Here is a 57,671-nt window from a genome sequence, read left to right as displayed (position 1 = left end):
ACAAAAGCTCCTGAAACAGAGGGCTCTGATGATGAAGATACAACAACTCCAGGCGGAGATGCTTCCGACATAGTTGTTGGCTTTTCGCAGATAGGTGCTGAATCTGACTGGCGTGTTGCAAATACTAACAGCATAAGATCATCAATCGAAGAAGCTGGTTTTACTCTCATCTTTGACGATGCTCAGCAAAAACAAGAAAATCAGATCAAGGCTTTGCGTAACTTTATAACACAGGGTGTTGATGTTATAGCTTTCAGTCCTGTTGTTGAAAGTGGTTGGGATGAAGTTATCGAAGAAATAAATGAAGCCGGTATACCTCTTATTCTGATTGACCGTGCTACAGATATTCAGGACGATGACTATTATGTAACATTCATGGGATCTGACTTTGTAGAAGAAGGTCGTAAAGCAGGCAGATGGCTGGTTGAATTTATGGAAGCCGAAGGCCGTGGCAGTGACGATATCAAAATAGTTGAGCTTGAAGGTACAGTTGGATCAGCTCCGGCTAATGACCGTGCTGCTGGCTTCCAGGAAATATTGGCAGATTATCCAAATTATGAAGTTGTAGCTTCCCAGACAGGTAACTTTACTCGTGCAGAAGGTCAGGTTGTTATGGAATCATTCCTGAAATCTGTTAATAAGATTGATGTTCTGTATGCACATAATGATGATATGGCTTTAGGTGCTATTGATGCGATTAAAGCTGCCGGTTTAAAACCAGGCGAAGACATTATCATAATTGGTGTTGATGCCGTTAAGAAAGCTTTTGAAGCAATCGTTGCCGGCGAAATGAATTGTACAGTTGAATGTAGCCCGCTGCTTGGCCCACAATTGGTTGATGCAATCAATACCTTAATGGCAGGTGGAACACTTCCTAAACGTACAGATACTATCGAGAGCCTCTTTGATGCTACAAATGCAGAGGCAGAACTGCCAAATCGCGTTTATTAAAAGCATTATGCTCCTGGGCATAACAACATAAATACTTTGGGTCTTGTGAGGGTTCTATCCCTTACAAGACCCCTCATTATGTAATACTACTCAGGTTTAAGGAGGGGTTCTCGTGCCAGACAATATCATTTTGACAATGAAAAATATTGAGATGAATTTTCCCGGTGTACGTGCATTAAAGGCTGCAGATTTAACTTTGCGTAAAGGTGAGGTGCATGCTTTGATGGGCGAAAATGGTGCAGGCAAATCCACTATGGTTAAGTGTCTGACCGGTGTATACCACAAAGATTCAGGCGAAATAGTATATGACGGTAAAATAATAGAGCCTGTGTCACCGCAGACTGCGGTTGAAATGGGTATCAGCACAGTTTATCAGGAGATAAACCTGTGTCCTAATCTAACAGTTGCAGAAAACATTTTCATTGGACGTCAGCCGCGCAAAGGCAAGTTGATTGATTGGAAAACAATGAATCGCAGATCAGTTGATGTTCTAAACAAATTCAACATAGATATAGATGTTACAAGGCCGCTTGCCAGTTACTCCGTTGCAATACAACAGCTGGTATCTATTGCCAGGGCAGTAGATATTTCAGCAAAGATTTTGATTTTGGACGAGCCTACATCAAGTCTTGATGATCACGAAGTCAAAAAGCTGTTTGAAATCATGAGAACGCTAAGATCAGAGGGACTGGCCATAATATTTATTACTCATTTCCTTGATCAGGTATATGAAATATCTGACAGAATTACTGTTCTCAGAAATGGTGAGATGATAGGAGAGTATGAAGTTAAAAATTTCCCCAAAATAGATCTTGTTACCAAAATGATAGGTAAAGAACTTTCGAATCTTTCCGCAATTAATCGTGTGGAAAAAAAGGAAGAAGAAAAAGAAATTGTCATCCAGACTGAGAATATGGGTGTTGCAGGTAGTATCAGTAATGTAAATATGACGGTCAAAACCGGCGAGGTTCTAGGTTTTGCAGGTTTGCTCGGATCAGGCAGAACAGAAAGTGCAGAATTGCTCTTCGGAATCAACAAATCCGACTGTGGAACCATGAAAGTAAAAGGGCAGACTGTCAATTTTAAATCTCCTGCAGATGCCATAAAGAAGCATATTGCCTTTTGCCCTGAAGATCGTAAAAGAGACGGCATAATAGGTGATTTGACTATTAGAGAAAATATTATACTGGCTATTCAGGCAAGGCAAGGTATGTTTAAAAAAATGCCGATAAAAAAACAGCAGGAGCTTGCAGATAAATACATAAAACTGCTGGGAATAGCAACTCCTGATGCTGAAAAGAAAATAGGTGAATTATCAGGTGGAAATCAGCAGAAGGTTATCCTGGCAAGATGGCTGGCTACCGAGCCTGAAGTTCTTATACTGGACGAACCTACCCGAGGTATCGATGTAGGTGCAAAGGCTGAAATACAAAAACTGACACTTTCACTTTGTGAGAAAGGTATGTCCCTTGTTTTTATTTCTTCTGAAATCGATGAAGTTATGCGTGTCTCTAACCGCATCGTCGTTATGCGTGATCGAAACAAGGTTGGAGAGCTGGGAAGTAAAGATTTCAGTCAGGAAGTAATACTCAGTACAATTGCAGGGGGTGATGATAAGTGAACAGGGAAAAATTATTTAAATCAAAAGTTTTCTGGGCTCTTGTTGCCTGGGTTTTGATTTTGCTGGTTAGTTTTATTCTTAATCCGGACTTCTTTTCAATTAGCATACAACAGGAAACAGGAGCTCTTTACGGAAGCATAATTGATATTTTTAACCGGGCAACTGAAATCATTATTATCGCTTTTGGTATGACTCTTGTTATAGCAACCGGTGGTACCGACTTATCGGTGGGCGCTGTTGTTGCTTTGTCCGGCGCCGTGTCTGTAGCTCTCATAAGAGGAGATACAATTGTTGCAGATAATGCTTCCGCCGCTCCTTTTATTATAATTATAATAGTACCTTTGATTGTATCTGCTTTTTGTGGTTTGTGGAACGGCTTGCTTGTATCGCGTATGGGAATACAGCCTATCATAGCAACTTTGATTTTGATGGTTGCAGGAAGAGGTATTGCCCAGTTGATCACAGGTGCAAGATTGCTGACAACTGGGTATCCACCTTTTCTGGCTATAGGCAGACAATATTTATTCGGATTGCCACTGCCGATTTTTTTGTGGATAGGTGTTTTTGCGATCATCTGGTTTGTTACCAAAAAAACAGCTTTGGGCATGTTTATTGAGTCTGTTGGTATTAATCCTAGTGCCAGCAGATATTCAGGATTGAATTCGAAAAATGTTATCTTGCTGGCATATGTTATTTCAGGTATATGTGCAGGTTTCGCAGGTTTGATTTATGCTTCCAGAATTGGTGTTGCCGACGCAAACAATGCCGGCCTGTATTATGAACTTGATGCTATTTTGGCGGTGGTAATAGGTGGAACAAGCATGTCGGGCGGCAAGTTCAGTCTGGCAGGATCTTTAGTTGGTGCACTTATTATAAGAACCATTATTACGACAGTTTACTACTTTGGTATTGCCGCAGAAGCAACTATGGTATTCAGAGCATCTATAGTGGTAGTGGTAATTATTCTACAATCAGAGCCTGTAAGAGCAAGACTTTCCAGAAAAAAACTTGTTAAAAATCAATTAACGGGGGGAGGAAAAGCAGCATGAATAATAAAAATGAGTTATCAGGCAAATTGTCTTCTTCCGGTAAAGGTATAGCAAAAATATTTAATCCGAAGTATATGACAGTATATGCGACAATTTCCTTGTTTATTATTGCTTTTGCAATAGGATCAATTGTTTACGGTGATAAAGGCTTTTCAACCTGGAGGACATTCTTCAATCTTTTTGTCGATAATGCACATCTGGGAATTTCAGCAGTAGGAATGACACTTGTTCTTATTTCCGGAGGAATTGATTTGTCGGTAGGTGCCGTGGCGGCTTTAACGACCATGATTATTTCCTATGGATCTGAGGAGCTTGGTTTTCATCCTTATTTATGTATCGCTGTCGGCATACTGGTAGGTTGCCTTTTTGGTTTTTTGATGGGTTCCATGATTCATTTTTTCAAAGTGCCGCCCTTTATTACAACTTTGGCGGGTATGTTTATGGCAAGAGGACTATGTGCCATCATAAGCAGATCTTCAATCCCTATCAGGCATGAAGCTTTTGGTGAAATGGCAAAATGGAAAATAAGATTTGCAGATCCGCCTGCATATGTAAATCTGGCAGTTCTAATCTTTTTTGTCATGATAATTATTGGTGTCTTTTTGAGCAGATATACTAGTTTTGGCCGAAATATATATGCGATCGGCGGCAATGAAACATCAGCCAAACTTATGGGCTTGCCTGTAGGTAAGACAATCATAATGGTCTATACATTTAATGGCCTTTGTTCATCTCTGGCAGGACTGGCTTTTGCTCTTTACACTAAGTCGGGATGGTCACTGAATTTACAGGGGATGGAGCTGGATGTAATAGCTGCGGCTGTTATTGGAGGAACTTTGCTTACCGGTGGTGTGGGTTATGTCTTCGGAACATTATTTGGCGTCATGCTTCAGTCTCTTATTCCCACATTTATCACATTTAACGGTCAGCTTGATTCTTGGTGGGGCAAGATCTTCATAGGTATTCTGCTGTTGGCTTTTATTGGCTTGCAAAGACTTGTTGTATGGTCGGCCGACCGGAAAAAACCAATAAATTAAATAACGATAAACTGCATAAAAGAGAATACTGCTGACATAAAACAAGGCAGCTTGAAGCAGTATTCTCTCCCCTCCTTGTATGCTAAAGGACGATCCCGCTTGCAAGCACGGATCGTCCTTTTGGCAGGTAAGACTGCCTCGGCTCAATAATTATTTCTTGTCAAAAATTACAGTAAACTGTTATTAGCCAGGCAACTGTGTTGAACCTGTCAGATATTTATCGCAGGATCTGGCGGCACGCCTGCCTTCATTAATTGCCCATACTACCAGGCTTTGTCCGCGTCTCATATCTCCGGCACAAAATACACCAGGCTGATTTGTTTGATAACTTTCTGTATCGGCTTTTACATTTGACCTGACATCTCTGCTCAGATCAAGCTCCTGAGGTATAAGATCTTCAGGCCCCAGGAAGCCCATTGCCAGAAGCACAAGCTGCGCAGGGAGAACCTTTTCACTGCCGGGAACTTCAACCGGCTGCATTCTGCCGCTTGAATCTCTTTTCCAGTTAACTTCAACAGTATGTACAGCTTTGACATTCCCGTTGACATCACCTTCAAAACCTTTTACGGTTGTTTGCCAAATTCTGGGATCTTCACCGTATAGAGCAATAGCCTCTTGCTGACCATAATCTGTTTTCAGAACAAACGGCCATTGCGGCCATGGGTTGCTGACTTGTCTTTCCTCAGATGGTTTGGGCATAATCTCTATCTGATGAACGCTGTTGCATTTTTGTCTTATACTTGAGCCTACACAGTCGGTTCCGGTATCCCCACCGCCTATGACGATTACATCTTTGCCTTCTGCATCGATTTCTCTGCCGCTGTTGTCAAGGAGGCTTTGTGTACTTGCTTTTAGGAAGCTCATAGCAAAATGAATACCCTTCAACTGTCTGCCTTCGGCTGTCAGATCTCTAGGTCTGGTTGATCCTGTACATAAAACTACAGCGTCATTTTCTTTTTTTAATTTTTCAGCAGGCAGATCTTTACCTATTTCAACACCGGTTACAAATTCTACGCCTTCGTCCTTCATCAAATTAATACGGCGCTCCACAATAGCTTTATCAAGTTTCATGTTTGGAATTCCATACATGAGAAGTCCGCCTGGACGATCTGCCCTTTCATAGACAGTTACCAAATGACCCGCTTTATTAAGCTGATCTGCGCATGCCAGACCGGCTGGCCCTGAGCCGACAACCGCTACTTTTTTGCCGCTTCTGTATTTTGGCGGTTTTGGACTGATCCAACCTTGTTCCCAAGCTTTGTCGATAATAGCGCATTCGTTTTGCTTTATCGTAACTTGTGGCTGATTTATGCCTACAGTACAGGCTCCCTCACATGGTGCTGGACATACGCGGCCGGTAAATTCAGGGAAATTATTGGTTTTATGCAATCTTTGAATTGCTTTTTCCCATAACCCTCTGTATATCAAATCATTCCATTCAGGTATCAGATTGTTTATCGGACAACCTGAAGCAGCACCATTAATAAGAACCCCACTATGACAATAAGGTATGCCGCAGTTCATGCAACGAGCGCCTTGCCTTCTTTGTTGTTCTTCGTCCCAGAGCATATGGAATTCCTGCCAGTCCTGAATACGCTCCAATGGTGGACGATCCGGTGGTAATGCGCGTTCATAGACCATAAATCCGTTTGTTTGTCCCATTACTCTTATCTCCTTTCAAATGCTGTAAGAAGTGCCTGCTCACCTTCGAGTCCTTCTGCACGGGCTTTTTCAATTGCCAGCAGCATTTTTTCATAATCAAGAGGCATTACTTTTACGAATTCTTCAACCACTTTGTCAAATTCTTCAAGAATTCCGGCAGCATATTCACTTTTGGTCATAGCTACATGTTTGCTGATCATATCTCTTAGGTCTGAAATGTCATCATCTTTTTCGATGGCTGTTATTTTCACCATTTCCATATTGCAATTTTGCTTAAATGTTCCTTCGCGATCCCAAATATAAGCTACACCGCCAGACATTCCTGCTGCAAAATTGCGGCCTACAGAACCGAGAACAGCAACTTTGCCGCCTGTCATATACTCACAACCATGATCGCCAATGCCTTCAACAACCGCAGTAGCTCCGCTGTTTCTGACACAGAATCTTTCGCCTGCCATTCCCTGAATATATGCTTCACCACTTGTTGCACCATAGAAGGCAACATTTCCTATGATTATATTCTCCTGAGGTATAAGCTTGGCAGAAGGGTCTGGCTTGACAATTATTTTCCCTCCTGAAAGTCCTTTTCCGATATAATCGTTAGCATCTCCAAGCAATCTAAGCGTCAAGCCTGAGGGGATAAATGCACCAAAACTTTGACCGGCTGAGCCGCGGAAAGTGATATCAAGTGTATCTTCAGATAAACCTTCAGCGCCGTGCAGCCTGGTTATTTCACTACCCAGCTGAGTGCCGGCAACCCTGTCGGTATTACTGATAGGTAAAATAGCCCTGACTGTCTGACCGTTTGCCAGAGCCGGCTTGCTTACCGGCAGTAGAACTCTCTGATCAAGAGATTTCTCGAGTCCATGATCCTGATTCATCTGACAGAATTTGCCTACATTATCGCTGACAGCAGGTTTGTAAAGCAGACTGGACAGATCAAGACCTTTGCTCTTCCAATGTCTTATAGCCAGTTCAGGTTTGAGACATTCTGTTTGCCCAACCATTTCATTTATGGTTCTATAACCAAGCTCAGCCATCAGTTCGCGCATTTCCTGAGCAATGAAACGCATAAAGTTGACTACATGCTCGGGTTTTCCCGCAAAACGTTTGCGCAGCTCGGGGTTTTGTGTAGCGACACCTACCGGACATGTATCAAGATTACAAACTCTCATCATTACGCAACCCAAAGCTACCAGCGGGCCGGTTGCAAAACCGAATTCTTCTGCTCCAAGGAGTGTTGCAATTACAACATCGCGGCCTGTAAGAAGCTTGCCGTCGGTTTCAACGACAATTCTGCTTCTTAGATCATTGAGAAGCAAAGTCTGATGTGTTTCTGCAAGACCAAGTTCCCAGGGAAGTCCGGCATGTCTGATGCTCGTTCTTGGTGATGCTCCGGTTCCGCCGTCATATCCGCTGATCAAAACAACATCAGCACGACCCTTAGCAACACCGGCAGCAATTGTACCAACACCGACCTCAGAAACAAGTTTGACACTTATCCTTGCTCCGCTATTGGCGTTTTTCAGATCATGTATGAGCTCTGCCAAATCCTCGATAGAATAAATATCATGGTGAGGTGGAGGAGAAATCAGACCAACACCCGGGGTAGAATGTCTGGTACGTGCTACCCATGGATATACTTTCTCGCCAGGTAATTGTCCGCCTTCGCCTGGTTTTGCTCCCTGAGCCATTTTTATCTGTATTTCTTTGGCGTTCACAAGGTAATGACTGGTTACACCAAAACGACCGGAAGCAACCTGTTTAATGGCACTGTTTCTTGAATCACCATTTTCGAGATCTATAAAGCGGTCAGGATCTTCGCCGCCTTCACCGGTATTGCTGCGTCCTCCAAGCCGGTTCATAGCAATTGCCAAAGCTTCATGAGCTTCCTTGCTGATTGAACCATAGGACATGGCTCCCGTTTTGAACCGTTTTACAATGCTGTCAACTGATTCCACTTCGTCAATAGGAACAGATGGTCTGACTGCATCGAATTCCAGAAGCCCGCGCAGTGTACACTGTCTTTGAGTTTCGCCATTAAGCAAAGTGGAATATTCCTTGAATGTTTTATAATCATTTGTTCTAACAGCCTGTTGCAGTTTATGTACGGTAAGAGGGTTAAACTGATGGTACTCACCATCTGCCCGCCACTGATATTCGCCGCCACTTGGCAATCCCTCATCTACTTGGTTCAAATCAAAAGCAGCATCATGTCTTTGTTCTGCCTCTTTGGCAATTACATCAAGATCAATTCCTGATAACCTCGATGGTGTTGCGGTAAAATATTTTTCGATAATATGCTGGCTTATACCAATCGCTTCGAAAATTTGAGCGCCTTGATAACTTTGAACAGTAGATATACCCATCTTGGAAATTACCTTAACAAGACCTTTTATAATTGCCTTTTCATAAGCATATGCTGCCTCTTCAATGTTTTTATCAGGTAAAAGTTTGTCTTTTATCAAGCCTTCAAGTGCCTCATAAGCAAGGTATGGGTTCACGGCTGAGGCTCCATAACCTAAAAGCAAAGCAAAATGATGAACTTCTCGAGGTTCGCCTGACTCAACAATCAGACTGACTTTTGTTCTTGTCTTTTGTCTGATTAAATGATGGTGAAGACCGGATACTGCCAGCAAAGCCGGAATCGGAGCACTGGATAAACTGACATCACGATCAGAGAGTATAATAATATTTGCACCATCAGCTATTGCCAGATCAGCTGCAGCAAAAAGCTCTTCCATAGATTTCTCAAGAGCTTTACCGCCGCCGCGAACGGCATAGAGCATAGGCAATGTAACAGATTTGAATCCCTGCTTCTTAATGCTTCTTATTTTTTCCAGATTCAAATTATTCAGAACCGGATGGGGAAGTTTTATTTGTCTGCAATCAGTTTCTTTAGGATTGATCAGATTACCGTCTGAACCTAGATAAGTTTCGGTTGCAGTAATTATTTCTTCTCTTATCGCATCGATAGGAGGATTTGTAACCTGTGCGAACAGCTGTTTGAAATAGTTGTACAAAAGCTGATTTTTTTCTGACAAAACAGCAAGTGGAGTATCCTGACCCATTGAACCGAGTGCTTCGATTCCTTTCTGAGCCATTGGCAGAATAACTGACTCCAGATCCTCATTTGTATATCCGAAAACTTTTTCTTTGTTTTCCAAAGATAAATCATCAATATGTGCTTTAGGTTTTTGACCATCTGCTGATTCAGGAAGTTTCTCCAGTTGCAGTCTGTACTTCTCCAGCCATTTTTTATATGGCTTCTCAGCAGCGAATGTTTCTTTGAGTTCTTCGTCAGAAACTATTCTGCCGGCTGCAGTATCGATCAAAAGCATTCTTCCTGGTTTCAGTCTGTCTTTACGCACGATTTTTTCTGCAGGGATATCAAGGACTCCTGCCTCGGAAGCCAGAATAATCATGTCATCATCAGTTAGATAGTAGCGGGAAGGACGAAGTCCGTTTCTGTCAAGCAGAGCAGCAACCTGAATACCATCAGTTAAAGCCATTGCTGCAGGACCATCCCATGGTTCCATCAACATGCTGTGATATTCATAAAAGGCTTTGCGTTCTTCGCTCATCTGCTCATGTTTGCTCCATGGTTCCGGTACCATCATCATGGCTGCATGTGCCAGTTTGCGTCCGGAAAGGGTTAGAAATTCAAGGGCATTGTCAAACATAGCAGAATCACTGCCTTGTGGATGGATAACAGGGAAGATTTTCTGCACGTCATCGCCGAAAAGCCCAGTTTTCAGATTTGATTGTCTTGCATTCATCCAGTTGACATTGCCACGCAAAGTATTTATTTCACCATTATGTATGAGATATCTATATGGGTGTGCACGCTCCCAGCTAGGGAATGTATTCGTACTGTATCTTGAATGAACAAGTGCCAGTGCCGAATCAAAATCAAGACAGGTGAGATCAACATAATAAGCGTCCACCTGATCAGCTGTAAGCATTCCTTTGAAAACTATGGTTCTGCTCGATAAGCTGGCAAAATAAAAATAATCTGAACTGTTTTCCGGTACACCCTCAATAAGTTTTTCGCAGCGTTTACGGATTACATACAGTTTGCGTTCGAAAAAACTCTCATCTTCTAACTCAGCCTGATTCATTGTTTTTTTGCCGATAAAAAGCTGACGAATGAAAGGTTGATTTTGTTTAGCTACACTGCCAAGAGAATTGTCATTTACAGGGAGCGTTCTCCAACCAAGAATTTCCTGGTCTTCCTGTCGGACAATTTCTTCGATTCTTTTTTCGCAGTAGGCTCTCATTGCTTCCTGCCTTGGCAAGAAAACCATGCCTACGCCATATTCGCCTGCCGGTGGAAGACTAATATTGTTTTCCGGGCAAACACGACGGAAAAATCCATCCGGAAGTTGCAGCAATATACCTGCACCGTCGCCTGTGTTGTCTTCACTGCCTGCGCCGCCTCTATGCGCCAGGTTGGCAAGTATTTTTAGCCCATGATTAACAATTTCATGAGAACGATTTCCTTTGATATTGACAACAAAGCCAATACCACAGGCATCATGTTCATTGGCTGGATCATAAAGACCTTGCCTTGGTGGAAGTCCGTTTTTTCTTTCTTGCATAAAAACCTCCTATAAATGAAATAAGGAACAATCAATCCTGCATATCATAGAGATCGATAGTTCCTGCCACGCCATTGTGTAAGAATAAGAAAAAAGCGCACAATCCAAAGGCTGCGTCATTCGCCCTTGAAGCACGCTAATATCAATAGGAGCCTTGTTGATTGGTTACAGGAATCATCGTCCGACTACTTCGGATCAACTGACTCATGTGTGGTTCGTGCATGCATTATATCATCCGTGAAGAGGTTTATCAAGCGGGATAGAACAAAAAATGAAATTTATAATGCACAAACTTGCAAAAACAAGTGGTATAAAATTTGTAAAACTTTTAGTCTTCCTTGAATGGACAAAAAAGTTAAATATAAAAGATGCTTGCAATAGTATATGCAAAGAAATACAATATCTAGTGTACGATAAATTGTGTTGGCACAATATATTGTTTGACTAAACTTATAAACATCTGGTGTATATCGGATACAGACTTTAGAATTAACGGGGGATAGGTCATGGCGGAATTACATAACATTATAAAGCGTTACTATACTAATGGCTTAGAGAATCAGTCCGAATTGTCGGTATATGATTTATTCAAATGGAATAAAAGAGATGTTTTACTTATAGACCATAAAAGCGGCAAAACACTGGTTGATATGAAGGATCTTGAGTTTCCTGAACATTATTCACAGACTGCCTGCGATATAATAGCTTCAAAATATTTTCGCAAAGCAGGTGTAGGCAGCCCGGAAGGTTTTGAAACCAGTATGCGCCAGGTTGCTCATCGTATGGTCAATTTCTGGGTGGAATCATTAACCGATGAAGGTATTTTGCAAAATGATAATCAGAAAAGCATAGTTTATGACGAATTGGTATTTTGTTTTTTAAGTCAGATGTTCGCTCCTAATTCGCCGCAATGGTTTAATACCGGTTTAAAGCTGAGCTATGGCATTACGGGCGGCCGCAGTGAGCTATATTATTATGATGAAAAAAGCAAAACTGTAAAGATGTCTGATGATGATTATTCAAGAACTCAGGCATCAGCTTGTTTCATAATTTCCATTGAAGACAAGCTTCTAGGTCCTCATTCTATTTCAGAAGAATATGTGACAGAAACGAAACTGTTTAAGGGAGGCTCAGGTACGGGGACTAATTTTTCAAGTATACGGGCTGAGGGTGAAAGATTGTCCGGAGGAGGTGCGTCTTCCGGGTTAATGAGTTTTCTCAAAGGTCTTGACCGCAATGCAGGCGCTATCAAGTCAGGTGGAACAACAAGAAGAGCGGCAAAAATGGTTTGCCTTGATGTTGATCATCCTGAAATAGAAGATTTTATACTTTGGAAAGCAACCGAAGAGGATAAAGTCAGAGCTTTGGCCAAAATGGGTTATGATGCCGATATGGACGGTGAAGCGTATCAGACCGTATCGGGGCAAAATAGTAATAATTCAATCAGACTGACTGATGAATTCATGCAAAAAGTGGTAGATCTTGATAAAGATCCTGATAGTACATATCATCTTAAGGGCAGAGTTGACAACCGTGTGGACCGTGAAGTCAAGGTTGCCGATATATGGCAGAAGTTTAATGAATCAGCCTGGCGTTGTGCAGACCCTGCGCCGCAGTTTACAGATACTTTTAATGCCTGGCATACATGTCCGGCAGGTGAAGATGGAGAAATAGGTGCTCGTCATAACAGGCTTAATTCTACCAATCCCTGTGGTGAATATGCTTTTCTGGATGATACCAGCTGCAATCTGGCTTCAATAAATGTTCTGAAATTTCTTGACGAAAGTACGGGAGGCTTTGATATTGAAGGCTACCTGCATATGATTAGCTTATGCCAGCTTGTTCTCGAGTCTTCAATTCACTGGGGACAATTTCCTACTGCTGATATTGCCCGTAAAACATGGCTTTTCAGAAGTACCGGACTTGGAATGGCAAACCTGGCTTCTTTGCTTATGGCAAGTGGTTTGCCATATGATTCTGAACAAGCCAGAGCTTTCTCGGCAGCACTTGTCGGTATATTGACAGGCCAAAGTTATTATATTTCTGCCCTGATAGCAGAAATAACCGGTGCTTTTGCCTGTTTTGAAATAAACAAGCAATATATGTTAAAAGTTTTACGAAATCATGCCAGAGTTGCAGGAGCCCGTTTTGATGATTTTGAGGAATTAAGCTATGAACCATTAAAGGTTGATCATGATATTTTGAAATCAATAGGACAGAATACTCTCTCTGAATCACTGGTAAAAGTCTGGGGGGAGGCTATTGATAAGGGAGATCTCCACGGATATCGTAATGCGCAGGTCAGTGTTATGGCTCCAACCGGGACGATTTCTTTTGCTATGGATTGTGCTGCTACCAGTATTGAGCCATTCTTTTCACATGTTGTCTATAAAAAGCTGTCTGGTGGCGGATTCATGAAACTGGCAAATCCGGTAATAAATTCTGCACTTAAAAAACTTGGCTACGATAGTAATCAGATAGAAGATATTATTTCTCATATAATGAGGGAAAAAGATGGTCAGCTTGTCGACGGACAAATTGAAGATGCACCTTGGTTAAAAAAAGAGCATTTGCCTGTTTTTGACACTGCGAATCAATGTGGACAGGGTAAAAGGTATATCCATTTTCAAGGACATGTATTGATGGTTGCAGCCTTAACCCCGCTGCTTTCAGGAGCTATTTCTAAAACAGTCAACCTGCCCGGGGAAGCTACGGTAGATGATTTCAAGGAAGTCCATATAAATGCCTGGCGCCTGGGTGTAAAAGGGATAACATTGTACAGGGATGGTTCAAAATTCACACAACCTCTTAACATTTATCTCAACAAAGATCATGGCAAATTGCCGCTTGAAGAACTTCAGTATGAGCAGTTGCTGGAAAAAGCAAAGCTGATGCAAAGCAAACTGGAGCTTCAGGAAAAACAAAAGAACAGTCCTGTGTCTTCCCGGAGGGATAAACCCATTGGTATAAGAACGGGACGCACCCATCCTGCTCAGATTGAGGATGTAAAAATTTATACTACTGTAAACAGAAGCAGTACGGGAGAAATATCCGAAATTTATATTACGACTGACCGTGAGGGCACTTTGATAATGGGGCTTTTGAATTCATTATCAAAAACAATATCTGTTATGCTGCAATACAAAATACCTCCTCAGAATATTTCCAAAATGCTTCGGGGACAGAAATATGAGCCATACGGATTTGTTACGAGACATCCATATATCAAATATTGCACGTCTATATCTGACTTGATAAGTAAAGTTATTGATATAGAGATCGGTGACTATTCGCGTTGTCAGGTTAAACCGGAAATTCCTGAATCAAACCCTGTAGACGAGTTAAGTGCGATGGGTGCTCCTGCAGCCGATATAATAGATATTGAATATCGTTCAGATTCCGGAAGTTCTGGTGATAAACCAGCTGCTGGTGATATAATTGATGATGTAGATGATGAAGACGAACAACTGCCGCTTCTTGCCTTCCCGGCTTTAAGCGAGAGAGAATATGCAACGGGAGCACAGCAGGAGCCCAGTATAGACGGCATTACCAGGTATCCTGAAGTAAAAAGCCGCACAACAAAGATGCAGGCTCCCATGGATAGTCAGATAGGGCTGGAGGAATTTATCCATGAAGATGCAGTGGAGGCGGCTGCAAATGGCGAGAAACTTTATGATGGATCAACATGTCCGACCTGCTCAAGCTCAAGAATGGTAAAGAACGGAACCTGCAAGGTATGTCTTGATTGTGGTACAACCACGGGGTGTTCATAAATATGGCGAGTATATCTTCAACCATGCTCCGAGGACTGGTAAAAAATAAAATGGAGCGTGTCAACAGAGAAATAAAAGAGGCAAAAACAAACGAAGACAAGGTGAAGGCTTATAGACAGGGGCTTTCAATTCCTGTAGGCGCAATTGTTCTTGGTAAATATAATATAACTGAGACCGAACTCGGCGGAGTACCGGCAACCTGGATCAGCCAGGACTTTTTTTCTCAGGATAAAGTTATTCTTTATTTGCATGGCGGTGGATATATCGGCGGCTCAGTTTTATATTCAAGAAATGGAGCTGCATCTCTTGCCGTCGCAGCTTCCTGCCTTCTGGTTGGACTGGAATACCGACTGGCGCCTGAACATCCCTGGCCGGCAGCTTTAGACGATGCTATTGCTGCTTATAAGCAGCTGCTTGACGATGGTTTTGCTGCTGAATGCATATCTATAGTAGGTGAATCAGCCGGAGGCGGTCTTAGTCTGGCATTAACCCTGGCACTTAAAGATCAGGGGATACCACTTCCTTCTTCCGTTGTTGCCCTGTCGCCATGGTGTGATCTTGCAATGACCAATATTATGTTGCGTGCAAACCGTGAGCGTGATATTCTGCTTGATCCTGAATTCTTGCAGCTGGCAGCAAACCTTTATGCTCAAAATAATGACCGGACCAACCCCTATATTTCACCTCTTTATGGTAATTTTTCTAATTTCCCTCCTTTGCTGATGCAAGTAGCGGCAGAAGAAGTTCTGCTGGGAGAGATTATTAAAACTGCCGATCTGGCTGAAAAACAGTCCGAAAACAAAGTAATTATCGAAATATATGAAGGAATGTGGCATGTCTGGCAGACGATGGATGAAATAGTACCAGAAGCGCATCAGGCTGTAGTTAAAATTGGCGAATTTGTCAGAGGCAACTGGCCTGAACCATCTGTAGCAAAAAAAGATAATGAAGGCTTATCTGAGTAAGTGTTAGTCAAAAGAGATACAAAAGATATTGTGATATAATGTTTTTAGCCGGAAAAAATAGTAAAAGCCGGAAACAAAACGCAGGAGGTATCAAAAAATGGGAAAAAGAGCAATTGATATTGCACATCTGGACGTACAGGAAATGATACAGCAGCTTAATGAGGCTCTTGCAGAGGAATGGCTTGCTTATTATCAGTATTGGGTTGGTGCCCGTGTCATGGAAGGGCCAATGCGTAGTGAAGTTGAGCCGGAACTTTTGCTTCATGCAACACAAGAATTAGGACATGCTGAGCTTGTAGCTAATCGTATTATTCAGCTTGGCGGGACACCGCTGCTCAACCCTGATCAGTGGAAAAAATTCGCCAAATGCGATTATGAAGAACCAACAGATCCTTATATTGAAGCGATTTTAGAACAAAATCTTAAAGGTGAGAGATGTGCAATTGAGCGCTATCAAAAACTTGCTGCCTTTGCTGAAGGTAAAGACTACGCAACTTATCAGATGGCGATAACTATCCTCAATGACGAACTTGAACATGAACATGATATAGAGGACTGGATTACAGATATTGAGCGTATGAAAGACGATTTGCGCAAACTTCGCTTGTAATTTTGTGCTTGATGCATTTTATTATGAATTAAACTTTTGGTTAGCAGAAAAATGCGAGGTGGATTAAGATGACAAAGACTGATGGCAAAACAGGTCTGGTGCATATTTACTGCGGAGATGGCAAAGGTAAGACAACCGCTGCTATCGGTCTGATTGTCAGAGCTGCAGGGCATGGGAAGAAAGCTTTGCTTGTACAATTTCTTAAAAGCGGTTTATCAGGTGAGATTACGACTCTTAGACAGATAAAGGGAGTTGAAGTGATTGCAGGCCAGATTACTGCAAAATTCTCTAATCAGATGGATCAGGAAGAAAAGGCTGCTACTTTGAAGCTGCATCAGGAATACTTAAAACAGGCAATTGCTTCTGCGGCGTCTGGTGAACTTGATCTTTTAGTTCTTGATGAAGCTATGGGAGCTATTTCAGCCGGGTTATTGTCTCAGGAAGACTTGCTGGATTTTATAAAAAACAGGCCGGATAATCTGGAGATAGTCCTTACTGGGAGGAATCCACCTTTCGATATTTCTTCTCAGGCAGACTACATTTCAGAGATTAAATGTCTGCGTCATCCTTATGAAAAAGGGTTCCCTCCACGTGAAGGTATAGAATATTAAATGTGAAGGATTGCAGGTCTGTTCCTTCATATGGTAAAATAGGGCGCCTGAATAAGTTTGATCATGTCTACGATCCTTGCTCTGTTTGGGCAAGGATTGTTTTTTTTACATATTTCGGAGGAAAACGCTTATGAAATCATACTTGATTCTAGAAGACGGTACAGTTTTTGCTGGTGAGCACTTTGGTGCCAAAAGAGAAGCTATTTGTGAAATTGTTTTTAACACTGGCCTGACCGGCTATCTTGAACTGCTTACGGATGCATCCTATGCAGGACAGGCCATCACAATGTCATCGCCTGTTATCGGTAACTACGGAGTTTTTGTAGAACATGGTGAAGCCGACCGGCCATGGGCTGAGGCTTTGATTGTACGGGATCTTACACATCTCATTCATGATCCCAGACAAGCTGAGGATCTCGATAATTACCTTACAAAAAATGATATCCCCGGTATTAAGGGTGTGGATACACGTGAACTGACTTTAAGATTACGTGAAAAAGGAACCATGAGTGGTATGATAACAGCCGGAGCTGATTATAATCTTGAAGATTGTATTTCAAGAATAAAATCATGGAAAAACATTCATCCTGTTGCTAAAGTCAGTCGTAAAACGGCGGCGGTTTTTCCTGCCGGAGCCATAGGCAGAGTATATAGAAACGAAGATATAAACGAAGAAATTGAACGCAAACTTCCTTCTCAGGCTATGACTGCTCTGGGATATGAAATAGACGAAACCATACCTAAAAAGTATAAAGTAGCGATGCTGGATTTTGGACTAAAACAGAATATTGTCTGGAATCTTACTAAAAGAGGTTGTGAAGTAACGGTATATCCTTGGAATACTTCGGTTGATACAATTCTGTCAGCTAAGCCGGATGGCATTATGTTGTCGAATGGTCCTGGCGATCCTATGGATTGTGCAGAAATAATTCCTGGTCTGCAAAAACTATATAATGCAGATGTTCCTGTTTTTGCCATTTGCCTGGGACATCAGTTGATGGCACTGGCAACAGGTGCTAAAACAACTAAACTTAAATATGGACATAGAGGGATCAATCATCCGGTACAGGATCTTGATAGCGGCAGAGTATATATAACATCTCAAAACCACGGGTATGTTGTTATTGATGACACTATAGACCAGTCTGTCGCACGGATCAGCCACAGACATTTGAATGACAATTCGGTTGAAGGTCTTAAGTATATAGGCAAACCGATTTGCACTGTTCAATATCATCCGGAGGGCGCTCCAGGTCCACTCGATTCTGATTATCTGTTTGATGAATTTATGCAGATGATGGAAGATCATCATGGCTGATAAAGGAAGTCTTTTTAAATCGAATATAGTTTTTGCGCAAAAATTAAAATCATATTGCGCAATAGCTCTTGCCAGAATACTTAAACTGGGGCTGCGTGTTTTTGGCAGGGCAGGAACCGCTTTGCCAGGTAAAGCGGCCTTAAAAATACAGCCTGAACTATTATCCTACCTTACAGCCAACCGTCAGGTGTATCTCGTGACGGGCACAAATGGTAAAACAACTACAGTAAGGGTTTTATGTACTTTGCTGGCAGAACAGGGATACCGCATAATAACTAACCCTTCGGGAGCGAATCTTGATTCAGGACTTACAACTACTCTGATTGATAATCTTAAAACCTTAAAGGTCAAAACCGAAATGCCGGTTGCTCTTGTTTTTGAAATTGATGAGGCATTTTTTGCCAAACTGGCTGGGCAGCTTAATCCGGCAGTATGTCTTGTGACCAACTTTTTCCGTGATCAGCTGGATCGCTACGGAGAACTTCAATACACCAGAGATCTGATTGCAAGAGGACTCGATCAGACCGCTGCTCAGATCGTGCTGTGTGCAGACGATTCTTTGTGTGCTTCCTTATCCAAAGGCAGGGAAGACCGCTGCCGGTTTTTTGGAATGAATAAGCTTGCCATGCACAATGAAACACCGGAGGGTGTTCTTGAATCTGGCTTTTGCACCTTTTGCGGTACCAGATATGAATACTCCGCGATGGCATATGGGCATTTAGGGATTTTTAGTTGTGCGGGTTGTGGTTTTACCAGACCGGAGCCTGAATTATCATTTGAAGTGTTAAATGATCCTGATTCAGGCCCTCAATCACAGCTTTTGAAATTAAGCTGGATCAATGATACAAATACTGTAGATTTAAAAACAAAGCTCTCTATTCCAGGAATTCATAATGCATACAATGCCACAGGAGCAATTCTGGCTGCAATGGTATCGGGTATAGATTTGACAGAACTGGCAAAAGCTTTACCCAAATCGGGAGCTGCTTTTGGCAGAATGGAACGTTTTGCAGTTGACAATAAAGATGTCTGCCTTATTTTGGTAAAAAATCCTGTAGGTATGGACAGAGCCCTTGATTATGTAAAGACTGCAGGAGATGCCGGATCTTTTATGGTGCTTCTGAATGCCAATGATCCTGATGGCAGAGATGTTTCCTGGATCTGGGATGTGAACTTTGAAGGGCGCATGCCTGAGGGCGAAATTGCAGTTTCCGGTATAAGGCGTGCCGATATGGCTCTTCGTCTTTTTTACGCCGGTAAGCATAAAGAGGACTTAATGGTAAATGAGAATGCAATGAATCTTTTTGATCAAAGTCTTGCTAAATGTCCTGACGGTAAATGCTTGTACATTTTGCCTAATTACACGGCTATGCTGGATTTAAGAGCTGAACTTGCAAAACGCTATGGACTGAAAGAATTCTGGCGCTAGACCGAGGAGTTAATAATGCATCTGAATATTTGTCATTTATACCCTGATTTATTAAATTTATATGGTGACAGAGGCAATCTGATTACTTTGAAAAAAAGGTGTGAGTGGAGAGGTATTGATGTTTCAATTCACCCCGTGAGCATTGGGCAGCAATTTGATCACTCTGAATATGATATTGTCTTTATGGGCGGAGGACAGGATCATGAGCAGAATCTGCTATTTGATGATTTGTTTGAGCATAAAGGCTCCGAGATACGTGCAGCAGTGGAAGCCGGAATGGTTTTCCTTTGTATCTGCGGAGGCTATCAGTTGATGGGACATTATTACGAAGAACAAGATGGCAGCAGAGTACAAGGCCTTGGCATAATAGATTTTTATACTAAAAGTGAAAACGGCAGAATTATAGGAAATCTGGTGGCTCAAAGCAGCTATTTGGCTGATCTTGGTCTGGATCCTGTTCTGATTGGTTTTGAAAATCATGCAGGGCGTACCTGGCTGGGCGAAAATGTCCAGCCTTTGGCAAGTGTCCTTAGCGGTGGCGGTAATAATGGTGTAGATAAAACCGAGGGTGTTATTTATAAAAACACTTTTGGCACCTATGCACATGGTAGTTTTTTGCCAAAAAATCCTGCCATGGCGGATAGACTGATTGAGCTGGCCTTGCATAAATATGGGCAGAGCTTGCAAAATATGCCTAAAATTGACGACGAATTAGCGGAAAATGCAAGAAGATATATACAAACTTGCAGCTAAGGGTTGACATCCTAGTCCAAACAACCTTAAAATGAATAGCAGATGACGTGAGCAAAGGCGTTCCACATTTACCTTGATTGTGGGCGCCTTTACTTGTTTTGAAAAATCCTAAGGGAGGGATATAAAATGCGAAACTATTCACGAGAAGACATCATTGAAATGGTTGAAAAGCAGGATGTAAGATTTATCAGACTGCAGTTTACAGACATCTTTGGCATTTTGAAAAATGTTGCCATAACACCAGGACAGTTAACAAAAGCACTGGACAATGAGTGCATGTTTGACGGATCGTCCATAGAGGGATTTGCCAGAATAGAAGAATCAGATATGTACCTAAGACCGGATCTTGATACTTTTGTGGTTTTTCCATGGAGGCCACAGCAAGGTAAGGTTGCCAGATTAATCTGCGATGTTTATACACCTGAAGGTAAACCTTTTGCCGGTGATCCAAGATATATATTGAAAAAAACTATTGCAGAAGCTAATGACATGGGCTTTGATTTTCAGGTTGGTCCTGAATGTGAATTTTTCCTATTCCATCAAGATGAAATAGGAAAAGCGACCAATGTTTCCCATGATCAGGGTGGGTATTTTGATATGGAGCCCATCGGTCAAGGTGAAGATGTACGTAGAGAAATTGTTTTTGCGCTTGAGGATATGGGTTTTGAAATTGAAGCATCACACCATGAGGTAGCACCTGGTCAGCATGAAATTGATTTTAGATTTGATGAGGCTTTGAAAACTGCCGATAATATTATGACTTTTAAATTAGCTGTAAAAGCGATATCAAAAAGATATGGCATGCATGCAACCTTTATGCCTAAACCTGTTTACGGTATTAATGGTTCAGGAATGCATACGAATATGTCTTTATCAAAAAATGGTGAGAATGTATTTTACGATCCTGCTTCTGAAGATGGACTTTCAGTTACCGCAAAACATTTTATTGCCGGCCTGATCGAACATGTCAGCGGTATTTGTGCAGTCACAAATCCTTTGATCAATTCTTATAAGAGATTGGTTCCAGGTTATGAAGCCCCTTGCTATATCGCATGGTCGGCTCAGAACCGCAGTCCTCTGATCAGAATACCTGCTGCCAGAGGCAATGGTACCAGAATTGAGTTAAGAAGTCCGGATCCGTCATGTAATCCTTATCTTGAATTGGCATTATGCCTTGCCGCAGGCCTTGATGGTATCAAGAGAGGCCTGATGCCTTGTGATTCTGTTGATCAGAATATCTATCAGATGACAGAGCAGGAAAGAAAAGATTGTAGTATAAAGCAGCTTCCATCTAACCTGTCTGAAGCAATAAATGCTATGATAGAAAATAAGCTGGTACATGAAGTTCTGGGAGAGCATGTCATGGATAGATACGTGACTGCCAAACGCAAAGAATGGGATGATTATAGAATATCCGTAAGCCAATGGGAACTTGATCATTATTTGCATTTGTTCTAATCATGTGAGAAGTAATTATTACTGAGTTTTCCAAGGAGCCAAAGGGGGGATATAGATGCGTCAACTCATAATAGCTTTTCCAGATCAGACATTGGCGCATAAGGTCAAAACTCTGCTCCAAAGCTGTGGACTGACTACTTCTGCTATATGTACTACAGCTGCTCAGGTTTTACAAAATGCCAATAGACTTCCAGGAGGGGGCGTTGTGCTTTGTCCCTGGAAATTACCGGATTTAACTGCCCAGGCTTTGATGGAGCTTTTACCAGATGATTACGATATGCTTGTTGTGGTTACATCACATCAGCATGGTATGCTGAGCAGCCCCGGCCTTTTCACTCTAGCGCAGCCATTCAAGACATCTTCTTTGGCTGATAGCGTTAAACAGCTGTTGGATACACGCCAGATTAAATATACAGCAGTTCTTGATCCTGACTCTATTTCAGGATCAAGTGAGCGCAAAAAATCTGAATCTGACAAGATGACTTCTCATCAGCGTAGTCAGGAAGAACAGAAAATAATCGAACAGGCAAAATATGTCTTGATGAATCGCCGACAGATGTCTGAAGCTCAAGCCCACAGGTTTTTGCAAAAAAAGAGCATGGAAAGTGGTGTCCGTCTGGTTGAGCTTGCAAGGCAGATTCTTGGTAACTAGTTTGCTTACAATTACATTAGCAAACAACTTTTTAAACTTAAGAATAGAAAAATGGCAAGGAGGCCAAACTATGCCAGAAGATATTCAAAAAAATAAAATCAAAATAAATTTCAGCAAAATGCATGGTATAGGCAATGACTATGTCTATGTGTGCACAATTCCTCAAGGTAAAACCAAATCCGAGCCCCAATGGTGTCATGACACTGAAACCGTTGCTGTAATTGCTCAGCAGATAAGTGACAGGCATTTTGGCGTTGGTTCTGACGGTTTAGTTTTGATTCGTCCTTCCGATAAGGCAGATGTTATGATGGATATGTATAACAGTGATGGATCAAGAGGGAAAATGTGCGGTAATGCTATAAGATGTGTAGCGAAATATGCTTATGAAAGAGGCCTTTGCGATAAAACCGTTATGCAAATAGAAACTCTTTCGGGGATAAAAACTGTGAATTTGAAGATAGAGACTGTTTTGTTAAGTGCAAATGATCAGACTACTTGCAGTAATTTTGTTTCTAAAGATTCAGACAGTGAGATGGCTCAAAATAAAAATACTCATAAAACAGTTGTTGATCAGGTGTCGGTAGATATGGGAGAACCTATTCTTATTTCTGAGCAGATTCCTGTAAACTGGCCTGATGTGAATATGATAGACCAGCCTGTAGATGTTAATGGAAAAACTTGGAATCTCACAGCAGTATCCATGGGTAATCCGCATGTAGTAACCTTTGTGGAAGACGTCGAAACACTCAAGCTGGATTCTATCGGATCATATTTTGAGAATCATAGCCTGTTTCCAGATAGAATAAACACAGAGTTTGTTAGAATCATTGACGAAAAAAATATGCGAATGAGAGTATGGGAAAGAGGATCAGGTGAGACAATGGCCTGTGGTACCGGTTCTTGTGCAAGTCTTGTAGCCGCTGTTCTAGCCGGTAAAAGTGACCGGTCGGCGACTGTGCATTTAAATGGCGGCAAATTGCATATTGAATGGAATGAGACAACAAATCACGTAATTATGACAGGTCCAGCAGCTTTTGCTTTTGAAGGCTGCTATGAAGCGGAGGTTTAAAATGTTAAAAATCAACGAAAATTATCTTAAATTGCCAGGCAGCTATCTTTTTTCTGAAATTGCAAAAAGAGTTAACCTTTATATAGAGAATAATCCTGAAAAGGAAATTATCAAGCTGGGTATAGGGGATGTAACCAAACCTTTAGCCCCAAGCGTCGTCCAAGCTTTACACAAAGCTGTTGAAGACGAGAGTAAAAGCGAGACTTTTCACGGTTATGGACCGGAAGCGGGCTATGAATTTCTAAGAGCAAAAATAGCTGAGGTTCATTATGCGCCTAGAGGCGTGAATATTCAAACCGATGAGATTTTTGTTGGTGACGGAGCCAAAAGTGATACAGGGAATATAGGTGATATATTTGCTGCTGACAGTACGGTTGCGGTATGTGATCCTGTATATCCTGTGTATGTGGATACAAATGCGATGGCAGGACGAGCAGGCGATTATATGCCGGACGGTTATTGGAATCGCCTGACATATCTTAAGTGTACAAGCGACAACAATTTTGTGCCACAGATTCCGGCGGCAGATCAGCCGGTACCAGATCTGATTTACCTTTGTTTTCCGAATAATCCTACCGGATCGGTAATAGATGCAGCGCAGCTAAAACAATGGGTCGATTATGCTCGCAGCAATGGTTCTGTAATTCTTTATGATGCAGCTTATGAAGCTTTTATAACCGAAGATCTGCCACATAGTATTTTTGAAATAGAAGGTGCCAGGGAATGTGCAATTGAATTTTGCAGTTTTTCAAAGCTGGCCGGTTTTACAGGGATAAGATTAGGTTATACTGTAATTCCTAAAGAACTGAAAATAGACGGAACATCTATTAATTCACTTTGGTCACGCCGGCAGTCGACCAAATTCAATGGTGCATCTTATCTGACACAAAGAGCAGGTGAGGCTGTATTCAGTGTTGCAGGGCAAAAGGAAATCAAAGAAACTATTGCTTATTATCAGAAGAATGCAGCAACTATTATGCAAGGACTGGATAAACTGGGCTGGGAATTATACGGCGGTGTTAATGCCCCTTATATCTGGTTAAAGACACCGGACAACATGAGCTCATGGGATTTCTTTGATTTTCTGCTGGAAAAAGCAGGAGTAGTCGGAACTCCTGGAAGTGGTTTTGGCCCTTGCGGAGAAGGTTACTTCCGTCTTACTGCTTTTGGTTCTGCAGAAAAAACAGCAGAGGCTATTGCGCGTATTACATCAATTTATCAATAAAATGCATGAAATTTAGAAAGTCTGAACTTGCAAATTTGGTTTGACAGTGCAAATATCAGCGTTATATAATATTTGGGGAGAGGCGTCCCGTGCTCTTTACAGGGACGTCTTTTCTCTTTTTAACAACAGAATGATCGGGGTGTTCAGCCTTGATTCTTTCAGATTCCGAAGGAGGATTTAAAATGATCAGAGCTATTGTAGGTGCTAACTGGGGCGATGAAGGTAAGGGAAAGGTAACTGATATGCTGGCTGCACAAGCAGATGTAGTAATCAGATTCCAAGGTGGCGCAAACGCCGGACATACCATCATCAACCATTATGGCAAATTTGCTCTTCATCTTTTGCCTTCAGGTTCTTTTAGCGAAAAGGCAGTTAATATTATCGGTAACGGTGTTGCATTAAATATACCGGCACTGATGAAGGAATTGAAGCATGTCACAGAAAGTGGTGTGCCCGCACCAAGACTGATGATATCAGACCGTGCACAGATTGTAATGCCTTATCATATTATGTTCGATCAGTTCGAAGAAGAAAGATTAAGCGATCGCCAGTTTGGTTCTACCAAGTCAGGAATCGCTCCTTTTTATTCAGATAAATATGCCAAAATCGGTTTTCAGGTCAGTGAATTATACGATGACCAATATCTCAAAGAGAAAATCGAAAGTGTGCTCGTAACCAAAAATGTTCTTATGGAGCATTTGTATAAAAAACCTGCACTTTCGGTAGATGAAATATATGATCAGCTGATAGAGTGGCGTGAAATGATAAAGCCCTACGTTGCAGACACTGTAACTTTCCTGCATGATGCACTGGCACAAAATAAAACAATTCTTCTGGAAGGTCAGCTCGGATCACTGAAAGACCCTGATTTTGGTATCTATCCTTTCACCACCTCATCTTCAACGCTTGCAGGTTATGGCGCTGTGGGTGCAGGACTTCCTCCTTATGAAATTAAAGATATAATAACAGTAACAAAGGCATATTCCAGTGCTGTAGGCGCAGGTGCTTTTGTTAGTGAGATTTTTGGCGATCAGGCAGATGAGTTAAGAAGACTTGGCGGTGATGCCGGAGAATTTGGCGCAACCACAGGCCGCCCCAGACGTATGGGCTGGTTTGACTGCGTAGCAACTCGTTATGGCTGCAAAGTACAAGGGGCAACTCAGGTAGTATTAACAGCTATAGATGTACTAAGCTATCTTGATGAGATTCCTGTATGTGTAGGTTATGAAATAGATGGCGAAGTCAGCAAGGATTTCCCGGCAACAACTTTACTGAATAAGGCAAAACCGGTACTTAAAGTGCTTAAAGGATGGAAAAGTGATGTCAGAGGCATCACAGAATTTGAAAAATTACCGGCAGAAGCACAGGAATATGTTCTTTTCATAGAAAAAGAACTCGGAGTACCAGTAAAAATGGTATCAAATGGACCAAGAAGAGATGAAATCATACATAGATAATCAATGTTGATTCAAGGAGGAAGACAATATTGGAACATGAATCAATTCTGGTACTGGACTTTGGCGGACAGTACAATCAGCTCATAGCAAGAAGGGTAAGAGAACATAATGTTTTCTGCCAGGTTTTACCATACAATACATCAATAGAAAAAATACGTGCCGGAAATTACAAAGGCATTATTTTTACCGGTGGCCCAAGTAGCGTATCAGCGGAGAACGCACCTCGCTGCAGCAATGAAATATATGAAATGGGACTGCCGATATTAGGTATTTGTTATGGCGCTCAGCTGATGTCCGTTATGCTTGAAGGTACCGTCATGCGCCCTGACAAGCGCGAATACGGCAAAACCGATATTTGTATTAACTCCGAAAGCAAGCTTTTTGAAGGCATCAGCAGTGAAACAACATGCTGGATGAGCCACACTGATCACATTGAAAAAATGCCGGAAGGCTTTTCTCGTATTGCCTGGACTGACACATGTCCTATTGCAGCTATGGAGAATTCGGACAGCAGTTTTTATGCTGTTCAGTTTCATCCGGAAGTAATGCATACTCCAGAAGGAAGTAAAATGCTGCGCAATTTTCTCTACAAGATATGCAAAGTCAGCGGGGACTGGAAAATGTCAACTTTCGTTGAAGACTCGATCAAAAAATTGAAAGAGCAGATAGGTGACAGAAAAGTACTGTGTGCATTATCTGGCGGTGTTGATTCATCTGTAGCTGCTGTTATGATTCACAAAGCAGTAGGTAAGCAACTTACCTGCATTTTTGTAGATCATGGACTGCTGCGCAAAAATGAAGGCGACACAGTTGAACGTGTTTTCAAAAAAGAATTTGATATGAATCTGATCCGTGTAAATGCCCAGAAACGCTTCCTTGACAGACTGGAAGGTGTTACAGATTCTGAACAAAAAAGAAAAATAATCGGTGAAGAATTTATCCGTGTTTTTGAGGCAGAAGCACAAAAAATCGGAAAAGTTGATTACCTTGTGCAAGGAACAATATATCCAGACGTAATCGAAAGCGGAGCCGGTGATGCAGCGGTAATTAAAAGCCACCATAATGTAGGCGGTTTGCCGGACGATGTTGATTTCAAAGGCATCATAGAGCCGCTACGTGATCTGTTTAAAGATGAAGTCAGAAAAGCCGGATTGGAACTGGGAATACCTTCTGATCTGGTCTGGAGACAGCCGTTCCCGGGTCCCGGACTTGCTATCCGAATCATAGGTGATATCACAGAAGAGAAACTTGCAATCCTGCGTGAAGCTGATGCAATTTTCCGCGAAGAGATTGTAAATGCCGGGCTAAACAAAGATATTCATCAATATTTTGCTGTTCTCACCGGTATCAGGTCTGTTGGTGTCATGGGTGATGAAAGAACATATGATTATACGATTGCCCTGCGTGGAGTAACCACCACCGACTTCATGACTGCTGACTGGGCCAGAATCCCGCATGATGTGCTGGATTTGATCTCCAGAAGGCTTGTAAATGAGGTTAGAAATGTTAATCGCATTGTCTATGATATTACGAGCAAACCACCGGCGACGATTGAGTGGGAATGATGTCCGCTAGTTAAATTAGCTCCCGGGTCCTCGTCGCTACGCTCCTTATGAATAAATGCAACGACTTCAAAAAGTCGGTAAAAACGCAGAAAGAAATCTTCCACTTTATTAATATTATTAAATGCTAATCACTCTAGACTCGCAATGACTAAGCTTCCGCAGGCGAAACCGAGGACCGGCGAAGGAATTCGAGTCTAGATTATATTGGAAGGTCGCAAATTTAATAGCGGAACATCTGCAAGTGGGCGGTGATACTAGGGTGTCATTATCACGGCAGATTGAAATGCAACGAAAACGTAATCGTTGCATTTTTCGTTGCAATTTACAACGAAAAGGGAAGGTTAGTTAGGCAATGATTCTTTCCATCATTTGTTTACAATATCATGTGCTTTTACGATAATTACATTCTCGAGTTCAGCTTTTCGTTTCAGATCTTCAGAGAAGTCTGTCTTTGAGAAAAGTATATATTTTATGGTTCTGCCTCGACGGATCAAATCGCCCCGTTCTTTTAGCAAGGCGAGGGTACTGCTGTCCATGATTTCGTTGCGCCATTTGCATTCGCCAACTAAGATATCGCTGTCATTAACGGCTACGATATCGATCTCTTCTGCTCTTCTTCTTGCTGGATTGCTGCCCCACCATTGTCCATAGTGGAGATATATAGGCTTGATATTTCCTTTTTGAATTTCTTTCTGGGTATACTGCAAGCAAATGGACTCGAAGATTTGTCCGAAATAAGTATCAAGTTCTGGTAATACTACTTCTTTCCAGGCGATATCTCCCATGTTCATACTAATCAGGGAAAGAGATTTTGGCATGAAACGATGCCAAAATCGATATAAATTGTCAGCAATGGAGTAGATTACTTTTTTGCGATTATTTTCCTCAACTGGTTGTTTCTTTTCAATAATACCCAAATCCAGAAGTGCTCTTAAATAAGACGTAATATCCTTTGTTTCTTTGCCAACGGTATTCGCAATTTCATTTTGTTTCGTTTTCCCTCTTGCTATAGCGTCAATAATGCTGTTATAAATACTTGGCTCACGCATTTCCTGTTGCATTAAATTTGTTGGTTCTTCAGCCAAGTGCCCGCTAAGCGATAGTAGTTCTGCTTTTACTGCTGAAGGAAAATCTCTATGAGAAGAAAAGTATTCCAGATATTGGGGGATTCCCCCACAAACACCATAGCCGTAAAGTTTATCCTGCCATTGCCAATGGTCAAAAAAATCGATACTTTCCCAATATGGCAATGGTTGTATTTTCATCTGTGCTGTACGTCTTCCGTATAATGGACTCTGGTAACCAAGCACTTGATTTTCCATAAAGCTCATTGATGAGCCGCAAAGGATTAGAAACAACTCAGTATTTTTCCATTCGTGATCGATTACCTTTTGTAAAACGGAAGATACCGAAGGATCAGACTGAGCAATGTAGGGGTATTCATCAATAACCAAAATGATTCGTTGCTTACTTGTTTTTGGCGCAATATAGCTGAATGCATCCTGCCAGCTTTGGAATTTGCGAATGAATTCTGATCCTTCAGAGGGCAATTGCTTCAATATATCTCGAGAAAACGATTCTAATTGCATATCTCTGGTTTGTTGAATACCTACATGAAAAATTGTCTTCTTATCCTTACAAAATTCTTGAATCAAGCGGGTTTTTCCTACACGACGTCTGCCATATAGAACAAACATCTGAAAACCGGATGTATGGTATTTTTTCTCTAGTTCATCAAGCTCTCTTTGTCGACCGATAAACATAACAAACCTCTTTATCGCTTTATATTTCGTCGAATTATCATGCGATAATTATATTATCTTTCAGACAACAAGTCAATTATGTCGAATTACGATTCGTCGAATCGTATTGCGGTAAAAATGGAGTCGATACAATTGAACCACTCTGTACAATTTAGCTATTCAGTTCAATTATTCAGGGTATGCATTGGGAGGAACCAGATGGAGAACGGTTGAAATTTCCACTTGGTTCCTCTGAAAGTTTTTGGTTTATTTATTCAAAATATCACTTGCAAACTGAACAAGTTCTTCTTCATTAAGAGTTGATGTTCGTAATTCGAACAAATCACCATCCACAGAGAAAACAGAGACATAAAAGCCATCATCCTGATGTTAGGAATAATTGTTATAGTTGTTAAAATCCGTTGTTCCTTCGGGGCAGATACCGTAACTATGAATATCAGCATTTTCGCTGTTGGGAATATTTGCGATAATACTGTTGTCCAGTATGACCTCTCGCAATTCATTTTGGATGAGATCACAGTGATCGAGTCAAAATACCAGTACCTGACTGCAAATACGTATCGTTAACGCTCTCTTTGGCATCGAAACGGCTTGTGATCATTCGTTTTATACGTATTCGAGGCAGGGGAGTAATGGCCAGAAAAACGTGCTATTTGCGTGCTGATTTTTTCCCGAGACTTAAAAATAATGGAAAATATGAGACAAAAACGACCTTTTTTGACGCGTTATAACAATTACCCAACAAAATAAGTTAGAAACTGTGATTTTGTTATCGTTTTAGGTAGCGGGGAAAAATTGTTGATATGATAAAATAAACATTGGATTGCAGGAGGATTATGCTATGCAATGGAATGTCTATTCTGACGGTCGTTGTGAAGTTAAGCAAAACACAGCCCAGCGAGATAAAAAGGGGAATAGCATCATCACTTTCCCTGATGAATTTGTCATGGTCGATATCGAAACAACTGGCTGTGATGCTCGCTATAACGAAATTATTGAAATATCGGCAATCAGGGTAAAAGAGGATCAAGTGATCGATAGATTTTCTATGCTCATTCGCCCTTGGAATGATATTGCTCCGTTTATTACAAATCTTACCGGCATTACAAACCAAATGGTAAAAGACGCACCTCGAGTTGACGAGGTCATGAAGTATTTTCTTAGATTTATCAGGCCGGAAGATATTCTGCTCGGATATAATGTAAACTTCGACATTAACTTCCTATATGATAATGCGTTATCTGAAGCTGGTTATTATCTGAGCAATGATTTTGTTGACGTCTTGAGAATTGCCAGAAAATTGATTAAGAATACTGAGAACCATAAGTTGAAAACGATCGCTGCTTATTATGGTGTGTCGTATAAAGGAGCTCATCGAGGAGAGCAGGATTGTATAATCTGCCTTGAGTGTTACAGACAGTTAAGGGCGGAACTTGATAAGAAATCAATATCTGAAGCAGACTTCATAAATAGCTTCAGCAGACGACCAAGCAAAAGCTATTTTGCCAATCAGGCAAGATCAAAAGATGTTTTTACTGACAAAACAGAATTCGATAAAAATCATCCTTTATTTAGCAAGGTTTGTGTTTTCACAGGCGCGCTGGAGAAAATGAGTCGCAAAGATGCCATGCAAATGATTGTTGATCTTGGAGGTATCTGTGGAGATCAAGTGACGAGAAAAACCAATTATTTAGTCCTTGGTAATCTTGATTATGTTAAGAGAATTAAAGACGGCAAGAGTTCAAAAATGAAAAAAGCCGAGAGTTACCTCTTGGCAGGTCAGGACATTGAAATAATTTCCGAAAATGTTTTCTATGAGCTGATTAGTGGGGGATAGTATTGATTAAAATCTCCTTCGTCGACGCTGTCACGTAAGTTATTGGCGATACTCCAGATCATTCTGTAAAGTTATCGCGTTATTGAATTGATTCAAGTTATTAGCATTATTTTATTTTTGATAATCGGATGATTATTTGTTTCTAGAATATGTTTAGTGTATTATTTTATCAAGTAATCGTTATAGAATTATTCAGGTGAATGAATGTGGAAGTCTATCACATAGGCAAAATTACTGAGCAGCAAGCGAATGGTTGTACAGTCCCCTTAAAGGCAATGACAGATGACGGAAGATCTGTTTTTTTAAAGACCTATAACAACTGTGAAGGTAATCGAGTATTATTCAATGAGTGGGTTTCATATAATTTGGCAAGACTTTTTGATTTGCCTATACCTGAAGCTTTCTGGGGTATTATTGATGATAGTACAGTCCTGCAGGTTCCGCTTGATGATAAGTGTAAAGGGATTTGTTTTTGTTCAACAGTTGTGACTCCAGCAGCAAGATTATTGCCAAATATTATTAATAGAATCGAGAATATCAATACTTTTGGATCTGTATTACTTTTTGATCATTGGATATATAACGCTGACAGAAATCCCGGAAACATTTTATATAATTACAGGGACAAAAAAATGTATATCATTGATCATTCTCATGTTTTTTCTGATACAGCAGATTGGTCTGAGAACGACCTTGAATTGATAAATAAAGACTCAATTTCATCTGACAGTACAATCATGCGTGAGAATTCAGAAGTTTATAGTATGTTTTTTAGTACTAAATCTAGAGATCGTTATGGAATAAAAATGCTAGCCCAAGAAAAGTTTCCTCTGTTTAAAAGGGAGTTGATTCATGATATTATACATGACACACCTGAAAGTATTCTTCCACCGCAAAGCATGTGTAATGCATTAGAAGAGTTTTTGATTAGCAGATCGTTACGCTTTGAAGAGATATGTAATGTTATAATGAATTATCGGAATGGTAGGTGAGGTTATGAATTTTATAGAGTATTCAGTGCTTACATATAGTCCATCTATTATTAGTGGCGAGAAAATTAATGTGGGTATTCTCTTCAATTTGCCTGAAATGGATAAATGTTTGTTTGAGCACACAAATAACTGGCGAAGAGTCACTTCTTTCGATGATGAACTAGATATAGATTTTTTCAAGCTTTATATGAAGGGAATTAAGGAGCAGGTAGAGCCGGGATTATTTAGCCAAACAAACTGGAGAGATTTTATCAGAGATTTTACTAACGAGTTTAGCTTTTCTTCGGTAACTAGAATTGAAACAACTGATTCTGTAGAAGCATTAATAGAGCAAACCAAAAGAATGTACTTGCGTTTTGATTATTCAAAGAATAAAAGACCATCAATACAGGATCAAAAGCTGTTCATTAAGAAAATTTTGAAAGCAAAAGATATTTCGTTCACTGATGAATCAGTATATGGAATTTACAGCGAAACTGTTAATTATGATCTTGTGTTTACTCAAAACATAAAATCATACGGAATTAAAAATTTTAGTTTTGAGAATAAAGATATGAGCAAAATTATTTATTATGTTAGAGCATGGGCTCACATAGCAGATGAGATGAAAGACAATATGAAGACCATCATTATTGTTGATTCTGAAAATGTAGCAGATAAGAATGTATCAGCGGCAATTAATATCCTAAAGAATAGTAATGCTAAAGTGTTATCAGTTACAGAGTCAACAGATTATTTCAATTCATTTGAAAAAAGCAGTGCATTAGCTATGTAGAATAGGTTTGTTCATAGTGTATTCAAGTTGATTTGATAACCCTAAACAAAATCGGATAACAAGAGTAAACATTGGTTTTTAGTGAGCGGATTTTTTATAATTATTTTGATTAATATTTATCTACAAGGTCAAAGGGCACTATGAGCGTAATAGCGTTCAAGGTCTTTTGACTTTTTTCGTAGGTTTTGACGCCTTTGATCGAACCGTGATGCGATCTCCTCAATCAGCTTTGAAGCGTGTCAATCGACATGTTTTTGAAGAAAGGCATGATCTTGGTGTCAATCAGGAAAACCTTGACGGCATAATTAGTTGGCTTGGGTCTAATGTAATCTTGCTTCATCGTGATGTTTTTTCTGATGTCATCATCGCTTGTTATCTCCTTTTTCTATATTTGGGTTTCAAGGTGCGGTGTGAGAAATAAAACCTCCCCATACCATGACATTTTTTTGGTGATATTAGAGTGAGTTGAGTAAATATGATAAAATTAATGGTAGTTTGATATTTAATGGGCATAAAAGGGGGGCAATCAGTTTTGAATAATGATCGAGAACTGTCAGAACTCCTGGATAGAATTTCTAAAAGTGATAGTGTAGCACTATGTGAATTTGAGAAAAATTATTCCCGAATAATCTTTGTAATAGCTTATTCAATTTGTAAAAACAAAGAAGATGCAGAAGATATTAGTCAAAACGTCTTATTAAAACTATTTCAGTTGCCGGAAGATAAATTTCCTAGCACTGGCCATAAAACATGGCTGTATATTAAACATCGTGAAATTGCATCACTTCTAAACAAACCAACTGGAACGATAAGATGGTTATATTCAAAAGCACTATACTCAGTAAAAATTACACTTGGATCAGTATTTGTTTTTTGGATCTCCCTTGCGACTACATTATTTAGGTCAGGGAAATCAAGAAGTTCAGATGGAATACAACTGTTCAACAATTTCGACTTCTGGCTTGGTCTTATAATGGTATTGTCATTATGTTTGGCATTGCTGTTTGGCATGTCAGCTTTCCTGAGTCGTTGCAATTCCAACAAAACTTAAACTTTAATGTGTCTAATTAGTAAGATCTATCTAGCCGAGCTAATTATTGTTTTAGCAGCTCGGTGTTGTTTCGTATTTACCAATTGAGAAATGTGGAGGGTTCAATGAAAAAGTTAAATGCTCAGAAAAAATTGATAGTTGCTGCTGGATTTGTATTGCTAACAGCTTTGTTGGCTTTTATCTGGGTAAGTATCAAAACCATGCCGGTTTATGGATCTTGGTGGAATCAAGAAGACATTATACTAGAAGTCGAGTACTTTGATTACAAAGGCATAAGGCATAGTTATGAAATTGATGATAGTGAACAGATTGAACAGATTGGTGAAACTTTTGAACAAGTGAAAAAATCAAAGCGTGTTCTAAGATTGCCCGATGCTCGGACAGGAAGTATAAGTTTTCAAATTATGCTCAAAGGTTCGTCTCAAGAAGTTATCTATAGTTTGAATGGTGAGTATTTGGCTGTAGCAGATAATTCAAACATAAAGTACTATACCATTTACAAATTGAGTCCTAAAACGCATGAAGACATAATTAAAGCTTTGCAGGAATCTGAATAGAATAGTCGTGAGCGTCAAACCAACGATGTATGGACTAAAATAAAAAACAACTTTTATTGAATTGTATAACGAGATTGATATCAAGTTCATAGGTATAATAAGTGTTCAGTATCTGCAGATTTGATAGTTTTGTAGTTTTTGCAGTATCTAAATTGTCTGTGTATAGTTTTACAACAGCTTGTCATTGCGTTAATATATTTATATGAGCATTGTCAGTCAATTGTTTGATGGCAAGTTTTTAGGATTTTAATTTGTCAGTATAAATAAAGTGCTCCTGAAGGTGAAGTATGAAGAAAAGCATTAAAATGTTGGAAAAGGATAATTCAAAATATTCTGATCAACTAAATTCAAAACCATTTCTCTTGCTATTCGCCATTACTGTTTCAGTATCACTGCTGATTGAAATTATGACATATTTGCGCATAAGTTTTTTCTCATGGCTCACCCCGCGCTTGTGGCTTGTCAGCGCTTTCGTTATTGGCTGCATGATTATTTATCGCGGGATATATAGGCTAATCCTTGATATCAAAAACAAAAACATTCTGCCGTTGTTCGTGGCTTGTGCCGGTGTCTTATTGTTATTGTGGCCGATTATTGACAATTCTCGTAGTGTTTTGGGTCAAGATGCGACACAGCAGATGGCGGCGGGACTGGCAGCTTACGGCAAGGCTGATATGAACTATACCGGTCAGGCTTTTCTGGGTTATCCAGCCAGACAGTATCTGCTGAGCGCCTGGCCTGCGTTGATTCTCGGACGAACATATATGGCGCTAAAAATAGGTTTTGCCTGGCCGTTCTGGCTGGGTCTGATCATATTTGCTGATGGTCTAAGAAAATGGACAGAGCATAAAAACCTGGCAAAAGGTGAGTCCTTGGTAATGTTCTGCTTGACTGCGGTGATAGCTTTTCCCTATGTTACTGAGTACTATCTCTATTTCGAACACACTCTTTATCCTTTATGTTTCACTTTGCAGCTGATTGGCTGGCTGTTTCATTTCTACAGTAAACCTACTCTGTTTACCGCTTTCGCTATTGTCTGGACCGGCATCATGTTGATATATTGCTACACCACCGCTCTGGCAGTAGTCTGTCTTTTAATTCTTCTACTCCTATGTGTCGGCCTGATGAGTTGCGATAGAGGATTTTTCAAGTCCTTTCATCTGATTTCAGCCAGTGTGATCACACTCAATCTTGTATTTTCAATAATTTTCGGTAGAGGTGACCGAGCATCGGTTTTACGCAGCAATGAAATAGCTGAACTGGCTAAAGCAGCCGCAGACGGACTGAAAATTGCTTTGCTGCATCAGCCTGCCGTCTATGCTTCGTTTTTACTTCCATTTGTTTGGCTGTATCTGATTGCAGGACTTGGTTTCCGGCTTGGTAAGCTGCATTTTGTGATATCAGGCTGGACAATAGCCGTATTCATGCTATCGCAAATGTTGCAGGGATATGCCGTATACCCAGCACCCATATCTTTCTCTCGCACTCTGATAACAGTTCCTGTTCTTGTAACTGGCTGGTTACTTGCACTGACAGGATACGGAGACGAGCCAGGGTTGATAAAGCGTTACAGAAATCGCTTCTGGCAGGCAAGCAACACAAGTATAAAGTCAAAATTAATCGGGAAGATTTCTCCTATATCCTCAATAATAATAATAGCGATCGTCGCAAATTTACTAACAGGTTTCGTTCATATCGCGAAGCCAAAGGTGCAAGGCGACGCTGGCAAATATATTGCTTCGGGTTATCTGCGTCCGGTGAATCTCCTGATGCTCGATCTGACCGAGCAGCTTGCGGCTGCCGGAATTACACAAGATAGCGAATTCAATTTTGTGCTCTATACGGAAAATGTCTGGCTGAAAAATCCATCCGACTATACCGAATATTTCTACCCTAAAGCCAACATTTACATATGTGAGAATGGCAATGAATTGCCTGCAGATATGAATATTGAGCTTCAAACTGTAGTTTATGCAGTCGAAGGTTTAATACCGAATTCGCTCGCAGATCGCACCGAACAAATAGAAAATGATATTTTGGAAATTGATGACAGGACGAAGATGGCATTACAGAGACTGATATACTGATATTTAGTTGGCCGCAAAAATCTGTCACAAAATGGTCATCCCGATCGTTATAGTATATAGAGGCATAAATTTATAAACGAATTTGAGGAGGAATCCCTATGACTAAAAAACAGTTTTCTCTTATATCTCCTTTTATTTTGCGGCTATCAGAGCTTGTCGTATTCATAATACTGATATTGATTTTAGAGCAAGTCAAAGTTTTTTTCCATAAATTATTTATCTACGATTATAAATTAATCCCATTAGTAAGTTTCGTTAGTATATACCCTCTTTTGTTTGGTTTTTTAATCAGATTACCTGATCTTATAAAACGTTGGAAAACCCAAAACAAATTTGATTGGGCTCGTTTCTTGATTATTGTTCTTCCTGGAATCATTATTATTACTCAAACGATTATCTCCGTTATCTTTGGACCCCGGTTTTCATTTGAATTTATGTTTGATTCCGATAGTGTTGTCAGACCTTTGATAGGCATATGGGCTGGTGCTCAACTGGCAGATAGCATAAAAGGGAGAACGCAGAATAATAATTGCCATGAGGTGCAATGTGATACATGATATTAGATTTTATGTGTCCGATAATAAGACTTATATTAATTAATGTATGAATAGATAAAGATGAAAATATTTATGTAAATTATCTGTAATTGTTATCTTAGTTATTAGTTGACATTTTTTTTTTTTTTGATAAATTTAAAGTATCGAAACGAAACCGGTTTGTTGTTTGTCGATAAATTAAACTGCTTGCTTTTTGCGCAATGAGTGAGTGTTTCTAGAAAAAGAGTATGTGGTTTAAAATCAAAGCAAATTAGAATTTTGAATTTAATACATACGATAGAAGATAAGGAGGTCATAGTTCAATGAGAGCCTATTTCCGAGGCGATGCTTTTCTCTTGTTTTATGCTATTTGTTAATATATTCGTTTCGAAAAAAGGATAAATGATAGAACAGAACTTTTAATGCTGTTTATACTTATTGTAAAGAAAGGAATAAATGATAAACATGAAAGAAAACATGAAAAAGTTTAACCCGAAAAAAGTTGCCATTGCTTTTATTATTATAATTGCATTTGCTATCTTAGTGGCACCTGTAAGTGCTGCTGTTAAAGGAAATCTTACATTTACGCATGGAGCCAATAACTCTTCGAAAAATACTTATGCAAAAATTAATTCAACTGCTACAGAAAATAGTATGCAATTTATAGGTCTTATTAGCTACGAAACAGGCTACAATGCTGGAAATGTTTTAGCTTATGAATCAACAAAAAAAACCAATACAAAGTCCCATCAACAAACTCTTTATCCCGGATCTGTAAGAGGGAAATCATATTTTTATTATTTTGTTGATAATATTTGCCAGCATCAATCAACGGCTTGGTGGAATTTCAACTTCAGATAGTAATTTGGTGATATGCCAAAAACCATACATAAGACTCTTTTGGGAGGTTTCCCAGGAAATTAATTGCTGGGAACCTTCCTGCTTTTTCAAAATAATAAACGGGAGAGATTATATGGGTACTGTATTGCAAGCTTCAAATATCAACAAGAATTTCTGCTCGGGTAACGTCAAGGTAGAAGCGTTGAAACCTGCTAGTCTTAACATATCGTGCGGAACTATTAATGTCATTATAGGACGCAGTGGATCCGGGAAAAGTACTTTGCTCAAAGTACTTGGAGGTTTGATGAAACCAGATGATGGGCAAGTGTTTGTCGAAGGTGATTCAATCTATTCTTTAAGTGAATCTAAAAGAGCACGCTTGCGTAGCAGGAAAATAGGGTTCGTCTTTCAAGAATATAACCTGATCAATGAACTGTCAGTTATCAATAATATTCGACTGCCTTTTGATATTAATAATATGCCATATGAATATCAAACAGAAGAAGAGATAATTGACATGCTTGGTATTAAAAATCGTTTAAAATTTTATCCTGATCAGCTCTCTGGTGGAGAACGCCAACGTACGGCGATTGCGAGAGCCTTGATTATGAAACCTTCACTTATCATGGCAGATGAACCAACGGGCAATCTTGATTCGGAGTCTGCTAAAAATGTCATGAGTTTTGTTGAGTCTTCAAATCGACATATGAATCAAACTTATGTCATTGTTACACATGATGTTGAATGGTTAAAAATTGCTAACAATACATATATTATGAGCGATGGCACTTTGCAACAGAAAAGTGATGGTTGATATATGAAAAGAATTCTAAATTTAATAAGGATAGCTTTTAAGAGTCTTTTATCAAAAAATCGCGGGAATATATTATTTGTTATTTGTGTTTTCCTTCTGCTGCTGATTCCTACCATCCAATTTAACATTACACAATCAGTTATGAATCAAGTCGAGGTTTCACATAAAAGAGTATTTGGTATTTTTACAGATATTTATTATGATAATACAGAATTAGACAATATGGATCTAAGTTTTTCAGACAGTGATTTTTCTAAATTGCTTCCAGGATTTAATTATGACTCTTTTGGTGTATTTTCTATCGTTTATCAACAAAAAATAGATGAGGCGAAAACTTTGCGACTTGGATTTGCTGATGAAGTTGCTTTGGAACTTGCTGATGTAATATTACTTGAAGGATATTATCCTGAAAATTCTAATGAAATAGCGCTGACAGAAAGTATTGTTGATGCTTTAGGTCGGACAGGACTTGGTGATAAGATTGAAATTGCAGATTCCGAGTACACGATATCTGGAATTCTATTGGATTTTGGGCATTTATGGCCACAAAGTGAAGAACAAAAAGATAAAAATATAGGCTCGCTTAATGCACTTATAACCGAACAAGAAGCGAATCGTGTCTATAATTTAACTTCCCAGATTTCTAGACAAATTTTGATTGTTAGGCAGTTAGGGGTTTCAAGTCCGACAGAAAATGATCATAACCTGCTAAGAAATACAAATAATTCATTAGAAAACAGCAGTAGTTTTAAAGTCCCTAATGAATTTGCAATCCTAATGATAATAGCCTTGCTGGTTTGCGTGTTTATGATTTTTATTCTGAATAGAAACCGTCTATCCAACCGCATTTGTAGCTATCATAATTTAGGATTATGCAAAATAGATATCATTTTTGTAATTCGATTTGAGTTGATCTTTCTGGGTTTGATCGGGTCAATACTAGGTATTGCTTTTGGGTGTTTGATATCACTGATTTTAATAAATGCATTGCCAGTACATTTTGAAAATACAATTTCCTTGTATATAAACTGGAATATAATAGTTATTTTATTTTTATCGGTAATTATAGGCATGACCTTATTGATATTCTTTTACAGTCGTTTGGTTGTTAAAACCTCTCTTGAGGAAAATGCAGACTGCATTGACAGATGTAAGCAAAAAAATCAAAAAAACAGTTTGTTCCGATTTGTAATCAGACAAAATAGATACAGTTTGCTTGCTTTTTTTATTCTGGTTGTAATATCGTTTTCTATGTTTTCCCTAGGAATATTTTATAGTAGGTATTTTTGTTCTGATATTTATGAACAACCAACAGGAATGTTGTCAAAAGATTATGATTTTTTGTTCTCGGCAAAAACTTTGCCTTTGATACCGTTAGATGGTAGTGACATGCCTTTCTATTTTACAGATACTTACGAAAAAATGGGGGCTGATTCTGATTTTGTAGACCAGTTAATTTTGTTGCCACAAGTGGAGCAGGTCAAGGCATATAAAGAAATTAATAAATTGAACGTTCTTTTAACAGAAGAGCAAATAGATGATTACATAGATGCACAAGATTTTGCTCTAGATAAAAATTACTCAGAAATTATTCAAACAGGAATTACTGATATGGATTTTGTTCGAGAGAAATTTGGCTATTCAATGAAAGAAATTTTGGTTGGGGCTGAGATACTGACATATCCAGATGAGATACTTAAAAGTTTAGAAAGATCTGTAGTAGAGGGAGAGATTGATCTTGAAAAAATTGCCTCAGGAGAAGAAATCGTATTGCGAGTGCCAGCTTATAGAATTAAATCTCTTGATGATCAAACGGTTATGAAAATTTATGAGCCTTTTGGACAGGACGATGTTTATAATAGCAATACATTTCATGTGGGTGATGAAATACATTTGTCAGGCATATTGAGTGATCAGGATATCGATGGTGCTGTGGTCAAGAGCCAAGCTGATTTATTTTACAGAAAGGATGTCACCGTAAAGGTAGGTGCTATAATCCGAGAAGTAGATGGTACTTTCAGTTCGTCTGGTTCATTTGGCAAAGCTTTTTCGATTTTAACTGTGGATAGCGCTCTTGAAATTTATGATCTTGAGGCAAAGTATAGTAACATCAGTGTTTATTCAAACCCAGGATATACGACGGAAGAAATTAGTCAGGCGATTAGCAATTTGTCTAATCAGGTTCCCAATATGATTATGAATGATTTTCAAAAAGAAGTACGGACATATAAAATATATAAACTTATGGTAGACATTTATGTTTTAAGTTTTATAATCGTTCTTGCTATAGCAACTCTTATTATCATGACAAGCCAGTTGCTTGCTAAAACACATCTCAACAAAAAAAACGATGCTCTATTGAGGATAAATGGTTTGAGTATTTGGAGGCTTATCAATTTTTGGCTGATACAGATTAGCTGCGTTGTTTTGATTGGTTGTTCGATAGGTATTCTTGTCTCTTTGCTTTTGTTTTGGAGTTTTGGTTCATATTCTTATGGTGAAACACTCACTCAAATTAATTACTATTTCTCTCTAAAATATTTTCTGTATGTATTTATAGGGATTGCCGTTATTACGGCTATATCTCTAGTTCCAAGCTTTGCTAATCTCTTAAAAAACAAAGATGATGTTTTAAATGATATCAACTGATTTTTTGAATGCGCAGATGAATCAAGAGTTTATGTTTCTGCTTGGTATAAGAAATATTTTCTTGCGAACTAATTTAGTATTCCTGCACAGGTAATTTGAGAGCTTTATTAGGGAAGTTTCGATTACAGCAGACACAGATTTGAGGATTTGTAGTATTTTTGACTATTGCTTAAGTGGAATACAATCTTATTAACAAATTGTATATTTCGACTTTTTTAGGGTCAATTTATTGTCTTGTAGAAGTGTGATAAGATATACTTAATCATGATTAAGATTAACTTTACATATCAAGGTAGCACGGGTGTATAATCGGTCAACTGATTGGTGACGATGAGTGCATTTTATAGGCAGTCTGAAATATTCATCGTAGAAATTAGATTAAAAATAAATAACAGGAGGAGCCATGCTTAATATCGGTGTTATCGGAATTGGTGGTATGGGAAATGTGCATATCAATAACATCGGGCGGATTGATTTTGCAAAGATTACCGCGCTTTGTGATATTTCGCTACAGGCACAGCAAAAAGCTAAAGAGATTGGGGCGGCTCTTTTTACAGATATAGATCAAATGATGTTAGAAAACAATTTGGATGCCGTTTGTGTTTGCACTCCTACTTATATGCATTATGATCATATCAAAAAAGTGATTTCTCGAGGGGTTAACGTAATTGCTGAAAAGCCACTCTGTTTAAGCTTTAAGCAAACAAAAGAGCTGTTTGATTTAGCCAAAGAGAAAAAAGTTAATATATACGTAGCTCATGTTATAAGATTTTGGAATGAATACGTATTGCTGCGTGACATAATACGCGATGAAAGATACGGCAAGGTTCTGGACGCTGATTTTATAAGGCTTTCTGCTTGTCCTAAATGGGTCAAAGGCGGGTGGCTTTTCGATAAAGATAAAAGTGGACATATTCCTTTCGATCTTCATATTCACGATCTTGATTTTATTATATCGGTTTTTGGCGAACCAGAAAAATATGCATTCACAACATCAGGAAACAAAAGCAAGGAATATCAAGAACAATATCGGTTCACATACACATATAGTGACAAAACTGTCGTAGCACAGGCGTCTTGGTACAATGCAGATATTCCGTTTAAGGCTGGTTACAGGGTGTATTTTGAGAACGCTGTTGTGGAATATGATGGTCGCATAATGATGGCATATTCGTTTGATTTCGAGCCCGTACAGTTAAACGCTACTGAAAAAGTGGAAATTGAAACCGGAATTAACGTGCCAGCTACTGACGCTTATTATAATGAGTTGCTGCACTTCCTGAGATGTGTCGAAAATAACAGTCCGTCGGAAATCATTTTGCAGGAGGAAGTGATGAGCGTAATCAAAATACTCGAGGATATCAACGGAACAAATTGATACTAACCTAACTATGTAGAATGAAAAAATGATAGATTCCTAAATGAACAATAGTGCTAATTTGCTAAGGAGTTAAATATGAAAATATTTGAAACTGAAACGCAGGCCGCATCTTATTGTGCAAGTTGCATTTCGAATATTATATCTCAAAATACATCTGCGTTGATTTGCCTTGCAGCAGGTCATACTTCGCTTGAATTATTTGATCAGCTGATTCGCCGTGAGCGTGAAGGAAATATGGACTTTTCCCACGTCAAGGTCGTTGGCCTTGATGAATGGGTGGGTCTTTCTGGTAGAGATGATGGAAGTTGTGAAAATTTCTTAAGAACCAATCTTTTTGATCACATCCAGTTAAGTGAAACCAATATTCGACTTTTTGACGGCAAGGCGGATAACTTGCAGGAGGAATGTGCGAAAATTGAAGCATTTATATGTGAAAACGGTGGTATCGACTACATGTTGCTCGGTGTTGGCATGAACGGTCATCTAGGCCTTAATGAACCAGGGACAGATATGAATAAAGGGGCACATGTAGTACAGCTTGATCGCGTTACTCAAGATGTAGCGGTTAAATATTTTAAAGATAAGCCGGAATTATCAGAAGGCGTTACTCTTGGGATTAGAAACATAGTGGAAACAAAAACTGTACAGGTATTAATAACAGGCCAAAGAAAAAGCAAAATCTTAAAAAAAATCTCAGAAGTGGAAACAAACGCAGTGCCATCGTCTCTGATCAAAAACATGGATAATGTTGAATTTGTCGTCGATAAACAAGCAGCTAGTCTGTTATAAAAAGGAGGGGCTTATGGAAAGAACAAAGGTAGCGATTTTTGGTTGCGGTTTTATTGCCAATATTCATATGGAGTCGTATCATCGCTTTGTGCCTGACGCAAAAATTGTCGCAGTTTATGGTAGAAACAAAGAAAAAGCAAAGGCTTTTGCCGAGACACACGGTATTGATGAGTACTATGATGATATCGACGAGTTGTTGAAAAACAGTGACTGTGAAGTGGTAGACATATGCATACCGAATTATGCACATCACGAAGCCTGCATCAAGAGTGCTAAAGCAGGCAAGCATGTGATTATCGAAAAGCCGATTGCACTTACGCTTGAACAGGCGGATGAGATGATTGCGGAATGCAAAAAAGCAGGCAAAAAACTTATGTATGCAGAAGAGCTTTGCTTTGCCCCCAAATATGAGCGGGTAAGGAGGCTTGTTGAGAGCGGTGCTGTAGGCAAGCTATATATGATCAAACAGGCAGAAAAGCATTCAGGACCGCATAGTAGCTGGTTTTATGACAAAGAACTGGCCGGTGGTGGTGTTATGATGGATATGGGCTGTCATGCACTTGCTTGGTTCCGGTGGATTCTAGGTGGAAATCCGAAGGTTAAGAGCGTATATGCGTCAATGGCTACGGTTATGCACGATACTGATTGTGATGATAATACGGTCACCATGGTAGAATTTGAAAACGGCGTGCTAGGTCTGGCTGAAGACAGTTGGGCTAAGCACGGTGGTATGGACGACCGCATAGAGGTCTATGGAGATAAAGGTGTTTCATACGCGGATCTCTTCAGGGGTAACAGTGCGCTGACTTACAGCTCAGAAGGCTACGATTATGCAATGGAAAAAGCGGGTTCTTCAAAGGGCTGGACGTTTACAGTATATGAAGAGGCGTTTAATCAAGGCTATCCTCAGGAACTTGCGCATTTTATTGATTGCGTTCGCAACGACCTTGAACCAAAAGTGACGGGTGAGGACGGAAAAGCGGTGCTGGAGATGATCTATGCCGCTTATGAGTCCGCAAAGACCGGGGAAAAAGTGGAGTTGCCGTTTAATCCAAAGGTATCCAAACCGATTGATCTGTGGATCGAATAATTCTTATTGTGTATTAATTCGTTTTGGCATAAGAAGCATCTTAAAAGTAAAGAGGAGAATATAAAAGCATGGATAAAGAAAAAGTAACCGCATTTGATATTGCGCAAATGATCGATCACTCATTACTGAGACCGGATATGACAAGGCAAACCGTTGCTGAGCAGTGCAAAGTTGCGCACGAATATCAATGTGCAACGGTTTGTGTTAAACCTTGTGATGTTTTGATAGCAGAGGAAGTGCTTAGAGACTCGCCCGTTAAGGTGACATCGGTTGTCGGGTTTCCGCATGGTTCTAATCTAACCGAAGTAAAGGTTCTCGAAGCCAAGCTGGCGATTCAGCAGGGTTGCGAGGAAATAGATATGGTTTTAAATATCGATCGGCTAAAATCGGGTGATTTGGAGCTTGTTGAAGCAGATGTAAAAGCAGTCTGTGATATTGCGAAACAATATGATGTTCTTGTTAAAGTGATTTTTGAAAACTTCTATTTGACAGATGAAGAAAAGATCGTAGCGTGCAAGATCTGTGAAAGAGCAGGTGCGGATTGGGTGAAGACTTCCAGCGGCTATGCGGGTGGAGGTGCAACAGTAAAAGATCTTATTTTGATGAGAAATAATACATCACCACATGTGCAGATAAAAGCTGCCGGAGGGGTCAGAACGTTGGATGATGCTCTAACTGTAAGGAAAATTGGTGCAACGAGGTTCGGTGCGACAGCGACAGTGGCCATCGTCGAAGAAGCCAGAAAACGTGAGCAGGATGGTTCTTTGATTTTGCCTGATACGTTAAACGATCTAGGTGTGAAGTATTAAGGTGTATGTCATGAGATTGCCTGTCAGATCGGACGGAATAACCAGAATAGCGTATAGAATTAAACGATCAAAAAGTTGAATAATACAACTTTTTGAGTTGGAAATATAATAATTTCATTTTGCTTTAGGTTATAATCAATACACGCAAAACACAGAAAAAGGAAGATGGTAGCATTTATTTTATAAATGTTAGGACAGGATCTGAAACTTATACAGACTTGATATGAGGTAATATAAAGAGCGTTTTTATACAAGAGTAAGCCTAACTTGAAAATTGTTGAAAAATTAAACAAAGAATTTTTGACTGTGATGGTCTTCCTTTAATTGCAATTGGATTTAATTGCTTGGTGACACGGAGGAATAACTTTGATCGAAGTTACAAACATATCAAAAAAATATGGTGCTAAACAGGCTCTTGTTGATATGTCTTTGGATATAAAGGCCGGTGAAGTAGTCGGTCTTTTAGGTCTAAATGGTGCAGGCAAGTCAACCGCGATGAATATTATGACTGGTTATATTCAGCCTGACAGTGGATGTGTGAGGTTAGGCGGATATGATGTCGCCAAAGAGCCGATCAAAGCTAAGAAAAAGTTGGGGTATCTTCCTGAGCAGTTTTTCTTCTACAATGATATGAAGGTAGAGGAGTATTTAAATTTCATTTGCGATATTAAAAAAGTCAGACAAGGCAGAAAACAGCATATAAACGACATTTGTGAACGTGTTGGTATATCTCACATAAGAAGCAGAATGATCAAGAACTTGTCAAAGGGATATCGTCAGCGTGTCGGATTTGTACAGGCACTTCTTGGTAATCCGGAAGTCATAATACTTGATGAGCCCACAGTTGGGCTTGATCCATCTCAGATTGTAGAAATCAGAGAGCTCATAAAAAATGTGGGTGAAAAAAGAACAGTGGTTATATCATCTCACATATTAAGCGAAGTGCAGCTTGTCTGTTCAAGAGTTGTACTGCTGCACAATGGTAGAATTATTGCGAACGATACGCCGAATAACCTTAGGAAATCGATGAGCAAGCCGAACAAAGTTATTTCATTAATTGAAGGCGATCCACAAAAAGTGAAAAGGGTACTCGATGCAGAATCGGTATTTAAAAGCATCACGCTATTAGAACAGAAAGAGCAGGGCGTTTTTGAATACATCATCGAAGGAGGAGAAGACTGCGATATTAGACGGCAGGTTTTTCAGGTGCTTGCAAGGGCAAATCTGCCTGTGCTGTCTATCAACAGCGGAGAATTTACACTGGAAGATTATTTTCTTAAACATATTGAAATCAGTGGCATAAACGACGGTACACTGACCGGTGAGGAGATTACAGATGCGATCAATACTTAAACGTGAATTGCGTGCATACTTTCACTCTCCTCTTGGATACGTGTTTATCGGCGCGGTATTTCTATTCTCTGGCTACTACTTTTATTCTTATAATCTTTCACTAAGTACTACAGATATGGGAATGCTATTTTCGCTGATGTTTCCGGTAATTATGTTTTTGGTTCCGGTGCTCGCGATGAGATTGCTCAGTGAGGATAAACGTTTGAAAATTGATCAGCAGCTATTCACTCTTCCAATAACAAAAGTAGGTATTGTACTTGGCAAGTATCTGGCGGCCGTGATCATATACGTTATAGCAATTTCATCAATGTTGATCGAAGCGGTGGTCTTGTCATTCTATGGAACGGTGGTCTGGTCGCAGGTGCTGGGCAACTTTGCGGGGGTGCTACTACTTGGTACGACGCTGATAGCTATTTGCCTGTTTGTATCATCTTTGACCGAAAGTCAGGTCGTTGCCGCCGTGATCGGATTTATGATCAGCTTGTTTTTAATGCTGTCGGATGCTTTCGTGTATATTGTAAAAAGTGATTTTTTGAAAACGTTATTTTACAGCATATCCATCAAAAAAAGATACACTCCGTTTACGCTTGGAATATTTGAGTTTTCAGGTGCCATATTCTTTATAAGCTTTACAGCATTTTTTCTATGTCTGACCATTGCTGTTTTGGACAGAAAAAGGTGGAGTTAGAATGAAACAAACTGCAGACAAAAAAGAAATTAGAATAAACAGCATGAAGATTTTGTTTGCTGTTCTTATATGTTTGATGATTATTGCGGTGTTTCTCCTTAACATCGTTGCGATTAAGCTGGAAAATCGTTTTTCACTTATTGGGGATCTGACCGGGAATACAGCGTATAAGATAGGAACCGAAACGGCTACGGTGTTACAAATGCTGGATAAAGAGGTAAGTATACATGTGCTTGCCGAAGAATCTAGTTTTACCGGAGATTCATACCTTGTTCAAGCGAACAGGATGATCAAAGAATATCCAGCAAATTCATCTATGGTGAGCCTTGAATATGTAGACTTTATGCGTGATCCCACATTCATATCACGTTATCCCGATCTTGCGCTTGAACAGGGCAATATACTGGTAACTTGTGGAGACAACACGGAACAGATCAAGTTGTCCAAACTGTTCAACTATGAAAGAAACGAGACGGGAAGCGTGGTTATTGCTTCCTCGCGTGCAGAGGAGGAAATAACGTCGGCGATATTGAGTGTTATCAGCGATGTCAAAATCAATGTTGCTATTCTCAAAGGCAACAGTACTGCGGTTAAAAGCGAATTTACCGCATTACTTAGCGAAAGTGGGTTTGTTGTCAGTGAAGTTAATATCGCAATGGAGCCTCTCAATAATAACTATGATGTCGCAATACTGATGTCGCCGCAGAAGGATTTATCTGAATTTGCGATAAATCAGATTGATGAGTTCTTATACAATGGCGGAGAGTATGGCAAGATGCTAGTTTATACTGCGGACGTGACACAGGAGGTTTTGCCGATTATGGAAGCCTATTTAAGAGAGTGGGGGGTTGCTATCGGTGACGGTGCGGTTTTTGAGACAAAAGAAGAGAGAACCTTTCAAAGCCAGCCGTTTTATCCTGTTGCTGATTTTGTAGACGAGACATACAGTGCACTGCTGCTTGACGCTTCCGCACCAATGCTGATGCCTCTTTCGCGTCCGCTTGAAACGTTGTTTGAAGTCAGAGATAGGCAGTACACATCAAATCTTTTGATGTTTGCAGAAACTGCGAGAGTCAAACCATCAGATGTAGTGGATTTTTCTCCGAGTCAGGCAACCCAGGGGGAGCCCATGTCTGCGATGATTATGGCATCAAGGCGAATAATGAGTACCGACGGAACCCAGACGAAGGAATCAAGCATACTAGTATCGGCATCAACAGAAATGCTGGATGCTTTCAGTATACAAAATACATCGCTTGCAAACAGCGAGTACATTGTAAAGATGCTTAATCATACATTTGGTAAACAGGAGAGCGTGACAATCTTGCCAAAGTCGCTAGCAGGCAATAGATTAACGGTGAATACCGCACAGAAAAACACAATAGGCCTTATCCTTTCTGTGATTATACCGGTTTTTATACTCGCAGTGGGGATTGTGGTATACGTGACGAGGAGGCACAAGTGAGCAGACAAATCAGACTGGTAATCACGGTTTTCTGCATCGTGCTCATACTCGGTGCAGCGGTTATTGTGCTTGATGCAATAGAAATAAAACAAGATAACGGTAATATTGTGTTCCGTAACTCTTCGCCTACTGATGTGCGTATTGTAAAAATATCCAATCAATTCGGTGATATGCTGATTGACTATATGGACGGCGGATATGTTGCGGATGATATACCGATAGATTTAGTAGATATGAACAAATTTGTGGATATGATGAACATAAGTGGAGCTGTTTATGCGGTTAATTCGATTAGTGATCCGAAAGATCTTTCGCAGTATGGGCTGGACGGTGATGTATCGACTGTTGCTATTGAATACATGGATGGAGAAAGTATCAAAATAGTAATCGGCAATCCGGAACCGATCAGCAAAGGTTACTATTGCCGAATTGAGGGACAGGATGGCGTATACCTATTCGAAGAGAAAAGAATACAAGCTTTTCTTCAGCCCAAAAAATATTACATCAGCCATTATGTAACTCCGCCGATCTCGTCACAGAGTCAATCATCGTTGGGTCATGTGCTAGCGGCAGAGTTTGAGGGAGGCTTGCTTGAGGCACCTGTGAATCTGATACCAGTTACGCAGGAGAATGATAAAACCATGCTGGAAGCTATGTCTTTTGGCTCAGCCACACATTTAATCAATATAAGTGGGAGAAATTATGGCGTAGATCAAAGGTATGCCACAGAATTGTTTGATTCTCTTGTCGGAATGAGGGCTGAAGATATTGTTGGTTATAACTTGTCCGAACAGGAAATGAAAGAATTTGGTTTTGACAAGCCGGATATGAGTGTGCGGTTTGATTTTAGGCAGACGCGGGATTCAGAACCGTTCGAATATACCGTTTCACTGCTGAACAAAAATGGCACGTTCTATGCCGAATGTAATAACAGGGGGGTGATATATAAGGTCGCGCAGCCGTACTTCTATGCAGCAGAACTCGAAAAATTTCCTGTCAGATGGTTTTTTTCACCGCTGCTGCTTGATCTCGATGAGCTTGAAATCACATTAGGAGATCAAACGTATCTTTTTGAGGTGAAAGGCAGCACAAACTCGGATCTTGCGGTCAACTGCAACGGCGAGGAGTTTAATCTAGACCGCTTCCGTAGATTGTACAAACTTGTGATCAGTGCCGCACATGACAATGCGATGCGAGAGCAGGCGATAACAGTCGGCGAGCCTCTTATGCGTATAACATATCGCTACAGGGAGGCACGCAAGGGAGATGATGTGCTGGTATTGTACCAGGCGGAAGCAAGAAGGCATTATGCTGAAACAAACGGAGTTACCGAGTTTACGATCAAAGATCAATTTTATACCAAAGTCGCTCAGGCACTGGATGTGCTATATACGGATGAAGAGTTTGAATTAGAGTGGTAAAAGTGGAAGCTGTGCTGGTCTGCCGTATAAATTGAATTATTCAAGACGGTTGATTCGCACTGAATATTTTATAGCCGATGCCTTTACATCGACTATATTAGAATGATAAGGAGAGATTACTATGAAGAAAATTTTGGCAATTCTGCTTGTGCTGTGCATGATGGTTGTTTTTGTGGCGTGCCAGACAAGCCAACCTGACGAAACTACGACAAAAGTTTCTGAAGACAAACCTCAGTCTGAAGAAAGTAGCGAAACCGATGGAAGTGGTGAAATGCAGAAACTAAAACTTGCATCTCATAACGCGGTCGTTTCCGGCAACCCTTACCGTATCCGTTACGAGGCGGATATTCAGGAAGCAATTGCAGATGCAAAAAACTATGGGTTTGACATCTCTTATGCATCGTTTGTTGCAGAATGGGATCCAGCTGCAGAGCAACAGCTGATTGAGAACAGCATTAATGAAGGTTATGATATCCTTCTGGTTAACCCTGTCAGCTCGACAGGTATAGACCCTTTGATTGACAAAGCTGTTGAGGCAGGCATTAAGGTTATATTTGCAGACATCCCGTATTTCTCTGAAAAAACCCTCAACGTTGGTGCAGATCAATATGAGTTTGGCTACGAATCGGCTACATTCATGGGTGAAACACTTGGAGAAGGTGCAAAAGTTATTCTTATCAACGCGATCGAAGGAAACATTGCTAACGATTGGAGAGAAGATGGCTTTAACGATGCAATCCAAGAACAGGGACTCGAAGTGGTTGGCAAATACAATCACCAGTGGGATGCAACGACTGCGGTAACTGTAATGACTGAGATTATCAATTCAGGTATTGAGTTCGACGGAATTCTGACTTCTCAGCTTGCTGAATCCGTTCTGACTGCTTATGAAGTAACGGGAGCTGACCTGCCAAAGGCTATTGCATTTGGTGACGTGGCACAGTACGGTCAAAAGATGCTTGAAATCAATAAGGACGAAGAAGTTATGTCTTACTTATTTATGAGCAATCCTCCTGGAGTCGGTGCAATCGCACTTAACTTTGGACTTAACGAAATGATGGGTGAAGTTATCAAACCAGAAGTAATTACCCAATATGATGGATTTAAAATGGTGCGCATTCCTTCCAGATTATCTTTCACATATGAAACACAGGAAGAACATAGAAGCATGATCGAAGGCTTGGCTCCTTCAGATGCAGTGACTTACTGGCTTACTATTGATGAGGTTAAGAACGAGTTCTTCAAATAAAACGATTGTGTTCCATGTGGCGGTTTAGGGGTCGGTATTTCACCGGCCCTCAAACCCACAATTAAATAAGTTCGGTGATTAATACAATAGAAATATATTCATAGGCATATAAAACCGCATTTGATATTTTATAAGAGTGACAATGCGGTTTTATAAACTTATGTATTGAAGGGGGGAAGTATTTTGATTGCTCTGAGCGGAATATCAAAGAATTTCGGTACAGTTAAAGCTCTTTGCAACGCCAGATTGAATGTTCAAGAAGGTCAGATTATGGCGTTGCTTGGATCCAATGGATCTGGTAAATCGACATTGATCAAAACGCTTGCTGGGCTTGTCAATCCCAATGCGGGAAAGATTGAGATTGACGGCAAAGAGGTAGAGATCAAGTCAAGCGTTGATTCTCATAATGCGTGTATTGCCACAGCATTTCAAGATTTGAGTCTTGTTCCAACCATGACGGTCATTGATAACATGGTGCTGGGCATCGAGCCGAAGGGGCGTCTAGGTTTGGTGGACAAAACCAAATCCGTTCGGATGGTTAATGAGATCCTTGATCGATTAGGTGTGGAGTGCGATATAAACGCATATGTACAAACACTGCCTACATCGACTCAAAGCATGATCGAAGTTGCAAAAGCTATCTTGCAAAAGCCAAAAGTTTTGCTTCTTGATGAAGTGACTGCGTCGCTTCATCATGATGAAATTGAAATGCTTTTTAAGACGGTGCGCGAACTCAAAGAACAGGGTCTTGCCATCGTTTTTGTAACACACCGCATGGGTGAGGTTTTTGAACTCAGCGACCGTATCACTATCATGAGAAGCGGCGAAACTGTCATCGAGGAAGAGACGTCTAAGCTAACTATGGACGATATTGTTTTCTATATGACTGGGAAAAAACCTGATATTGAGCATGGCAAAAAAAGTGTGACTGAAGATAAAGAAAAGCAGATCGTTATTGATGTGCAGAATTTAAGCCTGGGGGGAATCAAAAATATTTCCATGCAGGCATACAAGGGTGAGATCATAGGAATCGCCGGACTTCAAGGACAAGGACAACCGGAATTTATAAGAACCGTTCTTGGACTTTTAAAACCTGAAGGCGGAACAATCTTGTTTAAAGAAAGAAAAACAAATTATAGTTCTCCGGCGAACGGCATCAAAGATGGCATGGGATTTATATCCGGTGACAGAAACAAGGAATCAATTTTTCAGCACCGCTCAATCCAAGAAAATATATATGCAGGAAAGGCTGCTTTGCAGAATATATTTAAATACGTCAAAACGAAGGAAATAAAAGGTTTTTCACAAAAGGCGATTGCTGACTACAACATTCTTGTAGGGGACTTAAACGATCCCGCGACATCGCTTTCGGGCGGCAACCAGCAAAAGTTGGTTGTTTCAAGATGGATCGCACTGGCTCCGGATCTGCTTCTTTTGGATGATCCGACAAAAGGTGTGGATGTTCATTCGAGATTCGAGATACAGGAAATGCTTCGGAAATCAGCGGAAGATGGTATGACAGTCATCATATCGTCGAGTGAGAATGAAGAGCTTATGGAGATATCGGACAGAATATATGTATTCTATGAGGGCGAAATAAGTGGTGTTCTTTCTAAAGAAGATATGACACTTGAGCGAATTATCGCAGCACAGATGGGTATGACATCAGAAAGGAGTTCAATATGAACAGTTTGAAAAACTCTTTTTTGAGATTCAAGTGTTCACCAGCATTTACCGGTTTTGTCTTGTTTGTTTTTGCAATTGTTCTGAACTTGATTATCAGAGGCCCCGGTAATTTTTTTAGTGCCTCAAGTTTGGGCACATTGTTTGCTAAAAACGCACCGATTATTCTGGTAACGCTGGCACAAGCCGTGCTGCTGATTACCGGCACGCTGGATATTTCGATTGGCATACAGTTAGCCTTGGTCAATGTTGTTGTCATAATGCTTCCACAGGAACTTGGCATGCCAATTCCGTTGGCATGGTTATTTGGAATATTGGTTTCACTTGCCATTTCTGCAGTCGGAGGTTTTTTGGTAGCGGTACTCAGGGTGCCTTCAATACTAGCCACGTTTGCACTTACTTTTGTCATCAAGGGTATTAACGTGCTGATTATGAATGTACCGCAAGGCTCTGTTCCTAAAGAATACTACGGTGCATATGATGCGGTCTTGTTTGGCTTTTTGCCAGTTGCGGCATTAATTATTTTAGGAGTTCTATTGATATGGATGTTTGTCAAACGTACGAAATTTGGTAAGCATATCTACGCTGTCGGTGCGAATCCGCGTAATGCTTTTGCAGCAGGTATTAACCCGAGCAAAACGATCATGAAAGCATTCCTTTTTAAAGGTTTTATCACAGGTATTGCTGGTATATCGCTAACACTGATGCTCGCGGCTGGTAATCCGCTTCAGGTTGAAAGTTATGGGCTTAGATCTCTTGCAGCTTGTATCATTGGGGGACTAGGATTCGGAGGCTGGGGCTCAATGGCCTGTGCGGTTTATGGTGCCGGTTTTCTTGTGCTGATACAGAATGCAGTGTACTACTTTTTCAATTTTCTGCAAAGCGTACTGCCAGGTTTCCAAATTACATCATATTGGCAAAACTTTATATCGGATGCCATTGTGCTGCTTGGTCTGCTGATGACGACGGTAACAGCCAAATCTCAGAGAGAAGCACTTAGACAAGGATTGTCGAAACAGTTGAAACGAGGTGAGAAAATTGCTAAACAGTAATGCAAGCGTAGCGGGAAATATTTCTCCAATTGTAAGAGTGAAAAAATTCATGAGGCAAAGTCCCGCAGCCATGACGTTTATTATAGCTATATTGCTGCTAATTCTAACATTCGTTTTGCGACCTAACTCGTTCAACAAGAACACCTTCGGATCTATTGTATTGCTTACAATGCTTTTGAGCTTTGCCTCAGCCGGACAGACTCTTGTGTTGATTGGAGGAGGTCTTGATTTTACGGTGGGTGCTGTCATGTCATCTGCTGCGGTCATCACAACATTCATGATGCAGGGGCAGGACGGCAATTTGCCCTTGGTGATCATTATCGTGCTTGCACTAGGTGCGGTGGTCGGGGTGATTAATGGTATGGCCTGTATCAAAATAGGGCTGCCTCCGATGATTGTGACTATGGCCATTAGCAACCTTATAGCTCAAGCGCAATATCTTTTTGCTGCAGACGGTAAATCGCTTGGCTATGCGGGACCAGCTTTGATTCGGTCGGTTTCGTATAAAATAGGTGGGTTTTTGCCGGCTATTGTGCTCTATGCAGTAGTTGTATGGGGACTTATGTTTTATCTGCTTAATCGCTCTGTATATGGTAAACAGCTCTATCTTGTTGGCGATAACAAAAATGCGGCAGGTTTGAGCGGCATTAAGTTTAATAAAATAATTTTCTTGTCATATGTATTCTCGGGTATTCTCAGTGCATTTGCCGGCATGCTTGGTGCGGCTTATATGACTGTTGTCAGCGCCCAGGTGTTTGATAATTATGCCTTCCAATCGCTGATCGCGGTTATTGTTGGAGGAACTGCGCTTTCTGGTGGTGTGGGCACATACACCGGAAGTATTGCGGGCGCACTGATGATGACGGTTTTGAGTAATGGACTGACAGCCTTGGCTCTTCCTGACCCGATTAAGAATATCAGTTACGGTATCATTATGATTCTGCTGCTCTTCGCGTACAACAGATCAAGTGCAGTCAGACAGTAAAACCGAAGAGGTATTAACAAGGAGTGAAATACTGTGTCAGGCTTTAAAATAGGTGTAATTGTTGATTCTTTTAAAATTGGTTTGTTTGATGGCATTAAAAAAGCAAAAGAAATCGGAGCAGACGGCATACAGATGTATGCTTCTTATGGAGATGTATCTCCTAGTCAAATGACCACACAGAAAAGAATTGAATTGAAAGGTTTCATGCAGGATAATGGTATGGTTTTCAGTGCGCTATGCGGAGAACTCGGCGGACACGGTTTGAGTATAAGAGCACAGCACAAGGAAAGAATAGAGCTTTTAAAAAGAATACTCGATATGGCACTGGAGTTGGATACAAATATTGTCACTACCCATATAGGCGTTGTACCGGAAGACCCAATGCATGAAAGATACAAAGTGTTGCAGGAAGCATGCAGCACTTTGTCCGAGTACGGAGAGAGTGCTGGCGGGTGTTATGCCATTGAAACAGGTCCAGAAAAGACGGAAGTGCTGAGCAGGTTTCTTAAAGGAATTGACGCCAAGGCGATGAAAGTGAACTATGACCCGGCGAATCTTGTGATGGTTACAGGCGAAGATCCGGTAAAAGGCGTTTACAACCTCAAAGATTATATCGTACACACACATGCCAAGGATGGAGTGATGATCAATCCAAGCGACCCAGAGTATGTTTATGCTTGTTTTGCAGAAGGAGATATTGATGCGTTGAATGCGATGGACGCATTTCAGGAGATGCCACTCGGTGAGGGAAATGTGAACTTCGCTTCTTACCTGAATGCACTTAAGGATGTAGGATATAACGGATTTTTGACAATAGAAAGAGAGTGTGGAGCTAACCCTGCTGCAGACATAAAAAAAGCCGTTAGCTTCTTAAAAAATACACTTAAGACTTTATAAAAAATATAAAAAAGAGCTGCACACAATTGGCAGCTCTTTTTTATCTCTTCTGCTGAAGGTATTAGATGTAATTGCGCATATATCTGTAGGATTGCTTGATAGCAGTCAACACATCTGCTTCACACGACTCAAATGCCTTATCCTCAACTTCAATGCAAGCAAATCCGTCATAACGTATATCATGTAATGCAGAAACAAAACGTCCCCAGTCAATTCCACCCAATCCGGGAATTTTTGGAGAATGAAAATCAAGCGGATATCCATAGATGCTAACATCATCGAGTCTATCTTGATAAACCAGAGCATCTTTAATATGGATGTGCTTAATTCGATCCTTAAATTCATAAATTGGTTTTACATAATCCATTTGCATCCAGTAAGGATGCGACGGATCATAGTTCAAACCGAAACACTCCTGCGGGAATATTCTGAACATTTCTCGCCAAATAGCAGGAGTAGATGCGAGATTATTTCCACCTGGCCATTCATCTTTGGTAAAATACATCTGGCAATTTTCGATACCTATTTCAACGTTGTTTTGCTCTGCGTAATTAATGATCGGTGCCCAGACAGGTTTGAAAAGAGTAAGATTGTCTTCAATAGAAAGGCTCTTGTCTTTTCCGATAAAAGTAGTGATTCGGTTCACGCCTAACTTGCGTGATGTGTCAATCAAATTTAACAGATGCGCTATATAAACCTCTCTTTTTTCTTTGTCCGGATCCAGTGGATTAGGGTAATAACCAAGAGAGGATATCTGTATGCTATGATTGCTCATCAGATTTTTTATTTGTGAGATTTTATCATCTGTTGCCTCATCAATATCAATATGCGTAACACCGGCATATCTCCTTAAGGCTTTTCCCTTTGGCCAGCAGCAGACTTCTACCGCCTCATAACCAATCTGCGAGATCGTCTCGACAACTCTTTCGAGTGAGTAATCTGGTAATATTGCGCTTACTAAACCTAGCTTCATTACTTTTTTCCCCCATTGGTATTTAATAGAATAATTATAATATAGTTTAATATGAAAATTTTGCATTTACAATGTTTAACCAGAAATTATAGGCATATATACAAAAAAGAAACACAAATACACAAAGAT

General features: G+C 40.2%; 44 protein-coding genes (1 of these 44 running past the window's edge). 40 read left to right on the top strand and 4 right to left on the bottom strand.

Annotated features, from left to right (window positions below):
- The 4 genes from AC0KSB_RS01635 to yjfF all read left to right on the top strand — a co-directional run.
- Positions 1 to 951: the 3' portion of a substrate-binding domain-containing protein gene (locus AC0KSB_RS01635; RefSeq protein WP_472306064.1), read on the top strand. It extends 123 nt beyond the left edge of the window; the window shows 951 of its 1,074 coding nt (coding positions 124-1,074); its start codon lies off the left edge, out of view; it ends in the stop codon at positions 949 to 951.
- A 136-nt stretch (positions 952 to 1,087) separates the two neighbouring features.
- Positions 1,088 to 2,572: a sugar ABC transporter ATP-binding protein gene (locus AC0KSB_RS01630; protein WP_472306116.1), complete on the top strand. Its 1,485-nt coding sequence runs from the start codon at positions 1,088 to 1,090 to the stop codon at positions 2,570 to 2,572.
- Positions 2,569 to 3,621, top strand: a complete 1,053-nt coding sequence (locus AC0KSB_RS01625; protein WP_472306062.1) for an ABC transporter permease — start codon at positions 2,569 to 2,571, stop codon at positions 3,619 to 3,621. The genes AC0KSB_RS01630 and AC0KSB_RS01625 overlap by 4 nt, the downstream gene beginning before the upstream one ends.
- Positions 3,618 to 4,658 carry a galactofuranose ABC transporter, permease protein YjfF gene (gene yjfF / locus AC0KSB_RS01620; protein ID WP_472306060.1) on the top strand — a complete coding sequence of 347 codons (1,041 nt, stop codon included), beginning with the start codon at positions 3,618 to 3,620 and terminating at the stop codon, positions 4,656 to 4,658. Before AC0KSB_RS01625 ends, yjfF begins: the two co-directional genes overlap by 4 nt.
- Positions 4,659 to 4,841: 183 nt before the next feature.
- Here yjfF and AC0KSB_RS01615 read toward each other — a convergent pair whose 3' ends face one another.
- The gene (locus AC0KSB_RS01615) at positions 4,842 to 6,320 is read right to left on the bottom strand and encodes a glutamate synthase subunit beta (protein ID WP_472306058.1); all 1,479 of its coding nucleotides are present in this window, start codon (positions 6,318 to 6,320) and stop codon (positions 4,842 to 4,844) included.
- Between the two features lie 5 nt (positions 6,321 to 6,325).
- A complete protein-coding gene (gene gltB, locus AC0KSB_RS01610) occupies positions 6,326 to 10,921 on the bottom strand; it encodes a glutamate synthase large subunit (protein ID WP_472306056.1) in 4,596 nt (1,531 codons plus the stop codon).
- A 506-nt stretch (positions 10,922 to 11,427) separates the two neighbouring features.
- On the opposite strand from gltB, the gene AC0KSB_RS01605 reads away from it, so the two are divergent.
- From AC0KSB_RS01605 to guaA, 13 genes are all read left to right on the top strand, one after another.
- Positions 11,428 to 14,694 (top strand): vitamin B12-dependent ribonucleotide reductase, encoded by a 3,267-nt coding sequence (locus AC0KSB_RS01605; RefSeq protein ID WP_472306055.1) that lies wholly within the window; start codon positions 11,428 to 11,430, stop codon positions 14,692 to 14,694.
- Positions 14,695 to 14,696: 2 nt separating this feature from the next.
- Positions 14,697 to 15,659 carry an alpha/beta hydrolase gene (locus tag AC0KSB_RS01600; protein ID WP_472306053.1) on the top strand — a complete coding sequence of 321 codons (963 nt, stop codon included), beginning with the start codon at positions 14,697 to 14,699 and terminating at the stop codon, positions 15,657 to 15,659.
- Between the two features lie 97 nt (positions 15,660 to 15,756).
- Positions 15,757 to 16,269 (top strand): ferritin-like domain-containing protein, encoded by a 513-nt coding sequence (locus tag AC0KSB_RS01595; protein ID WP_472306051.1) that lies wholly within the window; start codon positions 15,757 to 15,759, stop codon positions 16,267 to 16,269.
- A gap of 68 nt (positions 16,270 to 16,337) precedes the next feature.
- The gene (locus tag AC0KSB_RS01590) at positions 16,338 to 16,880 is read left to right on the top strand and encodes a cob(I)yrinic acid a,c-diamide adenosyltransferase (protein WP_472306049.1); all 543 of its coding nucleotides are present in this window, start codon (positions 16,338 to 16,340) and stop codon (positions 16,878 to 16,880) included.
- A gap of 130 nt (positions 16,881 to 17,010) precedes the next feature.
- The gene (locus AC0KSB_RS01585) at positions 17,011 to 18,198 is read left to right on the top strand and encodes a carbamoyl phosphate synthase small subunit (RefSeq protein ID WP_472306047.1); all 1,188 of its coding nucleotides are present in this window, start codon (positions 17,011 to 17,013) and stop codon (positions 18,196 to 18,198) included.
- On the top strand, positions 18,191 to 19,627 hold the full coding sequence (locus tag AC0KSB_RS01580; protein WP_472306045.1) for a MurT ligase domain-containing protein: 1,437 nt from the start codon (positions 18,191 to 18,193) through the stop codon (positions 19,625 to 19,627). Before AC0KSB_RS01585 ends, AC0KSB_RS01580 begins: the two co-directional genes overlap by 8 nt.
- A 15-nt stretch (positions 19,628 to 19,642) precedes the next feature.
- On the top strand, positions 19,643 to 20,380 hold the full coding sequence (locus AC0KSB_RS01575) for a type 1 glutamine amidotransferase (protein ID WP_472306043.1): 738 nt from the start codon (positions 19,643 to 19,645) through the stop codon (positions 20,378 to 20,380).
- A 126-nt stretch (positions 20,381 to 20,506) separates the two neighbouring features.
- Positions 20,507 to 21,838 (top strand): type I glutamate--ammonia ligase, encoded by a 1,332-nt coding sequence (gene glnA / locus AC0KSB_RS01570; RefSeq protein WP_472306041.1) that lies wholly within the window; start codon positions 20,507 to 20,509, stop codon positions 21,836 to 21,838.
- Between the two features lie 55 nt (positions 21,839 to 21,893).
- Positions 21,894 to 22,490, top strand: a complete 597-nt coding sequence (locus AC0KSB_RS01565; RefSeq protein WP_472306040.1) for an ANTAR domain-containing response regulator — start codon at positions 21,894 to 21,896, stop codon at positions 22,488 to 22,490.
- Between the two features lie 103 nt (positions 22,491 to 22,593).
- Positions 22,594 to 23,559 carry a diaminopimelate epimerase gene (gene dapF, locus AC0KSB_RS01560; RefSeq protein WP_472306114.1) on the top strand — a complete coding sequence of 322 codons (966 nt, stop codon included), beginning with the start codon at positions 22,594 to 22,596 and terminating at the stop codon, positions 23,557 to 23,559.
- Position 23,560: 1 nt separating this feature from the next.
- On the top strand, positions 23,561 to 24,784 hold the full coding sequence (locus AC0KSB_RS01555) for an LL-diaminopimelate aminotransferase (RefSeq protein WP_472306038.1): 1,224 nt from the start codon (positions 23,561 to 23,563) through the stop codon (positions 24,782 to 24,784).
- 182 nt (positions 24,785 to 24,966) lie between these two features.
- The gene (locus AC0KSB_RS01550; RefSeq protein ID WP_472306036.1) at positions 24,967 to 26,241 is read left to right on the top strand and encodes an adenylosuccinate synthase; all 1,275 of its coding nucleotides are present in this window, start codon (positions 24,967 to 24,969) and stop codon (positions 26,239 to 26,241) included.
- Positions 26,242 to 26,270: 29 nt separating this feature from the next.
- Positions 26,271 to 27,806 carry a glutamine-hydrolyzing GMP synthase gene (guaA, locus tag AC0KSB_RS01545; protein WP_472306034.1) on the top strand — a complete coding sequence of 512 codons (1,536 nt, stop codon included), beginning with the start codon at positions 26,271 to 26,273 and terminating at the stop codon, positions 27,804 to 27,806.
- A gap of 365 nt (positions 27,807 to 28,171) precedes the next feature.
- Here guaA and AC0KSB_RS01540 read toward each other — a convergent pair whose 3' ends face one another.
- Entirely contained in the window at positions 28,172 to 29,569 is a 1,398-nt protein-coding gene (locus AC0KSB_RS01540) for an ATP-binding protein (RefSeq protein ID WP_472306032.1), read from the bottom strand.
- Positions 29,570 to 30,410: 841 nt separating this feature from the next.
- Between AC0KSB_RS01540 and AC0KSB_RS01535 the strand changes: the two genes are divergently transcribed.
- The 23 genes from AC0KSB_RS01535 (at position 30,411) to AC0KSB_RS01425 (ending at position 56,569) form a co-directional block, all read left to right on the top strand.
- The gene (locus tag AC0KSB_RS01535; protein WP_472306030.1) at positions 30,411 to 31,406 is read left to right on the top strand and encodes an exonuclease domain-containing protein; all 996 of its coding nucleotides are present in this window, start codon (positions 30,411 to 30,413) and stop codon (positions 31,404 to 31,406) included.
- Positions 31,407 to 31,612: 206 nt separating this feature from the next.
- Entirely contained in the window at positions 31,613 to 32,398 is a 786-nt protein-coding gene (locus AC0KSB_RS01530) for a HipA family kinase (protein ID WP_472306028.1), read from the top strand.
- Between the two features lie 4 nt (positions 32,399 to 32,402).
- Entirely contained in the window at positions 32,403 to 33,173 is a 771-nt protein-coding gene (locus tag AC0KSB_RS01525; RefSeq protein ID WP_472306026.1) for a DUF3037 domain-containing protein, read from the top strand.
- 532 nt (positions 33,174 to 33,705) lie between these two features.
- Complete coding sequence (locus AC0KSB_RS01520) at positions 33,706 to 34,224, top strand: RNA polymerase sigma factor (protein WP_472306024.1); 519 nt, start codon at positions 33,706 to 33,708, stop codon at positions 34,222 to 34,224.
- Positions 34,225 to 34,328: 104 nt separating this feature from the next.
- Entirely contained in the window at positions 34,329 to 34,781 is a 453-nt protein-coding gene (locus tag AC0KSB_RS01515; protein ID WP_472306022.1) for a hypothetical protein, read from the top strand.
- 287 nt (positions 34,782 to 35,068) lie between these two features.
- Positions 35,069 to 36,868, top strand: a complete 1,800-nt coding sequence (locus tag AC0KSB_RS01510; RefSeq protein ID WP_472306020.1) for a hypothetical protein — start codon at positions 35,069 to 35,071, stop codon at positions 36,866 to 36,868.
- Positions 36,869 to 36,966: 98 nt separating this feature from the next.
- Positions 36,967 to 37,425, top strand: coding sequence for a hypothetical protein (locus tag AC0KSB_RS01505; protein ID WP_472306018.1), 459 nt, complete (start codon positions 36,967 to 36,969; stop codon positions 37,423 to 37,425).
- A 435-nt stretch (positions 37,426 to 37,860) separates the two neighbouring features.
- Complete coding sequence (locus tag AC0KSB_RS01500; protein WP_472306016.1) at positions 37,861 to 38,265, top strand: hypothetical protein; 405 nt, start codon at positions 37,861 to 37,863, stop codon at positions 38,263 to 38,265.
- 112 nt (positions 38,266 to 38,377) lie between these two features.
- Positions 38,378 to 39,058, top strand: a complete 681-nt coding sequence (locus AC0KSB_RS01495; protein WP_472306014.1) for an ABC transporter ATP-binding protein — start codon at positions 38,378 to 38,380, stop codon at positions 39,056 to 39,058.
- A gap of 3 nt (positions 39,059 to 39,061) precedes the next feature.
- Positions 39,062 to 41,707 carry an FtsX-like permease family protein gene (locus AC0KSB_RS01490; RefSeq protein ID WP_472306012.1) on the top strand — a complete coding sequence of 882 codons (2,646 nt, stop codon included), beginning with the start codon at positions 39,062 to 39,064 and terminating at the stop codon, positions 41,705 to 41,707.
- 403 nt (positions 41,708 to 42,110) lie between these two features.
- Complete coding sequence (locus AC0KSB_RS01485) at positions 42,111 to 43,085, top strand: Gfo/Idh/MocA family protein (protein ID WP_472306010.1); 975 nt, start codon at positions 42,111 to 42,113, stop codon at positions 43,083 to 43,085.
- A gap of 78 nt (positions 43,086 to 43,163) precedes the next feature.
- Complete coding sequence (locus AC0KSB_RS01480; RefSeq protein ID WP_472306008.1) at positions 43,164 to 43,877, top strand: 6-phosphogluconolactonase; 714 nt, start codon at positions 43,164 to 43,166, stop codon at positions 43,875 to 43,877.
- Between the two features lie 13 nt (positions 43,878 to 43,890).
- Positions 43,891 to 44,967, top strand: a complete 1,077-nt coding sequence (locus tag AC0KSB_RS01475) for a Gfo/Idh/MocA family protein (protein WP_472306007.1) — start codon at positions 43,891 to 43,893, stop codon at positions 44,965 to 44,967.
- 68 nt (positions 44,968 to 45,035) lie between these two features.
- Positions 45,036 to 45,776 carry a deoxyribose-phosphate aldolase gene (deoC, locus tag AC0KSB_RS01470; RefSeq protein WP_472306005.1) on the top strand — a complete coding sequence of 247 codons (741 nt, stop codon included), beginning with the start codon at positions 45,036 to 45,038 and terminating at the stop codon, positions 45,774 to 45,776.
- A gap of 366 nt (positions 45,777 to 46,142) precedes the next feature.
- The gene (locus tag AC0KSB_RS01465) at positions 46,143 to 47,129 is read left to right on the top strand and encodes an ABC transporter ATP-binding protein (protein ID WP_472306003.1); all 987 of its coding nucleotides are present in this window, start codon (positions 46,143 to 46,145) and stop codon (positions 47,127 to 47,129) included.
- Complete coding sequence (locus tag AC0KSB_RS01460; RefSeq protein WP_472306002.1) at positions 47,113 to 47,817, top strand: ABC transporter permease; 705 nt, start codon at positions 47,113 to 47,115, stop codon at positions 47,815 to 47,817. Before AC0KSB_RS01465 ends, AC0KSB_RS01460 begins: the two co-directional genes overlap by 17 nt.
- The gene (locus tag AC0KSB_RS01455; RefSeq protein ID WP_472306000.1) at positions 47,786 to 49,282 is read left to right on the top strand and encodes a hypothetical protein; all 1,497 of its coding nucleotides are present in this window, start codon (positions 47,786 to 47,788) and stop codon (positions 49,280 to 49,282) included. Before AC0KSB_RS01460 ends, AC0KSB_RS01455 begins: the two co-directional genes overlap by 32 nt.
- Entirely contained in the window at positions 49,279 to 50,703 is a 1,425-nt protein-coding gene (locus AC0KSB_RS01450) for a DUF4340 domain-containing protein (RefSeq protein ID WP_472305998.1), read from the top strand. Before AC0KSB_RS01455 ends, AC0KSB_RS01450 begins: the two co-directional genes overlap by 4 nt.
- Before the next feature lie 172 nt (positions 50,704 to 50,875).
- Complete coding sequence (locus AC0KSB_RS01445; RefSeq protein WP_472305996.1) at positions 50,876 to 51,952, top strand: substrate-binding domain-containing protein; 1,077 nt, start codon at positions 50,876 to 50,878, stop codon at positions 51,950 to 51,952.
- 183 nt (positions 51,953 to 52,135) lie between these two features.
- Positions 52,136 to 53,638 (top strand): sugar ABC transporter ATP-binding protein, encoded by a 1,503-nt coding sequence (locus tag AC0KSB_RS01440; protein WP_472305994.1) that lies wholly within the window; start codon positions 52,136 to 52,138, stop codon positions 53,636 to 53,638.
- Positions 53,635 to 54,687 (top strand): ABC transporter permease, encoded by a 1,053-nt coding sequence (locus AC0KSB_RS01435; protein ID WP_472305992.1) that lies wholly within the window; start codon positions 53,635 to 53,637, stop codon positions 54,685 to 54,687. The genes AC0KSB_RS01440 and AC0KSB_RS01435 overlap by 4 nt, the downstream gene beginning before the upstream one ends.
- Positions 54,674 to 55,672: an ABC transporter permease gene (locus AC0KSB_RS01430; RefSeq protein ID WP_472305990.1), complete on the top strand. Its 999-nt coding sequence runs from the start codon at positions 54,674 to 54,676 to the stop codon at positions 55,670 to 55,672. Before AC0KSB_RS01435 ends, AC0KSB_RS01430 begins: the two co-directional genes overlap by 14 nt.
- Positions 55,673 to 55,705: 33 nt before the next feature.
- Positions 55,706 to 56,569, top strand: a complete 864-nt coding sequence (locus tag AC0KSB_RS01425; protein WP_472305988.1) for a sugar phosphate isomerase/epimerase family protein — start codon at positions 55,706 to 55,708, stop codon at positions 56,567 to 56,569.
- Between the two features lie 61 nt (positions 56,570 to 56,630).
- On the opposite strand, the gene AC0KSB_RS01420 is transcribed toward AC0KSB_RS01425, so the two are convergent.
- Positions 56,631 to 57,542, bottom strand: a complete 912-nt coding sequence (locus AC0KSB_RS01420) for a sugar phosphate isomerase/epimerase family protein (RefSeq protein ID WP_472305986.1) — start codon at positions 57,540 to 57,542, stop codon at positions 56,631 to 56,633.
- Positions 57,543 to 57,671: the final 129 nt, after the last annotated feature.

The sequence above is a fragment of the Ercella succinigenes genome (assembly GCF_900002895.1).
Note: the sequence above shows the minus strand (reverse complement) of the source record. Positions and strands in the feature narration are given on the sequence as shown.

Coding starts and splice junctions, on each gene's coding strand:
- AC0KSB_RS01500 (WP_472306016.1), top strand. CDS start 37,861: ATGATAAACATGAAAGAAAACATGAAAAAGTTTAACCCGAAAAAAGTT.
- AC0KSB_RS01420 (WP_472305986.1), bottom strand. CDS start 57,542: ATGAAGCTAGGTTTAGTAAGCGCAATATTACCAGATTACTCACTCGAA.
- AC0KSB_RS01540 (WP_472306032.1), bottom strand. CDS start 29,569: ATGTTTATCGGTCGACAAAGAGAGCTTGATGAACTAGAGAAAAAATAC.
- AC0KSB_RS01510 (WP_472306020.1), top strand. CDS start 35,069: ATGAAGAAAAGCATTAAAATGTTGGAAAAGGATAATTCAAAATATTCT.
- AC0KSB_RS01590 (WP_472306049.1), top strand. CDS start 16,338: ATGACAAAGACTGATGGCAAAACAGGTCTGGTGCATATTTACTGCGGA.
- AC0KSB_RS01575 (WP_472306043.1), top strand. CDS start 19,643: ATGCATCTGAATATTTGTCATTTATACCCTGATTTATTAAATTTATAT.
- AC0KSB_RS01495 (WP_472306014.1), top strand. CDS start 38,378: ATGGGTACTGTATTGCAAGCTTCAAATATCAACAAGAATTTCTGCTCG.
- AC0KSB_RS01525 (WP_472306026.1), top strand. CDS start 32,403: ATGAATTTTATAGAGTATTCAGTGCTTACATATAGTCCATCTATTATT.
- AC0KSB_RS01535 (WP_472306030.1), top strand. CDS start 30,411: ATGCAATGGAATGTCTATTCTGACGGTCGTTGTGAAGTTAAGCAAAAC.
- AC0KSB_RS01615 (WP_472306058.1), bottom strand. CDS start 6,320: ATGGGACAAACAAACGGATTTATGGTCTATGAACGCGCATTACCACCG.
- AC0KSB_RS01505 (WP_472306018.1), top strand. CDS start 36,967: ATGACTAAAAAACAGTTTTCTCTTATATCTCCTTTTATTTTGCGGCTA.
- AC0KSB_RS01565 (WP_472306040.1), top strand. CDS start 21,894: ATGCGTCAACTCATAATAGCTTTTCCAGATCAGACATTGGCGCATAAG.
- yjfF (WP_472306060.1), top strand. CDS start 3,618: ATGAATAATAAAAATGAGTTATCAGGCAAATTGTCTTCTTCCGGTAAA.
- AC0KSB_RS01515 (WP_472306022.1), top strand. CDS start 34,329: ATGAAAAAGTTAAATGCTCAGAAAAAATTGATAGTTGCTGCTGGATTT.
- AC0KSB_RS01600 (WP_472306053.1), top strand. CDS start 14,697: ATGGCGAGTATATCTTCAACCATGCTCCGAGGACTGGTAAAAAATAAA.
- AC0KSB_RS01435 (WP_472305992.1), top strand. CDS start 53,635: ATGAACAGTTTGAAAAACTCTTTTTTGAGATTCAAGTGTTCACCAGCA.
- AC0KSB_RS01490 (WP_472306012.1), top strand. CDS start 39,062: ATGAAAAGAATTCTAAATTTAATAAGGATAGCTTTTAAGAGTCTTTTA.
- AC0KSB_RS01595 (WP_472306051.1), top strand. CDS start 15,757: ATGGGAAAAAGAGCAATTGATATTGCACATCTGGACGTACAGGAAATG.
- AC0KSB_RS01480 (WP_472306008.1), top strand. CDS start 43,164: ATGAAAATATTTGAAACTGAAACGCAGGCCGCATCTTATTGTGCAAGT.
- AC0KSB_RS01475 (WP_472306007.1), top strand. CDS start 43,891: ATGGAAAGAACAAAGGTAGCGATTTTTGGTTGCGGTTTTATTGCCAAT.
- AC0KSB_RS01580 (WP_472306045.1), top strand. CDS start 18,191: ATGGCTGATAAAGGAAGTCTTTTTAAATCGAATATAGTTTTTGCGCAA.
- deoC (WP_472306005.1), top strand. CDS start 45,036: ATGGATAAAGAAAAAGTAACCGCATTTGATATTGCGCAAATGATCGAT.
- AC0KSB_RS01630 (WP_472306116.1), top strand. CDS start 1,088: ATGAAAAATATTGAGATGAATTTTCCCGGTGTACGTGCATTAAAGGCT.
- AC0KSB_RS01460 (WP_472306002.1), top strand. CDS start 47,113: ATGCGATCAATACTTAAACGTGAATTGCGTGCATACTTTCACTCTCCT.
- AC0KSB_RS01550 (WP_472306036.1), top strand. CDS start 24,967: ATGATCAGAGCTATTGTAGGTGCTAACTGGGGCGATGAAGGTAAGGGA.
- AC0KSB_RS01555 (WP_472306038.1), top strand. CDS start 23,561: ATGTTAAAAATCAACGAAAATTATCTTAAATTGCCAGGCAGCTATCTT.
- AC0KSB_RS01605 (WP_472306055.1), top strand. CDS start 11,428: ATGGCGGAATTACATAACATTATAAAGCGTTACTATACTAATGGCTTA.
- AC0KSB_RS01485 (WP_472306010.1), top strand. CDS start 42,111: ATGCTTAATATCGGTGTTATCGGAATTGGTGGTATGGGAAATGTGCAT.
- glnA (WP_472306041.1), top strand. CDS start 20,507: ATGCGAAACTATTCACGAGAAGACATCATTGAAATGGTTGAAAAGCAG.
- gltB (WP_472306056.1), bottom strand. CDS start 10,921: ATGCAAGAAAGAAAAAACGGACTTCCACCAAGGCAAGGTCTTTATGAT.
- AC0KSB_RS01585 (WP_472306047.1), top strand. CDS start 17,011: ATGAAATCATACTTGATTCTAGAAGACGGTACAGTTTTTGCTGGTGAG.